This is a genomic window from Affinundibacterium macrobrachii (assembly GCF_014652415.1).
Lineage (GTDB): Bacteria > Pseudomonadota > Gammaproteobacteria > Burkholderiales > Burkholderiaceae_D > Undibacterium > Undibacterium macrobrachii.
Genome location: NZ_BMYT01000006.1, coordinates 1 through 57671, shown reverse-complemented (window position 1 = coordinate 57671; position 57671 = coordinate 1). Strand labels below are relative to the sequence as shown.

Genomic DNA, 57671 nt, shown 5'->3' with positions numbered 1-57671 from the left:
TTTTTTGAATTTCAAAAATTTAATGAGTACTTCAGCACATCAGTTGTCGAGATTTTTCGAAATTACCGCGGTGCGGTCTGATCACTTTGAGTGCATACCCTATCAAGTTCGGAAGAAATGGTTTAAACAAGTAAGGCTTGTCATCGATGGCGACCCATGGGCGCCACGGCTCTCCTGAAACCCGCAACCATGCTTCAATTTCTGCCTGCCGCTGATAGCCGATATTCTCCAGTAAATCTTGATGATCTTCCCAGCTTGGCGTAACACCAATAATTCGTCCTGCAAAACTAGGAGAAAATAACGCCCGCAGCTCAGGAAGAGTAAGTGTTTCTCTCCACGTACTGCTAAAAACAATATCCACAAATGGAAAATCTATTAGCGAATTTTCGAGTCGCGGCAGGCAACAAAAAAGCCTATCCTTTTCGTAACAAGGCTCCGGGTGAAGCACTCCGTCAAAATCTAAGAACAGAACCATTTTTTCATTTCCAGGCAATGCGTCTTTAAATGTCATTATTAAGGTGTGGAGTATGACATTTACGAATATCTATCAATGTTAACGTTACACTAGCTCACCATATGAGCTAGTACCTTGGCATAATCAAAAACAGCAACACATACATAAAGGTTCAATACTATGAACAACACTGAGCGAATTCATAAAATTCATCAGATGCTAGCTGTGTCAAACTTTTTTATGATGTGTCAAACTTTTTTATCTTGTGTCAAACTTTTTTATGCCGCGACAAATTGCAAGCACATACCAAGCAAGGCTATTCAACTGTCACGCTCTTGGCTAAATTTCTAGGTTTATCAACATCCGTCCCCCTAGCCAAGGCCGTGTGATACGCGAGTAATTGCAAAGGCACCGTATGCAAAATCGGGGACAACATACCGTAGTGTTCTGGTAAGCGAATCACGTGTACGCCTTCGCTTGGGGTGATGCGGGAATCGGCGTCGGCGAAGACGTAGAGTTCGCCGCCGCGTGCTCTAACTTCTTGCATGTTGGATTTGAGCTTTTCGATTAGCGTGTCATTTGGTGCGACTGTGACTACCGGCATCTCTTTGGTGACGAGTGCGAGTGGGCCGTGTTTAAGTTCACCTGCTGGGTAGGCTTCTGCGTGGATATAAGAAATTTCTTTGAGTTTTAGTGCACCTTCGAGTGCGATTGGGTAGTGCAAACCGCGGCCTAAGAACAGTGCGTTTTCTTTGCGTGCGAATTCGTCGGCCCACGCGATGATTTGCGGTTCTAGCGCGAGAACGGCGGTGATTGCGACCGGCAAATGGCGTAATGCTTTGATGTGATCTTGTTCTTGAGCTTCACATAAACGATCTTTGCTTTGCGCTAGCGTGAGCGCCAACAAGAATAAGGCGGCGAGTTGTGTGGTGAAGGCTTTGGTAGAAGCGACGCCGACTTCGACACCCGCACGGGTGATATAGGCCAGCTCGCATTCGCGCACCATAGCGCTGGTCGAGACATTACAAATCGTCAGGCTGTGCAGCATGCCTAGTTCGCGTGCGTGTTTGAGGGCGGCAAGTGTGTCGGCGGTTTCGCCGCTCTGTGAAATCGTGACGACTAGACTCTTAGGATTTGGCACGCTGTCGCGATAGCGGTATTCGCTGGCGATCTCCACATTGACCGGAATTTTGGCGATGGATTCTATCCAGTACTTTGCAGTCATGCCTGCGTAGTAACTAGTGCCGCAAGCGAGAATTAAAACATTGTCAATCTCTTTGAATACGCGATAAGCTTTGTCACCAAATAGCTCGGGCATGATATTGGTGATGCCTTCTAAGGTATCGCCTAATGCGCGTGCTTGTTCGAAGATTTCTTTTTGCATGTAGTGGCGATATGGGCCTAATTCTGCTGCGCCCGTATGAGCGTGAACTGTACGGACTTCACGTTCAACTTGTTTGCCGTTCACATCCGAGATCCACACGCGTTGCAATTGCAGATCGACGACATCGCCTTCTTCTAAATAAATAATTTGATCGGTGGTGCCAGCTAAAGCCATTGCATCAGAAGCTAAGAAATTCTCACCTTTGCCAATGCCGACGATCAGTGGTGAACCTTGACGCGCACCGACCACGCGATGTGGCTCATCACGGCAGAACACGGCAATTGCGTACGCGCCGGTTAAACGCTTCACTGCTTGTTGTACCGTGTCGAATAAATCGCCGCTGTATAAGTGATCAACTAAATGGGCAATGACCTCAGTATCGGTTTGGCTTTCAAATACATAGCCTGCTTGCACCAGTTCGGCACGTAGCTCTTCGTGGTTTTCAATAATACCGTTGTGAACCAAGGCGATGCGCGCATTGTCGCCATTGCGAGAAAAATGCGGGTGCGCATTAGCAGAAGATGGTGCGCCGTGGGTTGCCCAGCGTGTGTGGGCAATGCCAGTAAAACCTGCGAGGCCAGTTTGCTCTACCTGCGCTTGCAACTCTGCGACGCGCGAAGTGCTGCGTGAGCGCTGCAATTTGCCATCGACATGCAAGGCGACACCGCAAGAATCATAGCCGCGGTATTCGAGGCGCTTGAGGCCTTCTAACAAGATAGGAGTGATATTGCGTTGTGCTACCGCGCCGACGATGCCACACATAGAGACCTCTGCTGAAAGATTAAGTCAAACTGACTGAATACTCAGCATCCTAAACCAGACGGATTGAAATTTTCTTTCAATATTTATCAATAAATGTTTAAATCGAGCATCAACAATCATGAATGACTTTAAAATTCACAAATAACTACATTATGAAATTAAAATTCACCTCATTTCACACTAACTAGCTCACTCCATTTATTACCAAGAAAAATTATCCTCAATCATCATGACAAGTTTAGACGAACTGGATAAACGCATACTGCAAGTTTTACAGCTAGATGCCTCACTAAGCAATCAAGAACTAGCGGAACGTGTGCACGCATCTCCACCAACCTGCCTGCGCCGAGTGAATCGCTTAAGAAAGGAAGGAATAATTGCCAAGCAAGTCGCGATTCTGGCACCAGAAAAACTAGGCTTAGGCTTAACCGCGATTGTCGAGATCACGCTAGATCATCAAGCCAGCGAACATCAAACCGCTTTCGAGAACATGATGGCGACAGAAAGCGCTGTACAGCAATGTTATCGGGTCTCACCAGGCCCCGATTTTGTGGTGATTATTCAGGTAGCAGATATGGCGGCCTATCATGCACTTGCGCATCGACTATTCGCCAGCCAATCGAATGTACGCAATGTGCGCAGTTTTTTTTCAATCAATCGCAGCAAGTTCGAAACTCAAATGACGATCGCCTAATTCTAAGCATTAATCTGAGCATTACTTTGCTAGTAAGCATGCGCGCGGCATTTGCTGTCCATTTAATTTTCTACTTAGCTCGTAAGTAAAACCCACTAGCAAATTGACTAGTGCCTAGGCTGCGGCACTTTTCGCTTCACACAAAATTAGCACAAATCATTTATACAATTAATACGATTCTTTCGCATTCGTCGATCAATCGGGCTGGCAACAACGGCGATCAAAACCAAATTGGTATTATCAATCCCAGCCGAGCATGTGCTAAATCGACGCCATCAACTTTTCTGATCAAACCTATATTTGTTGCACTCGCGCTACTCTTCTATAGCGCGATCATCTTCACAGAATCGAGATATGCGCTAGATCAATGTCACTGCATTTTTCGACTGATTTAGCTTAAACACTCCAAGCTTCGCGAGCGAAACAGCCTCAATAAATTTCAATAAATGCCACAAAAAGAGTTTTTTATACATTTAAAAATTTAATTTTTCTGTTTGACGCATAAAAAATAGTTGCAATATGGCGACAATTTATTCATCGCCGCCAAGAAAATCATTAAATATTTCTTGACGATGACAAGATATACAAAATATGAATGGGTGACATTTCTAATCAAAATTATATTTATATTTATCGCCTTGCTATGATTCTGCCTGTCGCAACAATGCAAACAAACCGAATGCAAAGAAGCGATAAATTTAATCACTTACAAAGGAAATAATCATGTTGAACGTATTCGTAGAAATCCAACTGGTAGCAACAATGGTCGTAATCGTAGCTGCATTCTCTACTTACTTGATCGACAATTCATCTAACTAATCATCGTTGCGAACAGTGAATTGTCACTGGAATGACTTAGTGAATGAATTAGTTGAATGCGGTAGATTAGTTTTAAAAAATGGTAGTAGAAAAGTAGTCAGATAAGTTTGTTGGTTGCAATGTAAATCAAGCAGTATCAGTTTTATCACCGGCTGAGTAGAAACCCAGGTTGGATCGCTGGTGAGTAGTAAAAAAATAGACGCCTTTTTCAAACATGCAAACATGCATCTTCCCCATTATTCCGGGGTATTTGAAAGGCGTCTGTCTAGGGGGAAATTCTTCCCCCTGTTTTGTTTCTAGCACGGCAGTTTTGATGACTGCCATTCAGTTTAAATCCCACACATATACAACGCGATGCAAAGATGAGGTTTGCAGGAATACTGCTTTTTCTACTCCAGATTCTTCTTTGCATTCTTCCTTAGTTGTTCTTGCGCGTTCTATTGTATTTCTGAGGCTACTTTTTTATTTTGACTGGGCGCTGCCAAGCATCAATCGTTACTTGCTTGGCACGTGACACGGTGAGTTTTCCTTCTGGTGCATCTTTCGATAAAGTTGTTCCTGCGCCCAAAGTCGCGCCCTTGCCAACTCGAACAGGTGCAATTAATTGGCTATCACTGCCGATGAAGGCGTCATCTTCAATGATCGTGCGGAATTTATTCACACCATCATAATTACAAGTGATCGTACCTGCGCCAATATTCACTCGACTACCAACGGTGGCATCACCGATATAGGCCAGATGATTGGCTTTGCTGTGGGCAGCGATTTGGCTATTTTTTACTTCGACAAAATTTCCGATATGCACATCTTCTGCCAATTCTGCGCCGGGTCGCAAACGGGCATAAGGTCCGATCTGGCCTTTCGCACCAACGGTCGCGCTTTCAATATGACAAAAGGCTTTGATCTCTGCATTTTCACCAATCTTTGCATTCTTAATCACGCAATTTGCTGCGATCTTTACGCCATCGGCTAATTCAACATGCCCCTCAAACACACAACCCACATCGATCGTCACATCGCGACCGCAGATTAAGCTACCGCGTACATCAATTCTGGCAGGGTCGAGCAAAGTCACGCCTTGCTCCAACAATTGTTGCGCGATATTTTTTTGATGCAAACGTTCTAGTTCTGCCAACTGCACTTTACTATTGACACCCATGGTTTCCCAGATCGCCGCTGGTTGTGCAGAGGTGACCTCAACACCATCGGCTACCGCACTGGCGACGATATCGGTTAAGTAATACTCGCCTTGTGCATTGTGATTCGACAGTTTTGCCAACCACTGCTTGAGCGCTACCGTAGGCGCAATCATGATGCCGGTATTGATTTCCGTCACTGCACGCTCTTCCGCATTGGCATCTTTTTGCTCAACGATACGACGAATCTTTCCATCTTCACGAATGATGCGGCCAAGTCCTGTCGGGTCGCTCATTTGCGCAGTCAAAATCGCGAGCTTATCGTTGCCCGCTGCCTGCACTAATGCTTGCAGACTACTGGCACGCGTTAGTGGTACATCACCATACAAAATCAAAGTGGGAACGGCATCATCCAAATGGGGAATTGCCTGCGCGACTGCGTGCCCTGTTCCTAATTGTGGCTCTTGTTTTGCAAAGCAAATATCGTCTGCCGCGACAAGCGTTGGCACTTGTTCACCGCCATGTCCATAGATCACACAAATCTTAGCGGCTTGATCGACACTCAACTGCCTTGCCGTATCAATCACGTGTTGCAACATCGGCTTACCCGCAATTGGGTGTAGCACTTTGGGGAGAGTAGATTGCATGCGTTTGCCCATGCCGGCAGCCAGAATAACGACATTCATATTATTTTGATCAACAAGAATCGAGAAGCTAGCAGTCTATCATGCGGCTCAAGCTTGGAGCATAGGTATGTCGGTGTCATAATCGTGGCTTAATCAGTTTTTACTCGCTCCACTATGACGCCAGAACTACGCAAAGAAGCCTCGGAATTACAATTGCACAAACGTGGTATCCGCATCAATGTACAACTGCATGTAATCGAAGCGGATGAAGAAGTCTCATTGCGTAGCGAATCTGCGCTAGAACAACGCTTAATTGGCCTTTGGGCGGTCAGCCAAGCAGCGATTCATGGTCAATTTTCTCAATTGCGTGACTATCTCGATTCCAATAATTTGCTGCATACATTATCAAAAGAAGAATCTGTTTTTTTACAAGATTATGCGTGCAATCCTGAGCCGAAGGATCAGCGCCTACAACAGTTTCGTGATCGATTACATGCTTTCCACTTTCTTGCTTGGTGCGCAGGTTTGTTAGAAAAAATTGATTTAGGCCACAAGCCAATTGCGAGCGATAAGATTCTCAGTTTTTTTCCAGCAATTACAGAAGTCACAGCAAGCACATCGCTCGATACAGCAGCAACTCAGATCAGCGACTTGCAGTTCAAATTACCAATCAAACGCAGACGCAAAGATGTGATCATGGATTGGGCAGATCTATTGTATCGTCTGCATTGGGCTGTGCGCCATGCGCAACTCAACCACAAACCTAGTCCAGGCAATATCGATGCGATCATGGTTAAAGAATGGCATCAAGCGGTAAATTGGATGTGCAACTATGACGACGAGAATGATTGGGATAAAGTCAGCACCGAGACAACCGCTTAATTCATTGCAAACAACAATTGGCGATTACAAGTAGCAATTTTGGATAGCAAGTGCGAACTTGGGAACCAATAACAGAGTTCACTAGTCTATCCACCTTCGTTGATGATGGCAGAATCTGCCTATTTAACCGATTACGCTAATGCATAAGATCGCATCAGCGATTTGTTAGCAATACAAATTAAAATGGATCATCGAGCAAGATCGATAAGCCACCCTACTTAACCAGCTAACCGCGATGTAACGATAAGGAAAATTATGAGACTCAAAAAACGCCATCAATTGCCGATTGCTCTGATCATTAGCGCTTTATGCGCTGGCGCAGTTTTTACCTCCAGCAGCCATGCGACGCCTCCTGCAGCCAAAGTATCAGCGGAACAAGCCTTGATAGAAAAAGCAAAAGGGATTCATAAGCGCGTCCTTACTTTAGACACTCATGCCGACATCGACATCAATAACTTTGCTTTTTCTCGCAATTACTCACAAGATTTAGAAAACCAAGTGACGCTGCCTAAGATGATCAGTGGCGGCTTGGACGCTGCATTCTTCATCGTGTACACCGGCCAATCTACCGAAGCGGATGCGTTTGAACCTGCCGGCTACAAGCGCGCCTATGACAGCGCAATTAATATGTTTGAAGGCATCCATCGTATGACCACGGTGTTAGCGCCAAATCAAATTGAGTTTGCGCGTAGCGTTGCGGATGTCAAACGTATCTATGCAAAAGGTAAAAAAGTTGCCTTGATCGGTGTTGAAAATGCTTATCCGTTAGGCGATGAAAAATTTGCCGTCAAACGCGTTAAACAATTCTATGATCGTGGCGCTCGCTACATGTCGTTGGCGCATCAAGGTCACAGCCAACTGTCTGACTCCAACACAGGTGAAGCAATCGGCTGGATGTGGAACGGCTTATCACCACTGGGCAAAGAAGTTATTGCTGAGATGAACAAGTGGGGCATCATGGTCGATGTATCACATCCATCTAAAGAATCAATGATGCAAACCTTGGCGATCACCAAAGCGCCGATTATCGCATCACACTCATCTGTGCGCGCTTTATGCGATGTCAGTCGCAATATGGATGATGAACAGTTGCTCGCACTGAAAGCGAATAATGGTGTGATCCAAATCGTTGGCTTTAGTAGTTACTTGAAGACAGACTCAGCCGAACGTCGTGCTGCATTGAAACAAGTGCTGAGTGAATTTAATGTACCAGGCAATGTCTCGGTGGTTGGCATTCGCCGCGGTCCGGTTGGCGGCATCAGTGAAGAGCAACGTCAAGCTCTACTGAAACGTTTGAGTGATGTCGATGCGAAGTTCCCACCGCCGACACGTGCAAACGTACAAGATTTGGTCAATCACATCGACTACGCTGTGAAGAAAATTGGTCTCGATCACGTCGGCATCTCCTCTGACTTCGACGGTGGTGGCGGCATCGATGGCTGGAATCATGCTGGAGAAACCTTTAACGTCACACTAGAATTAGTACGTCGTGGTTACACCGAAGAACAAATCGGCAAACTCTGGAGTGGCAATCTCTTGCGCGTGATGGCAGATGTAGAAAAAGTAGCGAAAGACTTGCAAGCGAAAAAATAGAAGTTCTTCATTCAAACATCAAATACTAATCAGAGTGAAACCTGTGCCATCGATCCATCAAAGGTCTTACGGCGCAGGTTTATGCTCTTCTACAAAGTTTGCATCATGTAGTCGCAGTTAAAACCGCTCGCCGAAGAAACATGTAGTTGAAGGATTGCAGGGCTGAGGCTTTCTCTGCCATCAACAACAATTTTGATGTGGGTCTTCTTCTAATTCTTCACAACTAGCACGCAACAACTTTGCAGCTTGTACCATGTGCTCTAGTGCTGCCAAGGCTTCTGGCCAAGCACGTGTTTTCAAACCACAATCAGGATTTACCCATATACTTTGATCGGGTAATAGTTGGCGCGCCTTTTGCAGTAAGGTTTGCATCTCACTCATCTTTGCAACGCGCGGTGAATGAATATCGTAGACGCCAGGGCCAATGTGATTTGGGTAAGCGAAGTCGCTAAAGCCCTCTAATAATTCCATTGCGGAGCGCGACGTTTCTATGCTGATGACATCCGCATCCATCGCCGCAATCCACGGCAAAATGTCATTAAACTCGGCATAGCACATATGGGTATGAATTTGCGTCTCATCACTGACTACGGCAGAGCACAATTTGAATGCGTACACGGCATTTTCTAGATACGCAGTCCAATCTTTTTGCTTCAAAGGTAGCCCTTCACGAAATGCTGGTTCATCAATTTGTATCATACCGATTCCCGCTTTTTCTAAATCAGCCACTTCATCGCGTAAGGCCAAAGCAATTTGTAGCGCTGTGGTTGAGCGTGGCTGATCATCGCGTACGAATGACCATTGCAACATCGTGATCGGCCCAGTTAACATACCCTTCATAGGCTTCTGTGTGAGGCTTTGTGCATAAGCGCTCCAGGTCACCGTCATCGCTTCGGGTCGACAAACATCACCGTATATAAATGGTGGTTTTACACAGCGCGAACCATAACTTTGTACCCAACCAAATTGAGTGAAGCCATAACCCCATAATTGCTCACCAAAATATTCCACCATGTCATTGCGTTCAGCTTCACCGTGTACCAAAACATCGAGACCGATTTTTTCTTGTGCCGCGACGACGTGCGCAATCTCGGCACGCATCGCTTCTAGGTATTCCAAATGTTTGAGACCACCACGCTTATAGGCAGCACGTGCTTGACGGATGGTTGTAGTTTGAGGAAATGAACCTATCGTAGTTGTAGGAAATAATGGCAAATCAAATCGCTGTTGTTGCGCGATGATACGCTGTGCGAAAGGTGACTTTCTCTCTGCATCGCTGTGCTGAACTTGGGTTAATCGCTTCTGCACAGCATCGATATGGATCCGTTTGGAAACGCGGCGACTTTGTAGCGCAGCATCGGCCAGTGTGAATTGCGCTTGTACCGTTTCTAGGCGCCCATCCAAGGCGTGTTTTAAACTAACAATTTCCGTTAGTTTTTGTACGGCGAATGCCAGCCATGAACGTAATTCTGGATCGAGTTTATTTTCCACATCTAAATCAACGGGTACATGCAATAGAGAACAACTGGCGGCCAACCACAAGGGCGCTCGCTTAGCCTGCAACTGGGCATGAACTGGAAGATATCGTTGAAGAAGTGTCGATAAATCAGCGCGCCAAATATTACGACCATCAATCACCCCCAAAGACAGAACCCGCCCTTGTGGCCAATCCTTCAGCAATGCGTCCAGCTGTTGCGGTGCTCGCACTACATCAATATGCACACCATCAACTGGCAAACGATGTAGTAAATCCGCATGCTCGGCGACCGCATCAAAATAAGTAGTCAACAATAATTTCGGCGCCTTCGCACTCAGTAACTGATAACTAGGTTGAAACGCTCGCAACCATTCTGGACTCAAGTCTACAACCAGAATAGGCTCATCGATTTGCACCCACTCCACACCGATTTCTTGTAAAGCGCTCAACAAGTTTTGATAGGCCGGAAGTATCTTATGCAATAAGTCCAAAGAAGAATTTAAACCTGATTTCACCTTACCTAGATACAACAAACTCAAAGGGCCAAGCAAACTGACTTTGACTCGATGACCAAGTTGCTGTGCTTGCCGAACTTCTTCTAGTAATGCATTATTTTTCTGCAGCTGAAACTCGGTATCGGCTGTCCATTCAGGGACTAAATAATGATAATTGGTGTCGAACCATTTGGTCATTTCCATCGCTACATGTTGTGCATTGCCGCGGGCGGCGGTGAAATAATTTTCTAAGCTCGTGTGCTGACCGTCAAAACCATAACGGATAGGTAAGGCACCAAATAAACTGAGCGTACTCAGCACTTGGTCATACCAAGCAAAATCTCCAACCGTCACAAAATCCAAGCCCGCTTCCTGTTGCAATGCCCAATGCCGCGCGCGCAAATCACTTCCGACATCACGCAGAGTCGCCTCATTTATTTCGCCACGCCAAAAAGCTTCTTGGGCAAATTTCAACTCTCGTTGTGCGCCTATGCGCGGAAATCCTAAAATATGGGCGATGCTCATCATATGCTCCTGCTGTTTAAAATTTTAAGTATTCGGTGCTGGGTTTAAGTGCTAAATTTCAGTGCTGAACTAAGGTACTGAGTACTAGTGACTAAGTATTTCGCTATGATGAGAGCAAATCCATTATGATTCAAACGATGAATTTTTATATTTAACTTGAAAATTTTTCATAATTAAGCTGAAGTACTACATTCGCTAAAACGTAATCCCTCTTCCTCTGCGAAGCGAAAAAGGGAATTAAATAACTACAGCACATATCAAATCTGTACGCTGCCATGATCTCTATTTTAGAAATTCGCCATTTAAAAACTTTGCAAGCGCTGCAAGAGGCAGGTAATTTGCTGCGCGCCGCAAGTTTATTAAACTTAACGCAATCGGCGTTATCGCATCAAATCAAACTCTTAGAGGAGCACTACGGTAGCCCACTGTTTGAACGCAAGACCACGCCGATACGCTTCACTGCGGCGGGGGAACGCTTGCTGCAATTAGCAAACACAGTGTTGCCACAAGTAGCAGCTGCTGAACGTGATCTAGCGCGGCAAGCGCAAGGAGTCGCAGGGCAATTACGCATCGCGGTGGAATGCCATACTTGCTTTGATTGGTTGATGCCAGCGATGGATGTATTTCGCACTCGTTGGCCGGAAGTTGAGCTGGATATCGTGTCAGGGTTTCAAGCTGATCCGGTTGGCTTACTGTATGAACACCGTGCGGATATCGCAATCGTGTCTGAGACTGACATCAGCGAAAAGGTCAATTACCATCCGCTATTCCGCTTTGAGATCATCGCACTGATTGCAAAAGACCACGCGCTAGCAGAGCGCGATTATTTACTAGCGCAAGACTTTGCGAGCGATACTTTAATCACCTACCCGGTACCAGATGAGATGCTAGATATCGTCAGACAAGTATTGCTGCCCGCAGGCGTCAACAGTGCTGGTCGCCGCACGACAGAATTGACGGTGGCCATGATGCAATTGGTCGCCAGTAAACGTGGCATTGCAACCTTACCGATGTGGGCTGCACAGAATTATGTAAACCGCGACTATGTACTCGCAAAACGCATTACCAAGGCGGGATTAATCGGCAGCCTATACGCGGCCTCTCTGCCTGAAATGAGCGACAAAAGCTATCTGAAAGATTTTGTCGCCACCATTCGCGAAACCAGTTTCTTGAAACTACCAAGTATAGAACTGCTGTAATCGCTCAATCTAACTACTAACATTCAAATTTAAAGTAGCGACGTAACCCTCTTTCAAATTACCTGTGACTCGACTCATTTGCAGAGCTGTACCATCACTAAACACATTATCTGTGGGATAGCCAATTTGCGCTAAATTACGCGCACCGGCGCCATATCCGCTATAGATATATACCTCATTCAAACTACATATAGAAAAAGTAAATTGTGAAGTCTTGATACGATTCAACACACTTGTACTCTTTGCCAAACACGAAATACCTCGAAATGCACATGCGGAATAGGTCTAGTGTAACAAGCAGGGGAAATCGTAGTAAATCTTACATCTCCAGGGGCATTCGTTTCTTGTACTCCGCGTAACTAGTTTTGATTCATAACGCCACTTGAATACAAAGAATAATTTTCATCACGGTCACAGTGCCACAAATGCACGGCAAAGCCATTAGCAAGTGCGCAACTGTTTTCGCGTCATTGAAGGTCAACTTAATTGTAAAAGGAGTACCCGAGGCAGTCCCACTAGCGTCGTTAATTATGCTACGGATATCCTGCCTGACTTTACCACTCATAGTCAGCAAATTGACTATATTGCGCCCGTTGGAATTAGTGCCATCACCCGGATTGGGGCTCGCTGCTTCCTCGGGGATGATTATGCAAGAGCGCGTGCTGGTTCCGGAGCTGGTACCGGTGTCTGAACTTGTAGCCGAGTTTGCGTTAGTGGTCATTGTCGTGTTACCTGCACCGCCACAACCCGACATCAGCAAACTTGCGGCGCCCGATGCTAACCACCGCAAACTCGAACGGCTATCCGCTCTAAGCTTAGGAATAGATTCTAAATCTTGAATCAATCCCTGAGCATGAGCATTCATCTTTTCCCTCCTAAATTTATATATTCTCGATCGCCGCTCAGCACCACTAAACAACTCAGCATTTAGGCAAGCTTATGCAACAATGTTGATCACATTGCCGCATTGATTTTCAGTCGAAAAGTTACTCGTCAATGTTTGCAAAATCGCTCAGTTGCGTGTTGCTGTTACCTGCACCGCTACTCGATGCAATAGTTGCTAAAGCCTGCTAGAGCTCGGCGAAATTTAAAAGTAAGCGACTCGCTAGTCTTGCGTCAGGACCGCGTGTAGAAGATGCGATCAGTGGCGCGGCCGCAGTCATTCAATATGGTGGTGTACAAGCGCTGCGGAATTATTTCGGAGTATGCAACGCCATCAGGTATATGCATCGGATGTGCGAGGAAACCAAGTTCTTCACCGTAAAGTAGCTCAGACAACACTGGATCAAGTACGCGAAATAGTAAAACAGGACCCGGCAAGCAACTCGGTACGTTTCGTATAAATCATTCCACAACAGCTGTTTCTGCTATTTCTACCAAATTTGAGAGAACCATTAGGTTCTCCGCTAGATGGCAACCTTCATTGTTCTCTTCCAGAACATTAAGAGAATTTTCATCTAAACCTCCACGGATGAATAGCAGAGACAATGACATCGCGCCAACACGACTAGCGCCCTCCACCCTCAAAGGAAAAGATTACCACACGATTTTTCTATAACCGCTATCGTTTTATCATTGTGACTATCGTTGCCAGCTTACTTTTCGCTGCGCTATTGGTTTGGCATTTTGCACGTCAATGTGTGGCCTTACGTCTCGCCTTTGCAGCCGCATCTGAAGGTGATTTATCACCTCGGTTTCAAAGTGATCCTCGCAATGACGAGCTCAGCGACTTAGGCCGGGACTTCGAGTTTACGTCGCAACAAATCAGCTCCATGATGGAACGCCAAACCAAATTACTGCATGACGTTTCACACGAATTACGTTCATCTTTTGCGCACCTACATCTGTGAAACTTGCATATCAACAACCAGATCGCTCCACGCTTTACTTGGAAAAAATAAAAAGAGAATGTAGACGCATGGATATGCTGATTGGTGAATCACTACCGTTTGCTAGATTGGAAGCGGGTGCCTATTGAAGTGACGGTGGACGTACTGGCAGTAGCAATATTGGTGCCCAAAAAAAAAGATACCGGGGGGGGCACAAGCTATTTAAAGAGTTGCTGACTGACGCAAGCCTTGAAGCGAGTCTACAACAAAGCAATATTTCACCTTTAAATCGATTGCCTTCATCGACCATTGTAAAAGAGCACCTAGATTTACTAGCTCGTGCGATAGAAAATATTTTACATGGCGCGTTCAAATACAATCCGCAACAAAGCGATATCACTATTGAGTTAGCTAATGACGCTGTTTACCAACAGGTCTCAACCAAGATCATGGATCGAGGCTCAGGCGCACCTGAAGAAGAATTAGAGAGTGTCTTTTTGGCCCTTTATTGTCGCACCAGTAAATCACAGCAGTTCCAAGAGCATGGCTTAGGCTTAGCGATTGCCAGACAAATCATGCGTAGCCACTAAGGAAAAATAGTTGGTAGCAATCTAGTCAATGGTAGCTTGTGCGTTGAAATCGTTCTCTCCTACCAAGCTACGCTGTAGCGCGGTTTTGCTTGGTATTGAACAAAGCATCATGTCAATCTCGGTTGCTTTATAAAACTACGTATCGCAACTACATTGCTAACGCAGACATCTCTAAGGCATTCAAAAAAACAACAGCTGGACTTGAATTTCCATAAGGCAATAAAATGTCTATGTTACACTTTTATATAACAGGTGCGCGCTTCATTATCTTGAATCGCGTTAAACGGGAAAGTGGTCACGATAGAAACATCATCGCTAAGCCACTGCTGCCTCCGCAACGGTAAGTAAGTGTGGTTACATCATCCACGCCACTGGTTTGAATAACTGGGAAGGCGATGTAACAAAACTTGCAAGCCCGGATACCGGCCTGTCGATCTCAATTGAAGCACTGCGGAAGGCCGTGTTTGAATCAGCGAAGGCTATTCAAAACTGTTTTCTATATTGCTTCTGTTAGATCTGCTCACGTACGGATGGTGCGTGACGGATGTACTTGCTCGAATGTCGCCAAGTTTTCTACAAGATGTTTCTGCCTGCGGTTGCTATGTATTGGCAGCACTTGATATTTCCGTGTTTGCCATTTCTGGATTTAGCAATACGAATAACAATGCAGCTAGCAAGAATCGTGAATTGTGAGAATGGGTCTTCGGTCTGCAATCAAACTTCAACAAAATGAAAGCAACAACTATAGGAAAAAACTTTCAGATATTTAAAGCACAAAGGGTTTCTTCACCACACCTTATCTGTCTAATACAATCATGGCACTGGATGAATATTGTCATTTGCGGGCGCAAAAATGTGCCTTGATTGCGAGATAGATAAGGTGTCTTTTTATTTGAACCTAGCTTATCTTGCTCACTTATTTCCGTCATTTTCCATCAGCTTCAAGCCCCCTCCTCAACTGCACGCAAAGTCCAAAAATCGCGCGCTAATTTTTCTTGCAGTAGATATTCATACGGTACGCTGAAGTAGCCACGTTGCCCCCATGTCGGCCCCCAAGAATTCATCAGCAGAAATCGCTCTGTCTTATCGTTATAGGCAACCGCAAGCACCGCGTGGCCGCCGATTTTCTCTTCGTCTTTTTTTGGCAAGGACAATACGCCTCGCGCTTGCACCGCCGCACTTGTGAACGCGCTATACACAGTCATCCCCAATACAAATGGAAAACCTTCTGCCAAACAGTGTTTCAACTCAAGCAAATCTTGCTGCAAGCGTTGGTATTCAATGCTTTGAAAATTCAATGCTTGTTGATACGCAACTGCTGGTGGCGGATCGGCATAGCGATGCGCTCGATACGGCCAACTTTGCTCACGGCATAAACCATGCTTAGCGATACTCTTCATGGCATCACGAATCTGCGCTCCGCGGTTTTCGTGCTGCGTGCCCGCCAATGCGCGTGCGTTGTAATGGAGAAAAAGTCGAGAAGGATGATATTTAGGTATAGCCTGCCCAGCCAATCGTGCCTGCCGATTTAAGTTATAGAGAAAGGCATGACAAACCGCGTTTGCAGTGCAACTGCCAATACGCTCACCTTGATCAAACACCGGCGGACAATCAGGCCGCAAATCAATCTGCTTAGGCAAATCGCGAACACTGGCACGAAACCGATGATCGCGTGCATCAAGCGCATCTGCCTGCCACAAGAATAATGTTTTCGCCATGCTTACTCGCTTTCTAGTTTTCTCATTTCTTTAAGCGCACTACTATCCACTCAATCACACCACAAGCTTTACTATCCCATCCATAAAAATATTCCTTGTAAATGAGAATGATTCGCATTTATAATAAAATCCTCGTTTAACTTTAGGCCTGTAATTTTATGAATCCCCAAGAACTCAGTCAGCCCAGTCCTGCCTTGCTGAAACCTGTTTCTAATACTGTTCCACCTTTACGCCTAGCTAGCCAAGACATTTTGCAAGGTCATCAAGAAATCGAGATCGAACATCAAGGCATGGTATATCGATTGCGTTGTACTGCAATGGGAAAACTCATTTTGACCAAATAGTCAGAACACGCAATCAGAAAGAACGTAGTAGAAAATCCTTACACAACAACAGCAAACGCCGTACTTACGCACTACGTTAGCAAGTTCTTGTGTGTGAAGACATCAGGTCATCGTTACTGCGGCCTATTATGTTGTAACTGGAGCATAAAACCTCTGCCCTTCGTCTTAAATTTTTAAGCACCAGCCAGTCATCGCCAGCCAGTGCCACTTATGTGGAGACATCATGCATTGCATAGCAAGCATAGTCGGTGTGCTGGTGGATGAACAATCACCACTCGTCAGCAATAAGCCAGTTTTAAATGCATTTGCCAGACCCGCAAGCTGTGCATGGCTAAGCGCGTGCCCAACGTATTTCGACACTAAGCAAGCGCGTAGATTAATCCAATTTCCTTCGCGCTGTCTGCCTCACTTATTTACTTATTCAAGCTGAACAAGCTAGCTATCCACCGTGCTGCTGGAAACGAACACGCACATCCATTTGCCATTCACCATCTGTGAGATCCGCCATGAAAAATAATGCCTGCAAACACTTGAGTATCGCGAACAGCAAAATTGGGGAAATTATGATTTGCCCAGAATGTGGCGTGGTTCACCTCAGCCTGCAATCGATTTCTTTGCGCTTAGATCTCAACGCCTTTGCCGAATTATCAAAAATGGTGGCACAGGCGCAAACCACGATAGAACAAGTACAGCGATCTACGCATGAACAAAAAAGTCACGAAGCACCACATATCTTTCATTAAATACGATTCATATTAGGAGTTTGATCATGTGCGAAAAACACACGCCATCCGCCACGCATCATGCTGCAGATTCAAGCAAATCCAATACGCAAGGATCGCGGCGCAAACGCTTGTGGGATTTGTCACGCGATACGCATTGTCCGGTTATAGGCGTGTGCATTCCACTTGCAGTGTTGCGTCGTCTTGTGAATAAAGCCTTAGGTGGCAATACGCAAGCCGATGACTACGAAATCCATGTCGGCGCTGTCGCTGAATGCAGTCATCGCAATCGAATTTCTGAAGTATTACAAGAAGATTTGGATCAACGTTACGCATTGACGATTAAACGTTACCGCGCTGCCAAAACACAAGAAGCTCTAGTGCGCTTATGGGTCGATGCAATTTATCAAGGCGATGTTGCGGGAGCGTTCTGGGCAGGCTTAACCCATCCTCTGTGCGATGCGCATATCGAAGAAGGCATGTGTCGCGACATGCACATGCTACAGCATCAAGCAGGTGCGACAGTTCGTGCTGACATCGTACGCTTCAATTCTTTGCTCGAAGAAAATGCGATTCTCAGTCGTGAAATGGCAAGGCAACAAGAGCGACATACGCGTCACATACAAGAAAAAGCAAAAGAAATTGAGCAACTGCAACAAACCATCGTGCATTTACGCGCAGAAAATATTGGTAAAGAGAGCGCGATCGCTTATCTCAATAGTGATTTGCAAGCGCTCAAAAATTCCATACCAGAGCTCAATGACAAACAACGTCTACGACAAAAAATAAACGAGATGAGTGCTCGTCATCAAGAACTAGAACAGCAGATACGCGAACTTAAACAACGTCAGCATTTCAACGACCAAAGACGTGCACAAAATGAATACGAGCATGAAAAACTGATCGCCTATCAATCGCAGCCCAAGGACATCAAATCACATCGGACGATTCCAATCACAGTGCATTTGCAGCAAAAAAATGTCTTATGTGTTGGTGGACGTAGTGGCAATGTCGCCAGCTATCGAGATTTAATCGAACGTGTGGGCGGACATTTTGCTCACCACGATGGCGGCATGGAAGATAGCCAAAGTCTACTCGATAGCAGCTTAGCCGCAGCTGATTTGGTGATCTGTCAAACTGGTTGTATTAGCCACAATGCTTACTGGCGCGTCAAAGAATTTTGCAAGCGCACAGGCAAGCGCTGCGTGTTTGTCGAGAACCCTAGCGTTTCTTCGCTAGCGCGTGGTCTAGAGCAAGCGACCGAAGAGTTGAGCATCGCATCAGATCAATCGCAAACGACGCCATCGTCCTAGCGCAATCAGTAATCAACAATTCAACACGCCACCCAATATGATTTCTTGAGCCTAAAGGGTTAGAAATGAGTTTACTCGCAACCAGCATTTTTCTCCTCTGCGCCATCATCGCAAATGGCTTGAGCTATCTTTGTCATCCACGTCAGTCATTACTGCATCGCCCCTTACCTGCTATCCCTTGGCTGCTGTGTGGCGGATTTATTCACCTGAACGGCTTCTTTACCGCCCATACTTATTTAGGGCTGTTAAAAGCAAGTGTGATGTATGTAATGGTAAGCGCGATATGTTTGTGCCTGATGCTTCTAATTGCATCAATTTCCAAGAGATTTCTACCTGCGTCAAAACTCGGGTGAGATGGGTAAAGGGAAACTTAAAAAGCGGCGCTTGCACTTTACAACCGCTATCAGACGGAAAGGCTACGAACGCATCGATACACCAATGTAAGAAAGAACAACGCGAATAATAAAAGTCGGGCTGAGCAGCCCGACTTATTGCAACGCGATTAGTTCGCCGCAAATACCTCAATTGCGCCAGGGCGACGCAACATTTTATTGACTTCGTCCAAGTGCAATTCTTCTGCCACGATCATCTCGCGCGCATATTCTTCCAATAAAACTGAATTGCCTTCGACAATTTTTAACAATGCGTAGTAAGCAGATAATGCCGTCGTTTCAAGATCGAGGCTCTCACGCAAAATATCACCAATATCGTGCTGCTCAGTTTCTAATAACGCGCCAATCTTTAGTGAGGGATGCCCACCAAGTAGAGTGACCAATTCACCCGCTTTGTGTGCATGCGCCAAACTTTCATCAGCATTCCCTTTCAACCATGAGACGATAGGAATTCGATTGTAGCCGTACACCATTAAAGAATAATGCGTATAGCGCACCACGCCAGCCAGCTCTAATTCCATGATGTGATTGAGCGCATCGATTGCTGCTTGTTTTTTCATCGCATCCATGTTGTTTCTCCTTTTCTAAAACCTCGTCATTCATCACGATATCTGCGGATAAACCGCGACTCAACAACTATACACAACTAATGACGAATATGATCAACTATCATCGACATCCAAGCCAAATAAGTTAGATTAGACAAATAAAAAGCGCATCACCAGAATGATGATGCGCTTTCTGATTGTTTGACGATAGCTAGCCGAAAGTCTAATCAGACTAACTTTGCTTGCGACTCATGCTATCGCGCTTAGAACAACACATTCGCACTGAGATTGAATGTGCGTGGTGCACCTACGGTATAGCGTGCGCCACTATTGTTCAAGGTATTTACATAAGCTTTATCAGTTAAGTTTGCCACGTTAAATTGCAGCGACAAATTACGATTCACCTGATAGGAAGCAACCGCGTCAGCAACCCAATTCGACGCAATATTCGGCATATTTTGTACCGCCAAATTCGCACTTGGGTCAATCACACGTTTTTGTTCCGAGGTATAACGTAAGCCACCACCAATCGTAAAGTTTGGTGTCACTTTATAGCTACTCCACAAAGTCGCTGTTAAATCTGGCGACCAACGCGTTGCGGCACCGGCGGCATTATTGCCGGTTGAGCCTTGTAACACTTTGGTCTTCATCGTCGCGGCACCAGCCGTGACTTGCCAATCTGGATTGATTTGTCCGACAACGCCAATTTCAAAACCTTCTACGCGGCGCTTACCAAATTGTGCGAAGGCATTGGTGACGCTATCGACTTGCACAATTTCGTTTGTGCTGTCAGTACGGTAAAACGCTGCCGTCAATGATAAAGATTTATCGAGTAAGTCCCACTTAGTACCAAGTTCGAGATTAGTAGTTTTTTGTGGTTCAGCCTGTGGACCATTAATATTATTTGCGGCACTACTCAATGAGAAGTTAGCGCTACCAGGAGGCGTTAAGGATGTGGCATATACGCCGTACAAACGACCATTTTTCGCGACCTTATAAACTGAACCCAATTTCCAACTTAAGAGATCATCGCTCTTCGTTACTTTTGCAGGAATCAAGGTACCAACTGGCAATGTTGGATTCGCTGCGGCTGTCGACAAACTTACCGTACGAGATTCGGTGTTGTAGCGCTCATAGCGCAAACCTGTATTGAGTTGCCATTCATCGTTTAAGTCAATCGCATCAAACAAATAGAGTGCTACCGTCTTGGTTTGACCTTCTGCGGTGGCGCCATTTTTAATTGGCATAGGCAAACTTACATTAGCATCTGGTTTATACAGATTCGCTGCAGGAATCACCGTTCCAGTTGGAACTGCCATAGTGTTGGTGTTTTGTTTTTCCATTAAAAGCTCAACACCTGCGGACAAACTATGCTTCAATCCAGCGGTATCGAAACTACTATTGATACTGGTTTGGTTAGCGATGATTTCATTGCTTTGATCTAAACCTTGGCGTGAGCGCGCCACCGTCCATGTGTCTTGCGCCCCTGTAGCGGTGATGCCGTTGATACCTGTCACCACACGTTTCATTGATGATTGACCGTAACGTGTAATATTGCGCAATACCGTCGTGTCATTCAAATCGAATTCAAACTTAGCTGTTGCCATATCCGCTTCTACTTTTTCGAAGTCGTTGACACTACCGTAGAAATTCTCGCTATCGACTTTTGGCGCATTCAGCAATAAGGTATTGGCATTGTAGAAGCCCTTGAGACCAACGGTGGGGATACCACCATCAGGCACATTGTTTTGACGAATATGCTGTGAGTAAAAATACGCACGCGATTTTTGTCCGAGTCCAACCGCAATCGATGGTGCGATGCCGTAACCATTGCTCTCAACTTGATCACGTCCTGCAACACCACCATCTTGCTTGAACACATTTAAGCGCAAGGCTGTCGTGTCACCGAGCTTACGATTAATGTCAGCTGTCACGCGTTTGTTATTGCCGTTATTAATGCTTGCGGTGCCACTCGTGACATCATCTAACATCGCAGCTTTAGAGGCTAAATTGATATAACCAGAAGCAGCACCACGCCCCACATCTGCACCAGCAGGTCCTTTAACAACTTCGACTTGTTCAACATTAAACGTGTCACGCGTGATCGCACCTAAATCACGTACACCATCCACGAATACAGAAGATTGCGTTGCGAAACCACGCATTTGGAATGTATCACCTGCCGCGGTATTGCCGTTTTCACCTAATTGCATCGTGATGCCTGGCGTATTGCGCAGTGCGTCCATTAAGTTGTAAGCACCTTGTTCTTGCAGGAGTTCTTTCTTAATTACGGAAACCATCTGCGGTGTTTCTAATAATGGCTTCACCAATTTACTAGAACTCGATACATCTGCTTTAAAAGGAATATCTTGCGTGCCTTGTACTTTAATTTCTGGCAAAGCATTTTCCTTTTTACTTTGCTCTTGCGAACTTTTTTGCGGCTCGGCTTGAGTTTGCGCTTGCACTGATAAAGGTGCTGCCAATACCGCAATAGCGATCAAAGTATGTTTGAACGGGACGGTGCTGCTTGGATGTTGACGACTACGAATATATGCCACAAGAATTCTCCGGTTAGGAATGTTAATAACAAAAAGGAAATTAGAAAAATAAGTGTCAACCTTAAATACAGAGATATCTGCACATATATCTGCACTTAAGCACTGTTGACGTCTATTTCGATCTAAATAATGGGAGAAGGCTGGCTAATGAACACCGCTTGGAGTCGACGGTTTCGGTGGCTGGCTAAAACAATAAAGTGAATGATAATCGTTCTCATTTTGATTTGCAACAAGTAAATGAGAATGATTCCTATTTACTTCAATGAAGAGTTTGTTTAGAATGCCCAGCAATGTCAAACATTTTGCCTGCACGAACTTATTGAACAATTACTGAAGCGCACTTGCCGCAGCAAATTTCTGAAGCAACTCAGTGTTAGAACATCAGTTGAAACACGGCTTAAACCAAACTTCAACAACTGCGGCAAACGCACCAACAGCAGTTCAAAGTAATAGACACAGCAAAAAATGCAGGCAAGAAATCACACAAACTCTATGGATCTATCATCATGATGTTGCATATTCCTGGCGTACTCACTTTAGAAGAAGTGAACTATTTGCGCCAACGCTTACAAGAAACGAATTGGGTCGATGGCAAACAAACCGTCGGTGCGCAAGGTGCATTGGTCAAACAAAATCGTCAATTACCAGAACATGCAGAAGTGTCGCTAGAGTTAGGACAAATGGTATTAGCAGCACTGAAGAAAAACCCGACGTTTTACTCAGCCGCCCTACCTCTTCGTATTGTGCCGCCTTTATTTAATGCCTATGCTGGTGGCGAACACTACGGCTTACATGTCGATAGCTCAATTCGTCAAGTGCCGAATGCCGATTACACTTTACGTACCGATGTCTCTTCCACTTTGTTTTTATGCGATCCAGATGAATATGAAGGCGGCGAGTTAGAAGTGATCGACACTTATGGCGCGCATGAAGTGAAACTACCGGCCGGCGATTTGATTTTGTATCCATCCACCAGTTTGCATCAAGTGAAGCCGGTCACGCGCGGGGTAAGAGTTTGTTCCTTCTTCTGGACACAAAGCATGATCCGTGACGATGCACGTCGCAACATGTTGTTTGAGATGGATCAATATATACAAAGTTTGCGTAGTCAAATTGGTGATAGTGCAGAAGTCTTAGGGCTCACTGCGCAGTATCATAATTTGATTCGTATGTGGGCCGAAACTTAATGCGGTGATCGAGCAGAATTTGCCGGCATTTGCTGGCATTTTTTGACACCACCGCATACTCGTAACAATGCGATACAAATCAGTCATATATTTTTCTCCAATTGAGAATGATTCTCAATTAAAATAATGAACTTTGGCGAGTCACTTGCTTAATCACTTGCTTGTATCCGCTAAAACATCAGGTAGATAAAATCTTCAACAAAGCATTCGTTGGCGAAGTCGCATAACCATCACCGTAAAAAAATACAGTGAAGTGATGGCAACTAAGCCAATAGCAACTTTGTTGAAGTTCGATGAAATTAGTAACTAGACGATTTTTTAAATTTATAACGTGTCGACTCCTCAACAACAACGTGCCTTTTGGCTGCGTCATTTACATAACTGGCATTGGATTAGCTCAGCGATTTGTTTAATCGCGATGATGCTGTTTGCGGTCACTGGTTTCACCTTGAATCATGCTGGCGATATCGAGGCTAGCCCTAAAACTAGCCAAAAGACGGGACAAGTCCCCCCCTCGTTATTGCAACAATTAAACGCTGAAGTGACGCAGCGCAGCCAAAAAAATGCAGACACGCAATTGCCAACCAGTGTCGTGCAATGGTTAGAGACGCAACATCATATTGACGCTGCAAGCAAAAGTGCAGAATGGTCACCGGAAGAAATTTATGTTGCCTTACCGCGTCCTGGTGGCGACGCTTGGTTGAGAATTAATTTAGAAGATGGAGCACTAGAATATGAAAAAACCGAACGTGGTGTGATCGCTTATTTAAACGATTTACACAAGGGCCGTAATACCGGCAAAGCATGGTCATGGTTTATCGATATTTTCGCTTTCGCTTGTTTAATCTTCTGTATCACCGGATTATTTTTATTGAAGATGCATGCGAGTAATCGCCGTCTCACTTGGCCTTTAGTTGCTGCGGGTTTGGTGATCCCGATGATACTCAGCATTATGTTTATACATTGAGCGCAATCGCTACAAGAAATCACTTGTACCTGAACACCTAACTATTTGCATGGGTATTCGACTTAGTTATTGGGTTCGTAATTGGGTTCGTAATTTAGTTAATAAGTTAGTTAATAAGTTCGTTTGTAAACGCCAGCCGATGATTCATCATCAAGCCAGCCGAATGTTTGAATAGCTTGCATGTTTTTTTGGATAAAAACCTCTTGGTTTTATCGACGGAAAGACATCACAGCACATGGAAAGAAACGCAATCGGAATGTCTTTGATTGCCAATCATCCAGCATGATTTAAAAAAATTTAAATAATCAGTCTTACTTTTATCGAGGTAAATTTATGCAAAAAATACTTCCCTTCGCAATCGGCACTTTATTAGGTAGTTCTGCGATGGCGGCAGAATTGGTCGTCAAAGTTGAAGTTCCTAAACTCAATGTCGCGGAATATCACCGCCCTTATGTGGCGATCTGGGTTGAGCGTCCAGACCAAAGTTTTGCCGCAAATTTGTCGGTGTGGTACGACCTCAAAAAACGCGATAACGAAGGCGCGAAGTGGTTAAAGGATATGCGTCAATGGTGGCGCCGTAGCGGTCGTGATGTATCGATGCCGATGGATGGTGTCAGTAGCGCAACGCGTATCGTCGGCGAGCATACACTCAGTTTTGCTAGCGATAAAACAGCTTTGGCAAAATTACCAGCAGGTGATTACAACTTATTAGTAGAAGCAGCACGCGAAGGCGGTGGTCGTGAAGTAGTCAAAGTTCCATTCACTTGGGGCGGTAAAGACAATAAATTAGCATCCGCTCAAGGTAGTCATGAACTAGGCAAGATTTCGGTACAAGTTAAACCATAATCGTCTTCATCTCTGAACTCATTTTATTCAAGGAATTTTCCATGAAACTCTTCTCTAGCAAAACTCGCCAAAGTCTGTGCTTGGCATTAGCTGCTTGCATGCCTTTATTGGCTCCTTTAGATGCGCTCGCACATCGCCAATTTATCGTACCAACCTCAACCGTCGTTAACGGCAAAGCACCATGGGTTAGCTTTGATGCAGCGGCAGCGACCGATGTATTTTTCTTTGATCACGTGGCGATGAATCTCAATAATTTGGTCATCACCGCAGCCGATGGCTCCAACATCAAAGCCGAAAATCAAAGCAGCGGTAAATTGCGCAGCAATTTTGACATCCGCGCTGAAATGCAAGGTACTTACAAAATCAGTGTCGTCAATGACGGTATCAATGCAAGCTACAAAGAAAACGGCGCACCAAAACGTTGGCGCGGAACAGCCGAAGCATTCGCCAAAGAAGTGCCTGCAAACGCACAAGATTTACAAGTGAGCCATAATCAAGGCCGTGTCGAAACCTTCGTCACCAATGGCAAGCCAAGTGATGTCGCCTTAAAACCAAGCGGTAAAGGTTTAGAACTAAATCCCATCACGCATCCGAATGATTTGGTTAATAGCGATCAGGCGCAATTTCAATTCCTAATCGATGGCAAACCTGCTGCCGGCGTCAAAGTCACTGTGATTGCAGGTGGCATTCGCTATCGTCAAAAACTGGATGAACAATTATTGACCGCAGATAGCGAAGGCAAGGTCAGCATCAAGTGGCAAGGTGCCGGTTTGTATTGGATGCAAGCGACTTTCAGCGACAATAAATCAAACATCCCTGGCGTGAAAGAACGTCGCGCTAGTTATGTCGCGACCTTAGAAGTGATGCCGGATTAATTTCAAACTCTCCCAAGCGCAGCGTGTCAGTGCTTCTCCCCCAAAGAAACTGACACGCCCTTCCCGTCTTTGTTCTGAACTCTGCACGCTCATTGCTTCACAGCCCGTCCACATGCAAGCACTCCATTCATCACAAACTAGGCAGCGTCAGGTGTTAATTCCTGTCACGATGCAGAAACCCAATTTGCCAAGTGAGCGCGCGCGTATGTACGTTTTACATGGCTTTACCATGGGCACGACTTGGCAAGTGCAATGTTATGTCGAATCCTCCATCGGTGCTGAAGACTTACAAAGCAGCATACAAACACAACTCGACCAAGTGGTCGCGCAGATGAGTCCTTGGGAACAGGATTCCGATCTTAGTCGTTTCAATCGCGCGCCAGCAAATAGTTGGCATGTAATTCCCGAGGCGTTTTTTAAAGTCTTACAACACAGCTTATTTGTCGCTGAACAAACGCAAGGCGCATACGATCCCTGTATTGGCCATCTCGCCAACTTATGGGGTTTTGGACCGCAGGGCAAAATCACGCGCGCGCCAGAGTCTGAAAAAATCGAACAAGTAATACAAACATCGAATTGGCGACAACTCAAACTCAATCCAGAAAATCACAGCGTCTTGCAAACCGGTGGCGTAGAAATCGACCTATGCTCAACAGCAAAGGGATTTGGAGTTGACCAAGTAGCGCGCTATTTAGAAACAAAAGGAATTCGCAGTTATCTGGTTGAAGTCGGAGGTGAACTACGTGGCTGGGGCTGCAAATCGGACGGTCAACCATGGTGGGTGCAACTAGAACAAGCAGATGCATCCTTCGACCTGCATAACGACTATGTTGCCGCCTTACACGGTATGGCGATTGCTACCTCTGGCGATTATCGCCGTTTCTTTATGCATGAGGGGCAACGCTATTCGCACACCATCGATCCGCGTACTGGTTACCCCGTCCAACATGGCGTTGCGGCGGTGACGGTATTACATCCAGAATGTATGATCGCCGACGCCTTGGCGACGGCGATTACTGTGTTGGGAGTCGAACTTGGTATGGCGTATGCGACGCAATTACACGTTGCCGCCCGCATATTGGTACGTGACGGTGATCATTTGCGTGAATATTTAAGCCCAAGCTACTTAGCCATGATGGCGGATGACTAGCCCGACATACAAAAATGTCGCAAGATTAATTTTAAAATTCTTACTGAGTTATTTAGAACCACGAACATGTCGTCTCCACAAAAATCCGTATTGATCAACAATAACAGCGAGAAGATACTCGGCATTGGATTAATCATTGCACTCTGCTTTTGCGTGCTATGTTTATTCGTCTCCTTGGAACAATATCTCAGCACACAGCAGCACCGCATCACGACCAGCCTCAGCATCGTCTTCAGCTATGTACTGTTTTATTTCTGGATACATGAGCGTCACCAGCGAGCACACCAACGCAAGCACACTCATGAGCTTACGCAGCTGCAGCCGGAGTTATTGAGGCCCACAGATATCCTGATTGTGTACGCCAGCCAGACTGGCTATGCAGAACAGCTTGCACAACAGACTCAAGCGAGCTTACAACAAGGCGCTATGCAAACCCATTTGCTGGATATCGCCCAATTAGATCTCACCACTTTACAGAAAGCTCAACAAGTTTTGTTCATTGCCAGCACGACTGGCGAAGGTGATGCTCCTGACAGCGCTGCCAAATTCACACGCACCATCATGACGCAATCCCTCTCGCTTACGCAATGTCGTTACGCGGTACTCGCGCTCGGAGATCGTCATTACCAAGCCTTTTGTGCATTTGGTCGCCAACTCGATCAATGGCTACATCAACAAGGCGCGAAAACTTTATTCGACATGGTTGAAGTCGATAATGGCGATGATGGCGCACTGCGACATTGGCAACATCATCTCGGCGTGCTAAGCGGTCATACGGATCTTGCGGATTGGCACCCCGCTGAATATGAAACTTGGACCCTTAGCGAACGTCACTTATTGAACCCTGCCAGTCAAGGAAATCCAGTTTTCCAAATACGCTTAACGCCACCCGCATCCAGTCATTGGCAAGCGGGTGACATCGCTGAAATCTTGCCGCGTCGCCCTGGCGTAGCAACGGTATTACCACACCGTGAATATTCGATCGCCTCAATCCCTGAAGATGGTGCGGTTGAATTGATTGTGAGACAAATGCAGCAAGCGGACGGCAGCTTAGGTTGGGGTTCCGGTTGGCTATGCCATTACGCGGAGTTGGGAGAAAAAATACCGCTTCGATTACGTAGCAATCGAAGTTTTCATCCTCCTCGCCAAAATTACCCACTCATTTTAATTGGAAATGGCACTGGCATCGCTGGCTTACGCGCCCATCTAAAACATCGCGCGCAACAAGGACAACATCAAAACTGGTTATTCTTCGGTGAGCGTCAACGCGCCCATGATTTTTTCTGTCAAGCAGATATAGCGCAATGGCAATCTAGTGGCGTATTAAGCAAACTCGATTTAGCATTTTCACGCGATCAAACACAACGCATTTACGTACAAGATAAATTGCGCGAACAAGCAACAGAATTAAGCCAATGGATCAATGCTGGAGCCGCCATTTATGTGTGCGGAAGTTTAGAAGGAATGGCGGGCGCTGTTGATGCAGTATTGCGCGAGATCGCCGGTGATGCAGTGATAGAAAAAATGCGTGAAGATGGATTGTATCGACGCGATGTTTATTGAAGTTCAATTTGAAATTATTGTTATTAATTTTAAATCATGATAGCCTGAAAACTGATAATTTATTCAATCCAACAAACCATGCGTAAGAAATATCTTAAGACATATTTAATCTCATTATTGATCGCAATTGTTTGGGGCTATTTTTCTGATCTGCGTCATGGAGAAGTCGCCTGGTTTATCGGACGACTTATATTCGTTCCTATTTTTACTGTAATCCTATACTCCTTATTATTTAAATCAAAAGAGAGCGTCGCATCACGCTGATATCAAACTTCCTCTTTCACTTAGGAGTTCAAAGTGCAGGCATTCAACTTACTCAAACGTATCGCAGCATTGTGTTTATTCATTTCGCTGTTCCTGCCGCTTTCTCAATGCACAGTGCAAAAAGAATCAGTGTCAGAGCAAGCAACACATCAACTCACTGAGCAAACAAGCGCATCAACTTCAGTACAAAATATTAAATACGCCTACAGCGCAGATCAACAGAATATGGTGGTCAATGTGATCAATGTATTTGCCTTTATCTGGCCACTGTTATTTTCTGTGATCGTGCTGATTCATCGTCAGCTTGAACAAGCCTTATCGGTGCCAATAACGGTTATTGGCTTGTGCTTGTTGTCTATCTTTTGTTTGCTGAGACTAAGCTTATTTGGTGAATTATTAGTTGGCGCTTATTTGGCGTGGTGTTCGATTCTTGCTTACTTTGTGATCAGCCTCTGCCAATTTTTGCAACGCGTTCGCAACGTTTGGCATCTAGTGCCAAACAATATTCATTGATAGAAATACGCGAAGTGTAGGGACTTAGACCTAATGTGAGTGGAGATAGGAAGTCAGCTCTAAATCAAGCTTCAGAATATGCAATACCGCCAGCATTACTGATCTCCAAACGCTCTTCCAATAATTTTCGATCGCCTTGTCGAAACTCGACAAATTCCAGTCCAATTCGGAATAGTTTTTGCGACAGAATCGTGTAATTCATGCGGCAAGTAATTTCTAAGATCTTTTCCCTAGCACCTGCGTTTAATGGCGGCAATGCCAATAACAAAATCACCTTGCCATCGTGAAAAACATTGTGGTCACAATGTATGCTCAAGCCGCCTAATGAGATTTCATTGACGCGACCGTGAAACGTCTTTTTACCGGTGCCGCCTTCATACACAATCGCAATCCGCCACTTCACCAAATAGCGTTTATGCAAGCGACTTTCGATACGCGATAACTTGGTATTGATCGTCTGTGGTTTGAATTGCGGAGAAGAATTCTCTTTTGGCAGCACGGCTTCTTGCCGAAGCTGCGCAACCAGCGGGTGTTCTTCTTTGGCTTGATCACTGATAATTTTTGTCATGGCACTGTTTGATACAAGTCCAGTTAAAAACAACTTTGTGCAATTTCAGATACGTGCTTGCACACGGCTCTGAGACAACACGAGCTTACTTGGGATTCAGTCTATCACGATGTTTCCATAGCGCATGCATTTTATGATTTAAATTACTATGCTTTTTTAATTGATTAGTCACAAAATGACTGGTAGCAAACCAATGCGGGTCTCAGCATTCAATTAAAACCAAAAGCAAAACACAAAACTCGCTAGCAAATACCTGCGATAAATCTACTGCGAGCGCGCTTTTTTTGCTACGATGCTGCGCTTGCCCAAATGCTGGGCTGACTGAATTATTGACTGAATTTCTAACTTATCATGATGCGCGAAAAACTTTTCCTGAGTACGGTATTTCTGATCCTGTCACTAATGTCTGGACTTGCATGCGTTCCGCTATTTGGCGCACTGATCGCCAATCAGCAACTAGCTAGCCAACTAGGAAGCGCGGTCATCATATTACTTCCTGTCGTTAGCCTCAGTTTATTGTGGCAAGCGAAACCTGCTTCCAACTATGATTTGCGACGCTTAAGTTTCTTGTTATGGGCAATTTTTATTATGCTGGTCGGTATCAGCAATGCCATTTTATTGAAAGAGCAAAGTAATTCGAACAGCACCATACTCATGTTGGGTTTCGTTTGTGTCGCAATTAGCTTCCATGCGCGTTACAAAGGCAATAAACAAAAAGCAAAACAAACAACATCATAGTTACTCAGGCAAGTGCGCGCTGGACTTGCCTGAGAAATGTGAATCAGAGATGACTAAAAACCAATTTTCGTCGGCATTACATTTGTCGCCGAAAGAGACAAAATTTGATAAACATTCTTAATTTTTCTATTTCTTGCCCTCAGTAAAGATTTTTTTGGGCTATCATTTTCCTTAGCATTCGCTATTCTAGTGAATACATGATCTCCACTACACCCACGCGTTGTTACCGGAGCAGTTCAATGGAAATGAAGACCTTAGTCATTGACGATTCACAGATAAATGTGACTCTGCTTTGCCGCTTGCTTGAAAAAATCGAGCATTGTTCTTCGATGGGATTTTTAGCACCAGAAACTGCCTTAGAGTGGTGCAAAGATCAAGTTCCCGACTTAGTCTTGGTTGACTACATGATGCCTGATATGAATGGCATCGAATTTATTCGTCACTTTCGTGCCATCAAACACTGTGCCGATATCCCCGTCTTAATGATCACCGCAAACGATGAAGTAGCCTTGCGCTACGAAGCCTTGGAAGCTGGTGCAAATGATTTCTTAATCAAGCCTGTCGATAAAATCGAATTCCTCGCCCGCACCAAAAATATGCTGGCACTAAGACGTAATCAACGTTTCTTAGAAGACCGTGCAACTTGGCTAGCCACCGAGGTACAGAAAGCGACTTTAGAAATTCGCGCACGCGAACAAGAGACGATACTACGTTTATGTAAAGCCGCTGATTCACGCGATCCCGAGACTGGCGCACATATCGTACGCATGGCAAATTATTCCTGCCTGATTGCGAAACGACTTCAATTGCCAGAATCAGTGCAGGAAATGATTTTAGAAGCTGCTCCTATGCATGACATTGGCAAAGTTGGCATTCCCGATCACATACTTCTCAAGCCCGGAAAACTGACCGAAGAAGAGTTTGCCATCATGAAAAATCATGCGCGCCTCGGTTATCAAATTTTGGCGGGTAGCGCCTCAGAAACTTTGCAAATGGGCGCAGAAATCGCGTTCTCTCATCACGAAAAATTTAATGGCGGCGGCTACCCACAAGGCTTGAGCGGCAATGATATTCCCTTAGCCGCGCGCATAGTTGCGGTAGCGGATGTATTTGATGCCCTAACCTCAGAGCGTCCATACAAACGCGCTTGGGAAATCGAGCGCGCCGTCGCCTTTCTGAAAGAAGGTAGCGGCTTACACTTTGATCCGCAATGCGTACAAGCTTTCCTCGCAGACTTCTCCGAAGTGTTAGCGATAAAAGATCGCTATCAAGAAGACGAAGACGATATGAAAGCATTTGGCTCCTACTGATTTGGTTCTTAAATGATGCAATAAATAAATTTACAGCGCGAAACCTCACCCATGCACGAACAGTAGGAGATGGCAAATGGAAATCAAGCAAGTCATTCTGAGAGATTTAGAGACCGACTTAACGCAGTTAAAGAGCTTAACAAGTATCGATCCACAATTGATTCTAGTGTTTGGTTATACCGGTCATTTTGCCTCGCCTTTATTGAATCAAGCACTGACGACTTACTTCCCCAATACACACCGCGTTGGCTGTAGCACGGCAGGAGAAATTACCTCGGCTGCGGTGTTATCAAAAACAACTGTGGTAACGGCAGTTCATTTTGATTCAACTACATTGAGAGTAGCGACCGCAAACATCGCTGGCATGGACAATTCCTTTGATGCGGGTAAAAACCTCGCCGCGCAATTACGAAGTGATGAGCTACGTGCATTACTCGTTCTCGGACAAGGCGTGAATATTAACGGCAGCGCGATGATCGAAGGTATCGTCAGCGAGTTAGGCGACTCGCTACCGATCACAGGAGGTTTGGCAGCCGATGATGGCGCATTTGTAAAAACCTACACCTTATCCAATAATGGAGTATCCACATCCGAGATCGTCGGCATCGGATTTTCTGGTGAGCATTTAGTCTTCTCAAACGGCAGCTATGGTGGTTGGAAAGCATTTGGACCCACTCGCAAAGTCACTCGCAGCACAGGAAATATTCTGTATGAACTCGATGGTGAACCAGCACTCAACGTGTACAAGCGCTATCTAGGCGATTACGCAAAAGACCTACCTAGTTCTGGCCTACTATTTCCATTCGAAATGCTCAGCGACGCACGTGAGTCACTAGGACAGATTCGCACCATTTTGGGCGTAGATGAATCGAATGGAAGCTTGGTACTCGCCGGCGCGATTAATCCCGAAGGATTTCTACGACTCATGCATGCCCACACCAATGACTTGGTCGATGGTGCAGAAACAGCGGCGGACGCCACCCTAGAAAAAATTCAAACACATACTGGCCCAGCCTTAGGTTTATTAGTAAGTTGCGTTGGGCGTAAGCTTGTGATGGGGGGACGCGTCGATGAAGAGGTCGAAGCAGTACAAGATATCTTGGGTGAAAACACCGTGTTATGCGGATTTTATTCAAATGGCGAAATCTGCCCCAGTTATCAATTAGCCGCCTGTAGTCTTCATAATCAAACGATGACGATCACTTATTTGACAGAGCGTGTCTAATGTCGCACAAGCTCTCTTTACGCCAATACAAGCGTCTACTTGGCATCCAAAATGAAACACAACTTGCTGCTATTCTGAACGAGTTTGAGCAAGTAAGCAGTGCCACTGGATTAAGTCAAGAAGCGATTACGGCCTTAAAAGGGATGCGCCAGTATTTTGCGCAAGTCGATGAAGCTTACCAACAAGCTGATCGTGATTTGGCATTAGGAAAACGTAGCTTAGAGCTCAGTTCAGACGAACTGATGACAGCCAATCAAAACCTGCGCCAGGAATCAGAACTGCGTCAACAAGTGATGCAAACCTTACGTCAAACCACCAATGAAGTGCTGGCGCAACTGGGTAAGCATTTGGCCGATGAAGATAGTTTAGAAAATTTAAGTACCTTACTCGCGGGCCTAGTCGGCGAAATATTACAAACCAGAGGCGAACTACAAACCGCACTAGCCGCTATAGAAAACCAACAATTCGCACTCGATCAACATGCGATTGTTAGCATCACCGATGCAAAGGGCAATCTGATTTATGCCAATGATAAATTCTGTCAAATTAGCCATTATTCGCGCGAAGAATTATTAGGTCAGAATCACCGCATCGTCAATTCACAACTACATAGCAAGGCCTTTTTTGCAGATATGTGGCAAACCATCAGCAGTGGAAAAGTATGGCATGGTGATATTCGCAATCGCGCCAAAAATGGTAGCTACTATTGGACGAGCGCAACCATCGTGCCATTTCTGGATGCGGATAAAGTACCGTATCAATTCATTTCGATCAGAACCGATATCACGCAAGAACGATTGTTAACTGACCAAATCGAATCAAGCAAACGTTTATTACAAAATGTGATGAATACGCTCGGCGAGGGGGTCTATACACTCGATGCGAATGGCAATTGCAATTTCGTGAATCCAGAAGCAGAAAAAATTCTTGGCTGGTCGCTTGCAGAATTACAAGGTAAGAATCTACACAATATTATTCATTCTCAACACATCAGTGGCAATCCGATTGAGCACCAAGACTGTCCGATTAGTCGGGCTGTCACGCGAGGCCAGGTCTATCGATCAGATCAAGAATATTTTCAACATCGATCTGGCATGCGGTTTCCAATTTCTATTGTCGCGTCTCCCATTTTGGAAGAAGGAAAAATTGTTGGCTCAGTAGCAGCATTTCAAGATATTACCGCGCGTCGTAGCGCAGAAGCAGCACTACGCGAGAGCGAACACAAACAACGTATGATTTTGGACAATGCCGCCGACGCGGTGTTTGTTGCCGATAAAAGTGAACGCTGGATTTACGTCAATGATTTAGCATTAACGATGCTCAAGTTCAGGCGCGATGAATTAATCGGCTCGGATATTTACAATTTGTTGCCGGATTATTTCCGTGAAGCGGCACGACAAACGTTTATGCAAAATCTGACAGCGCAACGTTTGATGCGGCAAGAAATTAAACTCCTAAAAAAAGATGGGAGCGAAGTTCCAGTCGAAATGAATGTCGCTCTGCTGCCTGACGGCAGCATCTACGGATCATGTCGCGACATCACCAGCAGAAAAGAATTTGAAGCCGCTTTGATTAAAGCCAAGGTCGGTGCGGAAGACGCCAGCAAAGCGAAAAGCGAATTCCTCGCCACCATGAGCCACGAAATTCGCACACCGATGAATGGCATCATTGGGATGACCGAACTTGCGCTCGATACTGATTTGAATCCACAACAGCGCGAATATCTTGAACTGGTCAAAGTTTCTTCGCACTCTTTACTTGAGATCATTAACGATATCTTAGATTTTTCAAAAATCGAATCCGGCAAAATCGTATTGGAGCACATAGAATTTCCGATCCGCGAACTGATCGCCACCATGTTAAAAGCATCGGCGGTACGTGCTGAGCAAAAGAACATTGAACTCGTCTATCAAATCGACCCAGAACTACCTGAAATTTTGATTGGTGATCCAGGCAAGCTGCGCCAAGTACTCAGTAATTTACTCGTCAATGCGATTAAATTTAGTCATCATGGCAGCATTACGATAGACGTCAACTTAGTCGAATTGCATGACAAGCACGCGCGTTTGCATTTCTCAGTAACTGATCAAGGCATTGGCATTGCGCAAGATAAACTTGAACATATTTTTCAACCGTTTAGTCAAGCCGATGCATCCACGACACGCAAATATGGCGGTACTGGATTAGGATTATCAATCTCATCTAAATTAGTCAGCGCAATGAATGGCAAGCTTGAAGTCCAAAGTACCAAGGGACAAGGTAGCTGCTTCTATTTCTCTGCTGATTTTGCTTATAGTTTAGCGAATAATAGCCCATTGCAAACCATGCATTTACAAGGCTTGAACGCACTCGTGGTTGATGATAATCCTATCAATCAAAAATACATCGGCGACACTTTACGTAACTGGCAAATGAACGTTGAAGTAGCGAGCAGCGCCGCGGATGCAATCAGTTTATTGCAGCAACATGCGCAAACCCAGCGTCAATTTAATTTGATTCTATTAGATGCTTGTATGCCAGAAATGGATGGCTTTGAATTAGCCAAGCAGATTCAATCAAAACAATTGCTAGGTAACGCAAAAATGTTAATGCTGTCATCCGCAGCACTAACTGATGATGCGGCACAATGCAGAGCTGCTGGAATCGATGGCTACGTGCGTAAACCGATTAGCCAACAAGAATTACAAATCGCGATTGATGCCATCTTTCAAGGTGTAGCAACTGGCGCGATTCATTACATTAATCTGGTGGCTGAAGATGCACATACACAAGAATATCCGCTGCGGATTTTGGTGGCGGAAGATAATCCTATCAATCAAAAACTCGCCTGCAATTTATTGCACAAATGGGGGCACGTCACCGATCTGGCTGAGAATGGCATCATCGCGCTGGAGAAATATCAAGCAAATTCGTATGATGCGATTTTGATGGATATGCAAATGCCGGAAATGGGGGGCATTGAGGCCACGCAGCTCATCCGTAGTCTAGAGAAAAACGATCGACACATCCCTATCATCGCGATGACCGCCAATGCCATGCCTGGCGATCGCGAACGGTGCATCGACGCGGGAATGGACTTTTATCTTTCAAAGCCAATTAAATCCGATAGCTTGAAAGACTTGCTAAATTTGGTGGCTGCGAATCGGTCATTAAACAATGCCAATCTAGAACACGCTATAGAAGCCAACAGCAAAGGCAGCAGCTCGACGCAAGATTTGTTCAATCATCAGTTTGATTTCGAACTCGCACTCGAAGACGGAGACGCAGAAATTTTGCAGATTATCACGCCGATGTTCATAGAAGGTTGCGATAAGCAAGTCGATGAAATACGTGTGGCGATCGCGTCCAGCGACACTGAATTGCTACACAGAAGTGCGCACACATTTAAAGGCTTAGTGGGTAATTTCAATGCAAAGCCGATCGAGCAACTTGCGAGAGCAATCGAACTGAAAGCGAAAGCGCAAGACTTATCCGAAGTCGAAAGCTTATTCGCAGTGATGCTGACATTTATCGATCCACTAAAAGCTGCTTTGAAAAAATACTTAGAGAAAAATGCGGGTTCGGTTTGAACGAACGAACAAGCGAACAAGCGAATTTATCTGAAGCGTCTTTGTCTGATCATATCCATCTAAAACTCTTGGGTAGAAGTACGAAAAAATTGGGATGGTGTCTCGCCAAAAGTTTTTTTAAACATGGCAGAAAATGCGGATTGACTTGCATATCCAAGTTCTGCTGCCACCACCGATAGCGGTTTGCCGCTGACGATCAAAGGAGCCGCACGTGCCAAGCGCATTTGCTGGCGCCATAAACCAAAACTCATTTGCATCTCGCTCTGAAAAAGACGCGCCAAGGTTCTTTCTGAAGCACCAACTTGTTTTGATAAATCAGCCAAGCTGAGATTCGATGCAGGATTAGCGATCAGCAACTCACACAAACTACGCAAACGAGAATCGCGCGGCATTGGCACATTCAAGGGCAGTGGTGCTGCATTCTCTAATTCATCTAATAGGCAAGCCGCTAGATGACTTTCGCGCAGCTGCTTTTGCGCACCCTCATTTGCATCTTCACTTAACTCAATCGTGGTCAAAGCACGCACTAATTCGCGCATCAAACCAGAGACTTCTAGTACCACACACTCGTCTCCACGGAGAGGCGCTACAGAAGAATCAACATAGATCGCCCTTAGCTGAGCGCGCTCGAGTGTGCGTACTTCATGTTGAATAAATGGGGGAATCCAAATCGCTCGCAGTGGCGGCACAAACCATGTTTGATGATTAGCATTCACTTGCACCGCACCATCGAGCGCATAAGTTACCTGACCCCAGGCATGCTGATGTGCACGCAATAATTCGTCGGCGTCCAGATTGCGCGCCACCACGCGCACTGGTCGCGACGGGGTTGGCGATAAGCTCACGGGAGGTGAACCGGTGTGCGTTAATGGAGATTGAGACATAAACAGGCTTTCAAAACGACGGGGATGTATGGAATCACAAGCGAAAACTTAGTTTGGCGATTATTCGATAAATTATGACTGTTTATCTTAAAACAGACGACCACTTTTTCCTTACACTGTAGGAACCTTGGTAGTGCTATATCTGCCATTTGCTACCAGATTAATAAGGCTCATTAGAAAGTTGCTGTTATGACTAGCATTACTTCCACCCACGATCACCCGCTTCCTACACCGAATAGCTTTAAACAAGATGCACTCGTCATCAGTTTGGTCGGGTTAGCGCATGGCATTTCCCATTTCTTTCACATGATTTTGGCGCCCTTGTTTCCGTGGCTAAAAGAAGCTTTTGCACTGTCGTATGCGGAACTAGGCTTATTAATGAGTGCCTTCTTTGTGGTTTCTGGTATAGGACAAGCCTTAGCTGGTTTCGTGGTCGACAAAATAGGTGCTCGCGCAGTCTTATTTTTCGGCATCGCTTGCTTGGCGCTGTCTGCTCTGGCGCTCGCGCTAGCGCCAAATTACTTGGTGTTGATGCTGGGATCAATGCTCGCTGGCTTGGGCAATAGCGTATTTCATCCCGCCGATTACACCATCCTGAATAAACGTGTGACAACGCAACGCTTGAGTCATGCTTTTTCGGTACACGGGATTAGCGGCAATCTTGGCTGGGCGGCGGCGCCAGTGTTTTTGGTCACAATCGCTAACTTAAGCAACTGGCGAATTGCCTTGTTTGCGGCATCGATACTACCTATCATTGTGTTGGCAATTTTATTCGTCTATCGCGATGCTCTGTTCACTGGCAACCGTCAAGAAACTACACAAACTAAGCCACAGGTTAAGCCGCAAACTCAAATCACACACGAAGATCAGAGCCTGTTTCACTTCCTAAGCTTGCCAGCCGTTTGGATGTGCTTCTTATTCTTCTTTATGATTTCTATGGGGATTGGCGGCATACAGAGTTTTTCTCCTACTGCTTTACGAGAAATTTATGGTATGTCCTTGGCATGGGCGACCGCTGGCTACACCGCTTATATGCTGACATCCGCGGTCGGCATGGTTTGGGGTGGCTTTATTGCGGCAAAAACCACCGACCACGATAAAACAATTACCGTCGCCTTCTCTTTTTCTGCTTTTATCGCATTATTACTGGCGAGTGGCTGGGTATCCGCCAGCATGGCTGTGGTATTAATGGGTGCGGTTGGGCTGGGCGCGGGGATCGCAGGACCTTCGCGTGATTTACTGATTCGTGCCGCTTCTCCCAAAAATGCCACGGGACGCGTGTATGGCGTGGTGTATTCTGGACTCGACATCGGCTTGGCGTTTTCTCCAGCCTTGTTTGGTGCGATTATGGATGCACATCACCCACAATGGGTATTCGCTTGTATCGCCTTATTTCAAGCTTTAGCCATCTTTACCGCGGTTGGCGTTGGTAGCAAAACCCGTCGTAGTAAAAAACAAATCGCCTAAAGAAAAGCAAACATAGATTTAAGAATACACACTTCGAAATGACTATCCTGCGACTCAACTGCAAGCTTGTTGCTGTCTAACAATAGTTCTGATGCGTTCTACCTGAAATGTATTCTATAAAGCTGCTCACGCGTGGTAGGATTTTGCCAGCATGATATGGGCAGCACGGCAGCAAAGCCGCACCCGCTCTCGTGGACGCTTGTTTGCCATATCAACATCAGATCACGAAAACAAAGTGTATCGCCTCGCTTGACACCACTCCAACCTCGATTGGTCAGTGCAAGTTAGGCGTTTTGTTTTGGTCGCCATCATAACGAGAACATCAGGAGAACAGTATGTCAGGCTTTTTCAGCCAAATTCATCAAATCAGTGTAAGTAAACGCTTAGGAGCACTGGTTATCGGTGCGATTCTCGGTATTTTTGCGCTCAGTTTGCTAGTGTTACAAAATGAGAAAAAAACGCTCTTCTCTATGCATCAAAGCAATGTCAAAAATGCAGTGGAGCTAGCAAATACCCTAGTTGAGCATTATCAAAAGCAAGTGACCGAAGGTAAAATGAACGAGGCAGATGCCAAGCAAGCAGCCTTAAATGCGGTCAAAAATATGCGCTTTGGTGATAACGGCTATCTTTGGATCAACGATACGCATCCAAGAATGATCATGCATCCAATTTTGCCGAATTTGATCGGGCAAGATCTGTCAGATAAAAAAGATAGCAAAGGAAAAGTGCTATATGTCGAAATGCGTGACATCGCTAAAAGCAAAGGCGAAGGCTATCTCGGCTTTATGTGGCCGAAGCCAAATGGCAGCACACCAGTAGAAAAATTAGCTTACTTCAAACTCAATGCGCAATGGTCATGGATTATCAGTACCGGTGTGTATATCGATGACATCGACGCTGCACTGTATAAGAGTGCGATCCAAATGTTAATTACGGTAGGCGTGCTGTCATTCTTATTATTCTCACTCGGCTTCTTCATCTCACGTGGTTTGGTCAAACAACTTGGTTGCGAACCACAGTATGCGGTGGATATTACCAGTGCGATTGCTGCTGGTGATTTAACTGTCCATATCGATTTGGACACTAACAATCAAACCAGCTTGTTGTATTCCATTTTCACCATGCGTAACAGCCTACGTGACATCATTCGCGAAGTACGTAAAGGTACCGATTCGATTGCCACGTCGTCTACCGAAATCGCCAGCGGCAATATGGATTTGTCAGCGCGCACAGAGAGTCAATCAAGTTCACTGGAAGAAACTGCTGCTTCGATGATGGCATTAACCGACGCAGTGAAACTCAATTCTTCCCATGCACGTAATGCAAATCAAATGGCTGCAGAGGCATCCAGTGTGGCGATCAAAGGCGGTACGGTTGTGAATGAAGTGATCAGCACCATGGGTGTAATTAATACTTCGTCTCAAAAGATTGTCGACATCATTTCCGTCATTGATGGCATCGCTTTCCAAACCAATATTTTGGCTTTGAATGCCGCCGTCGAAGCGGCGCGTGCCGGCGAACAAGGACGCGGATTTGCAGTGGTCGCCTCCGAAGTACGCAGCTTAGCGCAACGCTCAGCAAGTGCCGCTAAAGAAATTAAGATCTTAATTGGCGACTCGGTTGATAGCGTGAAGTTGGGCACACAGTTGGTCGATCAAGCCGGTGAAACGATGAAAGAAATCGTCGAGAGTGTTGACCATGTAACCCAAATTATGGAAGAGATCACCAAAGCCTCAGACGAACAAGCTAGCGGCATTGAGCAAGTGAATGCCGCTATTCGTGAGATGGATGATGCCACTCAACAAAATGCCGCACTAGTTGAAGAAGCTGCTGCCGCTGCAGCCGCGATGCAAGAACAAGCTGCGGCCTTAACACAAGTCGTGCATATGTTCAAAATGCGTGGTGACCCTGTGGTGACAGCCCAAGGTAACAAAGTAAAACGCGCACCACAATTACATTAGTGCGCTAGCGTTTCTATCGTCAGCATCTACATCATGGCTTGATTCGATAAAGATTCAAGCCATTTTTTTATGCACAACAATCACACACGCATCAGCAAAACGAGAAACACTTTAGAAATATCACTAGCCCTCGATTGATCGCTTGCCTACAATGGCTGTGATCACTATTTGTCATCCATCTGGGAAAGGAATTGCATGAAAAATCCACTGCACTTACAGCGCTTATCAAACCTACTGCCCGCTTTAACAGCCCTGTTCAGCGCATGCTTACTTCTGAATCCAGCGAATTGTCTGGCAAACGATGATTGGCGCGTGCTCGATCCTGCGAATACTTTACTAATCGAATCTAGCCAAGGCCGCATCATTATAGAAATGCGACCAGAAATGGCTCCGAAAGCGGTTGAGCGCATCAAATTACTTACCCGCGAAAAAATCTATGATGGTTTGCAATTCCATCGAGTAATTCCCAAGTTTGTCGCACAAACTGGCAATCCCAATAATAAAGACGGTGGTGGAACCGCTTACCCTAACTTACCGCCAGAAATGATGTTCCGACTTGGCTATGACGCAATCGAGAATATCGCCAGCCAAAGTAGCGATTCAGCTTCCGGCTTTTTAGGAAGTGTTCCGTTTCAATCATTGGCTATCAGTGAAGCGAACAAAAACAATCAAATGCCGCTACGCTCTTGGGGTGCTCACTGCATGGGCAGTGCAGGCATGGGGCGCAATGAAGCACGTGATTCCGCCAACAGCGAACTCTATTTCATGCTGGATGCAACACGTCGCTTAGATCGAGATTACACCGTGTTTGGTCGCGTAGTGGTGGGGAACGACGTACTACTCAAACTCGCGCACGGCGAACCTCCGGCACGACCAGATATCATGAAATCGGTACGTCTACTCGCAGATATCCCGGCGACAGAACGTCCTAAAGTCAGTATTGCCAGTGTGGTAGAGATGAAGCGGATTATCGAAAAGACGCGCCAAGAACGCGGTGCTGATTTTAGTATTTGCGATGTCACTATCCCTGCCAAAGTCGAATAGGAGCATTGATGAAATTCGCCATGCGAGCCAGCGACATCGTGCGCAACTATGCCAACATCCTTTACCTGATGACTGGTATCACAGCGGGTTGCTTGCTGGGTTTCGCATTCGGCAATCGCGTTGAAAGCTTTAAATTTGTCGGCGATATTTTTCTCAACCTCTTATTCACAGCGATCATTCCCTTGGTGTTTTTTACGATCGCCTCGACGATTGCGAATCTACAAAGTGGCACGCGCTTGGGTAAGCTATTTGGTATCGTCGCAGCCGTATTTCTCACGACCGTTATCTTATCGGCCGCTGTCATGATGTTAGTCATGTTGGCTTTTCCGATCGCACAGGACGCCACCTTACGCAATATGGCGATGCAGGCGGCACTCGATAATCCTATCGCAGCGAGCGCCACCGCCTCTACCACCAATTTGGCACAGATACTGACTGTCAACGATTTTTCTGAATTGATGGCGCGTAAGAACATGCTGGCTTTGATTTTATTCTCACTACTCGTTGGTTTTGCTACGTTACGCGCCGGAGAAAAAGGCAAAGCGTTTGTCGGTTTTCTCAATGCTGCCAATGAAGTGATGAAGCAATTATTGAGCTTAATAATGAAGATTGCACCACTAGGTTTAGGCGCATATTTTGCCTACCAAGTTGGGGTGTTTGGACCACAACTTATCGGCGTTTATGTCCAACCTTTGGCCCTGTACTACCTTAGCTGTGCCGCTTATTTTGCAATCTTTTTTAGCCTGTACGCCTACTTCGCTGCTGGCAAGCTGGGAGTCAATATTTTTTGGAAAAATAATCTGACACCCGCCCTCACCGCTATCGGTACTTGCAGCAGTATTGCGACCATACCAGCAAACTTGCTTGCGGCAGAAAAAATGCAGGTGCCAGCTCACATAAGTAACATCGTGATTCCACTCGGCGCACCTTTACACAAAGATGGCTCTAGCATGTCGTCCATCATCAAATTGGCCGTATTGTTTGCGATGTTCGGCAAAGACTTTTCCGCACCAGAAATGCTGTTCGCTATCTTTGGCATTACGGTACTAGTGTCAATTGTCGCTGGCGGCATTCCCAACGGTGGCTATATTGGTGAAGTTTTTGCGATCACCGCATTTGGATTCCCGATGGAACAAGCACTGCCAGTCGCGATGGTAATCGGTACACTGGTTGATCCGATAGCCACTTTACTCAATGCGAATGGCGACTTGATCGCATCGATGATGGTGACTCGAATTGCAGAAGGCAAACACTGGCTGAGCTTACGCTTATCTTCGCAACAATAAAAAAGCTGTAGCACCTGATGCAAGATCACATACAGGTAGCTACAGCTTTTCAAACTACTTGCGAAAGTTAGATTGGATGATTAAGCAGCTTAATTAAGCAAACTAATTAGGCTCAACAATCACTCATAGCGTAATGCGTCAATCGGATCTAATTTCGCCGCCTTACTCGCTGGCATCACGCCAAAAACAATGCCGACACCTGCTGAAAATACGAAAGACAACAACACTGCCCACCACGGAACGACCGCATCGGGGAATCCTGGAATCAATTTCGAAATGCCAAAGCCGAGCGCATAACCAAGCGCTAGCCCAATCAAGCCACCTAGTACCGATAAGGTCACAGCTTCGATCAAAAATTGCATCATGATGTCACGACTACGTGCGCCAATCGCTTTACAAATACCAATTTCACGGGTGCGTTCGGTAACAGAAACCAACATGATATTCATGATGCCGATACCACCTACCAATAAGGCGATACCAACAATCCCGCCCATCACCAAGGTCACCGTGGTCGTGATGTTATCTAAGCTTTTCGATAATTGATCTGATGAGGCAATCTCAAAATCATCTGGAGCATCGGCATCTAAACGATGTGCCTTGCGCATCACGGTCTTGATACGTGGCTTGACATCTTCTAACTGCGAAATGTCTTTTAATGACACGGTCAGCTGCATGTTACGCATGCTTTGATTGTTCCCAATCAAACTACGTCCGGTGCGGAATGGAATGATTACATAATCATCTTGCGACATACCAAACAACTCGCCCCGCTTTTCCATCACGCCGATGATTTTGAACCATTCATTGTTGAAACCAATGTACTGTCCAATCGGATTATCAGGCAAGTGTAAGGACTCAATCAATTTAGGGCCAATCACCGCAACTCGACGTGCACCAGACTCGTCAGAGGCACTTAAAAAACGCCCCATACTAGCAAACCGCTGCTGTACATCTTGATAGGTTGGCGTGGTTGCAATCACGCGCGCTGGCGTATCAGTACTACCAAAACGTACTGTCGGCACCGACAACACAAACAAGGGACTGACATCGGCAATCTCATCAATATGCGTACGCAAATGTTCGATATCTTCAAATCGCAAGGCGTTAAATTTACCCTGCATCGCGTCCTTCATCGTATTGTGCGCGGTGATCGTTAAAGAGTTGCCACCCAAACCTTCAAATTGCTTGGTGACGCTCTTCGACAAGCCTTGGATCAAAGAAATTACCGTGATTACCGAGGCGACACCAATGATGATACCCAAAGAGGTGAGGAAACTGCGCATACGATGTGCGCGTATTGAGTTAAGCGCAGAGCGTACACTTTCAAGTAATAAAAACATCGCTATTCTCCCAACTCTGCATGTCGTTGCTGCTCGTCATCAACAACTTGAGCATGTGGATCTTGCTGAACATTGCGCACATCACTCAAGACGCGACCATCATGCAAACGCACGACTCGATGACATTGCTCGGCAATTTCTGGTTCGTGTGTCACCATCACCACCGTTTGTCCTGCGCGATGCACTTCTTTGATCAAGGCTAAAATTTCTAGGCTGGTACTGGAATCAAGATTACCGGTAGGCTCATCCGCTAATAGTATCGATGGCTTACCGACCAAAGCGCGAGCGATCGCTACGCGTTGCCTTTGTCCACCTGAAAGCTCATTCGGTTTATGGTGCATACGTGAACTTAAACCAACGTGATCCAATGCCTCCATTGCCATCCGATTACGTTCTTTGTAACCGATGCCACGATAGATCAAAGGTTGCGCCACGTTATCCAAAGCAGTGGCTCGCGGCAGCAGATGGAAGCTTTGAAAAATAAAGCCAATTTCTGCATTACGTACCAAGGCAAGTTCATCGCTATCCATAGTGGCAACATCACGTCCATTGAGTTGATATGTGCCAGCACTTGGGCGATCCAAGCATCCAACAATATTCATCAAAGTGGATTTGCCCGAGCCCGATGCACCAATAAACGCAACTAATTCATTACGCGCAATATGAAGATCAACACCACGCAAAGCTTGCACAGTTTGATCGCCCATCTGGTAATTTTTTTGTATACCCGATAATGTAATCACGGCTTGGTCCCACTTCCGTTAGCTGAGGCTGCTGATGCGGATGCTGAAGCAGAAGCCGATGCCGCCTTAGGATCAGTCGACTTCAGTTCCTGCACTTGATCGCCATCACGTAAAGAACGTAACACTCTAGCAGGGCCAGTCACGACAACATCGCCTTCTGACAAGCCAGAAATAATTTCCTGATTATTGTCATCTGCAATGCCAATTCTGACTTCTTTCTTGCGCGCTACGCCATCTTTAACTGTGAAAACAACGCCCAAACTCTTACTCGCTTCTTTGCTGTCTTTGCCATCTTTATTCTCTAACTTCATGCTGTCACCCGTGAGGATCGCTTGAATTGGCAATACTGGTCGCAAGCTACCACCACCCGTAATAATCTCCACGCGACAGGTCATCCCTGTGCGTATTCCCGTCTTTGATTCTGACAAACGCAATTTCACAACATAGGTTTTGCCTTGCGATGCGCCAGCCAAATTCACGCGAGGTGCCATTGACACTTCTTCGACAGTACCAATCACCGGTTGATCATCAAATGCTGCGGGATACACTTTTGATTGCTGACCGACTTGCACCTTGGCGACGTCAGCTTCATCCACATTGACCTCAGCCATAATACTGCCGATGTCTGCAATCGTCATCAAAGAGGAACCCGCCATGCCAGTAGCACTTGCCACCGCAGTCTCGCCAATTTTGATTTGCACGGCAGTGACCGTACCGCTGATTGGTGCTTTCACCTCAGTTTTATCTAAACGCTTTAAGGCTTGATCCAAAGAAGCGCTGGCTTGCTGCATGCTCTCGCGCGCCGCATGCAAGTCAACCTTAGCGACATTCAGTTGATGAACTGCATCTTCATATTTGCTGGCATCGATAAACTTGGCTTCAGCCAAACGACGACTACGTTCAACATTCACTTGCTGACGATCGACATTCAATTGCGCCCGTTCAATATTGACTTGCGCACTGCGAACAATCGCACGTTGCTGGGTGACTTCAGCACGAATCAAGGTTGGGTCGAGTCTTAACAACACTTGTCCTTGTTCGATCTTGTCACCTTCTTTCACCAACACTTCAGACACTTTGCCGATCACTTCACTCGACAATTGCACTTGCTGACGAAAGACAAAATTACCAGAGGCAAGAATTGAAGGCTGAATTTCTTTTTTACTGACCTTCGCCATCTCAACTTCTAACTTGGGCTTACTAGCCGAAAATTTGATCACAACTGGAACAATAATGATCGCAGCAACGACAGCGATTCCTATGAGCTTACTTTTTTTCATTTCAATACCGATCATTTAGAAAACATCAAGATAGCAACCCAAATTCCATAAATCACCACATAAGGCAAGCCTGCTGTAATGACGCAACTAGTAACACCACGATCAGTCCAAACACGCAATCCAACAAAGGTCAAAAAGGCAGTCCAAAATGTCGTCAAACTCAAATTATTCATCAAGCTTGCCCACGCATGATCAACTGGCAAATTCGTTATCAGAAAATTCAAGGACAACATATTTAAGCTCTCCATCGCAAGCTGCCCCTTGCCTGAGACTATTTGCAATGCCATCAAAGGTACACCGATCAATGTCGGCACACTCACCCAAACTGAGAATCCAAACCACTTACCATAAGAAATACTACTGCCCATTATTTTTGACGCTAACAAAAAATACAGCGCATACAAGGCAAACACGATTGGTGTTCCAATCAGGACACCGCCCAAGGTGCTGTACATCATACTGTCTTTGGTCATCATTTTCGCCATCGCTTGTTTTTGCTCGGCATTTAAATTCTGATTCGCGCTCATGGTGTGTTCAAGCAACCAAGAGAAATCGACCGTCGCAAAATACCAGTAAAACAAAGCCAAAGTCGAACTGATGATCAATGCCAATGGTAGCCAAGGCTGAGAATGTTCTTTTAAAGAGCTAAAGGCAGATTTAGGTTCGATGAAGATTTTGGTCAACACAGACATTGCATTTGCAGACATGAGAATTCCCTTTTCTATGAAAGATGATTTCACTTAGATCAAGTACAGCACAGAAATCGATCAGCAAAAGTGAGCCATCTAAATTCGTGTTATTTGAAAAAATAGATAACTAGAAATAGCATCATATTCCTTACTTATCTAAAATACATATTTTTCTCTTAAACTACGTTAGTTTTAGGATTGTTGCAAAATTCCGCTAGCTAAGCGCGTCTTCAAAGGCAATGCAAATGTAATACTAAGCGACTGCATTGATGCAAGCGTCTGTTCTGCGTAAATCCTAATTTTGTCGTAAACCACACACATAGATTAATTGATAAAGACAGTGTAAATAGCATTGCGCAAGAATGGTCGATGCTGCGACAAACGACGAATTATTGATGACGAATACCCCGCATTTGTGACGAAGCTCGGCTAACTATCTATCGCGAAAACACAAAATGATTGCTTGCATGCGTAGCGAAGGCTAACGATGGTCAAAAAAAATGCGCCCGCAGGCGCATTCTCAAACTATCTTGATTACTTTATTCCTTGGTCGGCTAATCGCCATAGGGCACTAGCCGATCAAACTAATCTTGATCCAGATTTGACTGCATCATGGTGCTGATCGTATTGGTTGGAGTCGCACAAGGTTCTTCATCGAAAGCGATATCGCCATTTGGCATTGCCTCACCAGTCAAAGCCAAATCGCGGAAATTGAACAAATCTTTATCCATTAAATGTGATGGAACAACGGTCGATAAGGCAGAGAAAATATTATCAACACGACCCGGATGTTGTTTGTCCCAGTCACGCATTAATTGCTTCACATGCTTACGTTGCAGATTTTCTTGCGAGCCGCACAAATTGCAAGGAATGATAGGGAATTGCTTTACCGCCGCATATCGTTCCGTATCACTTTCTTTGACATAAGCAAGCGGGCGAATCACGATGTGTTTGCCATCATCTGATTGTAATTTCGCGGGCATACCTTTTAACTTGCCACCAAAAAACATGTTCAGAAAAAAGGTCTCCATAATGTCATCACGATGATGACCTAGCGCGATCTTGGTCGCCCCCAGCTCATCTGCTACACGATACAAAATGCCACGACGCAAGCGTGAACACAAAGAACAGGTGGTTTTTCCTTCTGGCACCAAACGCTTGACGATACTATAGGTGTCTTGGTTTTCGATGTGATACGGAATGCCCAATTTATCCAAATACGCAGGCAACACATCTTCGGGAAAGCCCGGCTGCTTTTGATCGAGATTGACGGCGACGATATCGAAATGAATCGGCGCACGTTCGCGTAAGGTCATCAAAATATCGAGTAGCGCGTAACTGTCTTTGCCGCCAGAAAGACAAACCATCACCTTGTCGCCGTCTTCGATCATATTGAAATCGCCGATCGCCTGCCCAACTAAACGACACAAGCGTTTATGTAATTTATTGTTTTCGTAAGCGATTTTCTCTGGTGAGCGCGTCGCTGCCATTTGCGCTGGATTGCTTGGTGTAGGCATAGAAATGACTTGCATAATTCGACTCACACTTCCGATTTAATTTGAAACACTTCAACCCCGACGCCTTCGCAATCTGGATAAACATCTGGTTTCATCGTTGACACGCGCACCGCACGTACACGAGGATGTGCCAACATAATTTTTGCGACATCATCACACAAGGTTTCTTGCAAATGCACATGACCTTGCGCCACACGCGCGGCAATCGTGCCACGCATAAAATCATAGTCAACGACCTCATCGAGCTGATCATCTTTTGGCGTAGACAATGCCAAGGGGATGTATAGATCAACATTGATCATGACTCTTTGCTCCCCCTTCTTTTCAAATTCATGCACACCGATATTGATAGATACCTCGTAATTGCGCAAAAACAAACGACGACAATCGGCGAGTTGTGGGTGGTGGAGTATGGATAACATAAAGAATCGCTTTAAAAAACTTACAAATTAAAAATAACAAAAATAAGCACTAGATCATCGTTTAGCAATCGCTAGGAAAGTAATCGATGACATCTAGGAATCTGAATTAGCTTTCGCTAAAAACATCACATCACGCTGAGTAGGAATCAAATGCTGCCCGCCATCAACGACGATCGTAGTGCCAGTGATTGCCTTGGCACTTGCGACATAACAGACTGCTTCAGCGATGTCTTCTGGCGTACTAGAACGCCCCAATGGCGTCACTTTATGCGCAGCCTGAAAATCGGTTTCGCTTTGCTCTCCCGATAGCATCGACAATCCAGGCGCTACCCCAACTACTCTCAGCTTAGGTGCTAAAGCCTGTGCCAAACTGGTAGTCGCAGTATGTAGTGCCGCTTTCGACAATGTGTAAGATAAATAATCAGGATTTAAATTAAACAATTTCTGATCAAGAATATTTATTACAGAGGCGATACCAGCTGGAACATCATCAGGCAAAGACACATGTAAATCTTGCGCCAACATAATTGGTGCCATCAAATTCGCGTGCATGTGTTTATCCAAACAAGCTTGCGAAAAATCAGCCGCACTGTCGGCCTCAAACAAAGAAGCATTATTCACTACACAATCAAGGCGCCCCAATTGATGCACAACTTGCGGCACGATTTTCTTGACCTGCTCAACATTACCTAAATCTGCCCGCACCGCAATCGCACGTCGTCCGATTTGCCTTATTTCTGCTACCACCTGTGCCGCTTCGTCAGCTGAATGATGATAGTGAACCGCAATATCCCAACCTCGTTGTGCCATACACAAGGCAATATGACGACCGATACGTTTGGCGGCCCCCGTCACCAATGCGACTTGCCCAGATGTTACTTGTTGCGTAAGCATATTCATTCAATTTCTCGGGTCTGCACTGATATGCAATGACAAGACGCAGGCACGCTGGCACCATATCAGTTTTTTTTATCTTGTTTGATATAACAATAAGCGAAAATGTTTTCACTTATTGACCGGAACTACCTCGCTTTTAATACAATGCTGGTATGCAGAAACTACATCCAACTCCTCGCCCTCAATTAAGCTTACCTGTTCCGTCGGACGATGCACTGCGGGTATCGCGACAACTTGAAACGCTTATACACACAGAAATCAGCAGCAATGGCGGCATCATTCCCTTCTCTCGCTACATGGAGTTGGCATTGTATACGCCACGCTTAGGCTATTACAGCGGCGGCTCTGCCAAACTTGGTGCGGATGGTGATTTTACGACCGCGCCCGAAATGAGCGCATTGTTTGGTGCTAGCTTAGCGCAACTGGCACAACAACTTTTCACACAAACAAGTCCTGAAATCATGGAGTTCGGTGCCGGCTCCGGCAAACTGGCATTTGATATTTTGACCGAATGTCAGCAATCTCAAATTCCGCTAAAGCGCTATTTTATCGTGGAATTGTCCGGCGAACTCAGAGCTAGACAAGAAGAACGCCTGAAAGATTTCCCACAAGTAGTCTGGCTAACAAGTGTGCCGACTACTTTCTCAGGTGTCGTGCTGGGAAATGAGGTTCTCGATGCGATGCCGGTTGAACTAGTTTGTAAATCAGAGCAAGGCTGGAAACGGTTGGGTGTTAGCACAGAATCAAGCACAACTAGTTCCACCCCGACGTTGAAGTTAGTTGAAATGCATGAAAACGATGCACAAATCGCAGCGCTGATTGCACAGATTCCCAATGCAGAAGAACTACCAATTGGCTACATAAGCGAAGTGCATCCAATTGAAATTGGCTTCATGCGTAGTGTTGCAGCAATGTTATTAGCCGGAAAAGCCGCATCAGGTCGCGGTGGTGTGGCGATTTGGCTCGATTATGGCTTTCCTGCGCACGAATATTACTTACCGCAGCGCGACCAAGGCACCTTAATGTGCCACTACCGACACCATGCGCACAGCGATCCATTCTATCTGCCTGGCTTGCAAGATATCACCGCGCATGTGGATTTCACCGCAATCGCAAGCGCTGGTGTGAATGCCGGTTTAGATCTATTGGCTTATACCAGCCAAGCAGGCTTTTTGCTCAGTTGTGGCATCACACAAATTTTGAGCAGAATTCCAGTTGAAGACTCGCAACGCTACCTGCCCGCTAGTAACGCCGTACAAAAGCTACTGTCACCCGCTGAAATGGGTGAATTATTTAAAGTATTAATACTAGGTTGTGCTGTAGAACTACCCGATGCCTTGCTGCAGTACGACCGTAGTCATCGGCTGTAGATTGTCTATAGCCGATGACTAAATAGCCGAGTAATTTTGGTGAAGTTACACAAGGTATTTATCTTATTTAAAACAAAGGACAAAGCATGATCCGTTGGGTGTTAGTGATTTTTATTGGCTTGGTTTTATTTGCCAATTTACTCCCTTGGCTGCAAAAGCTAGGCATAGGACGATTACCTGGCGATCTACGCTTCAAGCTATTCGGTAAGATTTTTACTATACCTTTTGCCTCGACCGTCTTGCTTTCTCTGTTTGTGCTCTTGATTGCAAAATTTCTCAAATGAAAGATAGCGTCGCATTCTAGCGACGTTGTGCGAATAGCCTTGAAAAAAATTGCTATACAGCTACATTATTCAGAACGAATCGGTTAAAGTTTTAGCACAAGCGAGTCGTCATCTACTTAGTACAAATTCGACTGCTCGTTTTATCCGATGTTTTGCCAAAACAATTAAAACAGGCAACTCCCACATCATCAAAGGTTCTCATGAGTAATTTAGGGGAAATTCGCGCACTGCTAATTGAGCCGCATTCCGGTATGCGTGTCAGTTTGCATAATATGCTGAACTTATGTGGCATCAGCAAAATTGATCACGCTATTTCAGCCGGCACCGCGATACGCGCGATTCAATCAAAGGTATTCGACTTAATTCTGTGTGAATACGACCTAGGTGTAGGCCAAGATGGACAGCAATTACTCGAAGATGTTCGTCATCACAAACTAACACCTTTATCGACAATTTTCATCATGGTCACGGCTGAGCGTGCTTACGCAAAAGTTGTCAGTGCCGCCGAATTAGCTCCTTCCGATTATTTGCTCAAACCCTTCACCGCCGACGCCTTACTTGAGCGCGTGCTTAAAGCAATTGAAAAGCGCAAAGCCTTCATGGAAGTATTTAATTTAATGGAGCAAGGTTTTGTACGTGAAGCATTAGAGGCCTGTTTAGAGGGTGAACAGACTTCACCGCGCTACCTCGTTGACTTCATGCGCTTACGCGCCGAACTACATGTCATCTTGGGCGAAGCAAACGAAGCAGAAGAGCTTTACGTCAAATTATACGAAATGAAAACTGTCGCATGGGCCAAACTAGGCCTCGCGAAAACCCTCTACATGCAAGGACGGTATCAAGAGGCTGAAGATATTCTGAGCAGCCTTGTGTTAGAAAATAATAAGTACATGGATGCCTATGATTGGCTATCCAAAACACATGAAGCCATTGGTGCTTTACCGGAAGCCAAGTCGGTGCTCGATACCGCCGTAACAGTCTCACCCCATGCAGTGCGCAGACTTCGTAAATTAGGTTCACTCGCACTAGAAACAGGTGACATTGAAACGGCTGAAACTGTATTAAAAAAAGTCGTTAGCAAAGCAAAATATTCTGAGTTTCGCGACCCTGAAGATCATGTCAAGCTGGTCGATGCCTTAGTTAAAAAAGGTGATCACAATCAAGCAAAATCGGTAATTCGTGACCTAGAAAAAAGCATGTCTGGAATAAAAAAGACCGAGGCATGTCGTGCAATTTCTGCAGCTTTGGTACACGCGTCCACTGGTGATACGGCAAAACTAACAGAAGAGCTCGATGCGGCAGTTCAAGCCAATCGTGATGAGATAGGCCTATCGAACGATCTCAAGCTGGGACTCGCCAAAAGCTGCTTAGAAAACAATAACGAAGGCGCTGCCTCCGAAGTTATCATGGAAGTCATGCGCAACGCCCCCAACCAACAAATGGTGACGAGAGCATTGGGCGTATTTGAAAGCGCGGGCAAAGGTCATATTGGGCAAGAGCTCGTGAAGAAGAGCCAACAAGAAGTAAAAGACTTGGTAGCGCTGGGTGTTCAAAAAGCGAAAGAAGGTGACTTCCGTGGCTCTGTAGAATTGATGTCTAGCGCCGCTAGAAAATCACCAGATAATCCGCAAGTGGTGTTGAATGCTGCATTGGCAGCGCTCAAATGCCTTGAAAATTTGGGTTGGGACCCTGCCACAGGTAGTCTGGCGAAGCAATTGATCGAATCCGCTGCGCGCTTAGACCCGATGAACAACCGTTTGAAAGCCATACGTTCACTGTATGGCGAATTGCAAAAACGCTTTGGAATTGACGCTGTTCGAGCAAAATAACCTAAAAAAATCTGTGACTATGTCGACTAGCCTCCATGTTCGCGAACGTCTACTCGACAAGATTCGTAGCGACAAAAATTTGCCTACGCTTGGGGTGACGATTAGCAAAGTCATTCAAATTACTTCATCCGGGGAAGATTCTGTTTCGGAACTGGCCCACTTCATTCTTTCCGATGTTGCGCTGACACAAAAAATACTGCACGTATCCAACACGATTGCCTATCGTACTGCCGGTGGCGTATCGGTCACCACTATTTCCAGAGCGATTTTCTTATTGGGCTTCGACACCATTAAAGCCAATGCGATGGCAACCTTGCTGGTTGATGGGTTCAAAGATTACAAACAAGCCCAATCAGTACGCAAAGAACTCGTTCAAGCGCTTTGCGCCAGCGTAACAGCACGTGAAATCGCAAGAAGAAATCGTCATCCAAAAAGTGAAGAGGCCGCCGTTGCGGCATTGTTTAAAAACATTGGACGCATTCTAGTTGCTGCTTTTGATCATCCTCTGTATGAAAAAATTCAAAGCATAGGATTTGCCGATCCTGGTCAAATCAATGAAGCGTGCATTCAGTTGCTAGGTTGTAGTTTTGAGCGTTTTGGCCAAAGCGTGCTGCACGATTGGAAAATACCCGAAAGCATCATCTTTGCATTACAACCGCTGCACGGAGAAGTAAAGAAAACCACACAAGACACAGAGTGGATAAAACAAGTAGCCAGCTTCAGTGAAGAGCTAGCGAGTACGCTAGTGCAGAATGGTGAAAGTCAAATACCGATAGAACAACGCTGTTCACAAATCGTCAAACGCTTTGGTCGTGCGCTCGACATCCACAATAATCAGCTCGAAGAAATTTTCAATAATGTCGATAAAGAGGCACGCCAATTAGCGATTACTTTAGAAGTTCCACTCGCCAATCTAACTACCGAATCAACATCTACCGTTTCTCAAGAGAGCGATTTCTGTAGCGAATTCATGCTACCGGCTTTCGACACGCAACAAATACAAACCGTCAGCCGGCATCCAAGTGGAAAGCCAAGCAACGCCAGAGATTTATTATTGGCTGGTGTACAAGATGCAACGCAGATGTTAGCGTCGAAACAAATCAAGCTCAATGACTTGGTGCTTCTGGTATTAGAAACGCTTTATGGTGCAATGGGATTTCGATTCGCAACTGTTTGCTTACGCGATTTGCAGTTAGGGAAATATACCGCCAGAATTTCTGTCGGTGAAAAATATGTCGAGCGTCAAAAAGCTTTTCAATTTTCAGTCGACAATGAAGACTCTATCTTTCATGTCGCCATGCACAACAACGTCGACCTAATGATTGCTGAGGCGTTAAATCCTAAGATTCAAGCAATGCTCCCAAAATGGTACAAAAGTTTATTGCCCGATACGCGCAGCTTTATTATTTTGCCGCTCATTATCGATAATAAACCACTAGGTTTATTTTATGCAGATCGCAGCTTGCCTGCCATTGAAGGTGTGCCACCTGATGAAACCGCACTCATTAAGACTTTAAAAAGTCAGTTAATGAGTGCCATCATGAAACGATGATTGTCTATTGCAAAGGAATTCCCTGCTTTTGTGCTAAAGCATCAAGGTCTTGCCAAATGGTGAGTTGATTTAATAATCGACTTGCTGGATCGATCATGCTATTGAGGTTGAAGAAACGCTCCAACGAATTCGCATTAAAGACCATGCTCTGGGAAAAATTAATGACCCCGTATTGCTTTTTAAATGCCATTAACAAATCCGCTGGCGCATCTCTATGCCACACTTGCATCATGCCGCCGACCATCAACGATGTATCTATCGTTTGCTCGAGCACGCGTGGATTTTTTGCACCCTCTAAATCACGATAATCAAGCAAGCGTGGAAAATGAAACTTCTTTATCCAGCTCGCAGGAATACCTTCAGCTCGATTCAACACTACGCTACGCCAGTGCTTCCAACATTTCTCAGTTTTGTCACTTGGCTCAAAGTGCGTATCCGCCAATACTTCGCAATCTTCGTCCAAAACAATTTCTAACACGATAGGCAATCCAATCTGCACTGAGAGATTTTCCAAACCATGAATATTTGGTTTGCTGCTGCGTTTAGTTTGCAACTGTTGAACAAATTGATCCATCGTTTCTTTATGTTCCGTATATAGCTGGGCAGTAGTCTGACAGAACAGCGCTGCTGCAGCAAAATACGCCATTAGCTCACCAACGTAGATTCCCTGCTGCTGGGTAAAGTCCGGTAAATTTTGTTGGCTTTCCAAGCCGATTCGCGGCATAACTGCAGGTACGCCATTATTCAAGAATGAATAAAGATTATTCGACAGTGTTCCTAACTTCACTACTGTCCCTTTTGGCAAAACATAAGTACTCATACACTCTTTCTTCAATTCAATTCAATTCAATTTAATACTGCCGACAACAAATTACCTACGCATAAAGTCAATCGATAAAAAATGCGTAAAATTAGATCGTGATCACGTTAAATTACTGACTACATGCCACCCAGATTGAGCAAGACAAGTATCCCCAAGACAGCGAACACTGTGGCTGCTAACCAGCGCACAATATGGAAAGGGAAATTAGGTGACGCAACTTTACCTAAAAAGACGGCTGGCACATCCGCAATCAGCATTCCTAAGGTAGTTCCGGCGATTACTAAACTTAACTCTGAGTACTTAGCCGCCAAAGCAACCGTGGCTAACTGGGTTTTATCACCAATTTCTGCAAAAAAGAAACTAATAAAAGTAAGCATAAAAACCCCAAAGCGCCCCTCGCTCAATCCTTCGTCTTCAATATCATCAGGTTTCAAAATCCACACCGCGATCGCAAGAAACGAAAGTCCTAGAGCCCAACGAAGAATCTCTGCCGAAATATGACTAACAACCCACTGACCAATCAAACCAGCAAGCGTGTGATTCGCCAAAGTTGCGATCAGAATCCCTAAAATAATCGGTATAGGTTTCCGATATCGCGCCGCCAACAAGAGTGCCAGTAACTGTGTTTTGTCACCAATTTCACCAATACTAACCGCCAGTGTTGAAACAAGAAAAGCTTCCATATGGTTAAAAAGAATTCAGTTGAGGAGTAAAAATTCGAAAAAATACGCACGTGATCTGTGATGGCCTAGCGAGTTCATCTTTATCTCATGAAGACTAGGCTAGATGTAGAAGCTCTACTAGGCATTATACCTTGCTCAAGCCGCCGTACTCTGCTTGCCTTACTTTGATTGAAGTCTAAATTCCGAATGAAATGCAGAAGGCGCAAAACTGAAGGGCCTAGTCAAAGTAATGAATTTGTCGAAAAAAGAGAAGACGGTAGCCAGGTAGGTAAAAAAGAGCGCAAAAGAGAGTCGGTACAGCAATATAAGAGGAGAAGNCACTATCATCGGCGCAAAGTCGTTTCACGGTCCTGTTCGGGATGGGAAGGTGTGGTACCAACTTGCTATAGTCATCAGGCATAACTTGTTGATTTGCTGTTCTCATGAACAACAAATCCAATTAAGAAGAAGCTTGTAGGGTGGGCTAAGCCCACGCGTTACCGTCGATCAAGACGGTCGCAAATAATCGGTTGTGATTGCTCAAACTTACGTTTAGCACACACTATTGTAATACCTGTCGTAGTTACCTTGCTTTTGTTCCTAAAAATCATCTGGCTTTGCCAGTGATTTTTATCACTTCAAGCTACAAAAAAGTAGGTTTGTACTTTTTTGTAAAGGTTCTATAACTGACCAAAGTTATAGGGACAAGCCGTACGGGCAATTAGTACTGGTTAGCTTAATGCATTACTGCACTTCCACACCCAGCCTATCAACGTCCTGGTCT

Annotated in this window: 53 protein-coding genes, 1 rRNA gene, 1 riboswitch and 1 other annotated feature (1 of these 56 running past the window's edge); of the genes, 31 read left to right on the top strand and 23 right to left on the bottom strand. The window is 45.3% G+C overall.

Annotated elements, in window-relative coordinates; translation table 11 throughout:
• Nucleotides 1–8: the 3' portion of an RNA repair transcriptional activator RtcR gene (gene rtcR / locus IE103_RS15470; RefSeq protein ID WP_189347043.1), read on the top strand. Its footprint begins 1594 nt before the window's first position; 8 of the gene's 1602 nt are visible here — the last part of the coding sequence; its start codon lies off the left edge, out of view; it ends in the stop codon at nt 6–8.
• A 23-nt stretch (nt 9–31) separates the two neighbouring features.
• On the opposite strand, the gene IE103_RS15465 is transcribed toward rtcR, so the two are convergent.
• On the bottom strand, nt 32–511 hold the full coding sequence (locus tag IE103_RS15465) for an HAD domain-containing protein (protein ID WP_189347042.1): 480 nt from the start codon (nt 509–511) through the stop codon (nt 32–34).
• A gap of 259 nt (nt 512–770) precedes the next feature.
• Complete coding sequence (gene glmS / locus IE103_RS15460) at nt 771–2600, bottom strand: glutamine--fructose-6-phosphate transaminase (isomerizing) (RefSeq protein ID WP_189347041.1); 1830 nt, start codon at nt 2598–2600, stop codon at nt 771–773.
• A gap of 229 nt (nt 2601–2829) precedes the next feature.
• Here glmS and IE103_RS15455 point away from each other — a divergent pair, with 229 nt between their 5' ends.
• Nucleotides 2830–3294, top strand: a complete 465-nt coding sequence (locus IE103_RS15455) for an Lrp/AsnC family transcriptional regulator (RefSeq protein ID WP_189347040.1) — start codon at nt 2830–2832, stop codon at nt 3292–3294.
• 1273 nt (nt 3295–4567) lie between these two features.
• On the opposite strand, the gene glmU is transcribed toward IE103_RS15455, so the two are convergent.
• The gene (gene glmU / locus IE103_RS15450; protein ID WP_189347039.1) at nt 4568–5935 is read right to left on the bottom strand and encodes a bifunctional UDP-N-acetylglucosamine diphosphorylase/glucosamine-1-phosphate N-acetyltransferase GlmU; all 1368 of its coding nucleotides are present in this window, start codon (nt 5933–5935) and stop codon (nt 4568–4570) included.
• Nucleotides 5936–6049: 114 nt separating this feature from the next.
• On the opposite strand from glmU, the gene IE103_RS15445 reads away from it, so the two are divergent.
• Complete coding sequence (locus IE103_RS15445; RefSeq protein WP_189347038.1) at nt 6050–6757, top strand: DUF4272 domain-containing protein; 708 nt, start codon at nt 6050–6052, stop codon at nt 6755–6757.
• 255 nt (nt 6758–7012) lie between these two features.
• Nucleotides 7013–8350 carry a dipeptidase gene (locus IE103_RS15440; RefSeq protein WP_189347037.1) on the top strand — a complete coding sequence of 446 codons (1338 nt, stop codon included), beginning with the start codon at nt 7013–7015 and terminating at the stop codon, nt 8348–8350.
• 180 nt (nt 8351–8530) lie between these two features.
• Here the strand turns inward: IE103_RS15440 and metE are convergent, their stop codons facing one another.
• On the bottom strand, nt 8531–10846 hold the full coding sequence (gene metE, locus IE103_RS15435) for a 5-methyltetrahydropteroyltriglutamate--homocysteine S-methyltransferase (RefSeq protein ID WP_189347188.1): 2316 nt from the start codon (nt 10844–10846) through the stop codon (nt 8531–8533).
• Between the two features lie 275 nt (nt 10847–11121).
• Here metE and IE103_RS15430 point away from each other — a divergent pair, with 275 nt between their 5' ends.
• A complete protein-coding gene (locus IE103_RS15430) occupies nt 11122–12045 on the top strand; it encodes a LysR family transcriptional regulator (RefSeq protein WP_189347036.1) in 924 nt (307 codons plus the stop codon).
• 9 nt (nt 12046–12054) lie between these two features.
• Here the strand turns inward: IE103_RS15430 and IE103_RS18495 are convergent, their stop codons facing one another.
• The 3 genes from IE103_RS18495 to IE103_RS15420 all read right to left on the bottom strand — a co-directional run bounded on the left by IE103_RS18495 (nt 12055) and on the right by IE103_RS15420 (nt 13365).
• Nucleotides 12055–12276, bottom strand: coding sequence for a peptidase associated/transthyretin-like domain-containing protein (locus IE103_RS18495; protein WP_229827320.1), 222 nt, complete (start codon nt 12274–12276; stop codon nt 12055–12057).
• A 139-nt stretch (nt 12277–12415) separates the two neighbouring features.
• On the bottom strand, nt 12416–12910 hold the full coding sequence (locus IE103_RS18490; RefSeq protein ID WP_229827319.1) for a hypothetical protein: 495 nt from the start codon (nt 12908–12910) through the stop codon (nt 12416–12418).
• Nucleotides 12911–13161: 251 nt separating this feature from the next.
• Nucleotides 13162–13365, bottom strand: a complete 204-nt coding sequence (locus IE103_RS15420; protein WP_189347035.1) for a hypothetical protein — start codon at nt 13363–13365, stop codon at nt 13162–13164.
• 257 nt (nt 13366–13622) lie between these two features.
• Between IE103_RS15420 and IE103_RS15415 the strand changes: the two genes are divergently transcribed.
• From IE103_RS15415 to IE103_RS15405, 3 genes are all read left to right on the top strand, one after another.
• On the top strand, nt 13623–13895 hold the full coding sequence (locus tag IE103_RS15415) for a hypothetical protein (protein ID WP_189347034.1): 273 nt from the start codon (nt 13623–13625) through the stop codon (nt 13893–13895).
• 209 nt (nt 13896–14104) lie between these two features.
• On the top strand, nt 14105–14464 hold the full coding sequence (locus IE103_RS15410) for a sensor histidine kinase (protein WP_189347033.1): 360 nt from the start codon (nt 14105–14107) through the stop codon (nt 14462–14464).
• Nucleotides 14465–14697: 233 nt separating this feature from the next.
• A riboswitch (cobalamin riboswitch) is annotated at nt 14698–14909 on the top strand.
• Nucleotides 14910–15001: 92 nt separating this feature from the next.
• A complete protein-coding gene (locus IE103_RS15405) occupies nt 15002–15157 on the top strand; it encodes a hypothetical protein (protein ID WP_189347032.1) in 156 nt (51 codons plus the stop codon).
• Between the two features lie 248 nt (nt 15158–15405).
• On the opposite strand, the gene IE103_RS15400 is transcribed toward IE103_RS15405, so the two are convergent.
• Nucleotides 15406–16182: a C1 family peptidase gene (locus IE103_RS15400; protein ID WP_189347031.1), complete on the bottom strand. Its 777-nt coding sequence runs from the start codon at nt 16180–16182 to the stop codon at nt 15406–15408.
• 158 nt (nt 16183–16340) lie between these two features.
• Between IE103_RS15400 and hemP the strand changes: the two genes are divergently transcribed.
• A complete protein-coding gene (hemP, locus tag IE103_RS15395) occupies nt 16341–16526 on the top strand; it encodes a hemin uptake protein HemP (RefSeq protein WP_189347030.1) in 186 nt (61 codons plus the stop codon).
• Nucleotides 16527–16691: 165 nt separating this feature from the next.
• Here the strand turns inward: hemP and IE103_RS15390 are convergent, their stop codons facing one another.
• Nucleotides 16692–16886: a hypothetical protein gene (locus IE103_RS15390; RefSeq protein ID WP_189347029.1), complete on the bottom strand. Its 195-nt coding sequence runs from the start codon at nt 16884–16886 to the stop codon at nt 16692–16694.
• A gap of 146 nt (nt 16887–17032) precedes the next feature.
• Between IE103_RS15390 and IE103_RS15385 the strand changes: the two genes are divergently transcribed.
• The 3 genes from IE103_RS15385 (at nt 17033) to IE103_RS15375 (ending at nt 18914) form a co-directional block, all read left to right on the top strand.
• Entirely contained in the window at nt 17033–17269 is a 237-nt protein-coding gene (locus tag IE103_RS15385; RefSeq protein WP_189347028.1) for a hypothetical protein, read from the top strand.
• 26 nt (nt 17270–17295) lie between these two features.
• A complete protein-coding gene (locus IE103_RS15380; protein WP_189347027.1) occupies nt 17296–18561 on the top strand; it encodes a DUF2325 domain-containing protein in 1266 nt (421 codons plus the stop codon).
• Nucleotides 18562–18626: 65 nt separating this feature from the next.
• On the top strand, nt 18627–18914 hold the full coding sequence (locus tag IE103_RS15375) for a hypothetical protein (RefSeq protein WP_189347026.1): 288 nt from the start codon (nt 18627–18629) through the stop codon (nt 18912–18914).
• A gap of 149 nt (nt 18915–19063) precedes the next feature.
• Here IE103_RS15375 and IE103_RS15370 read toward each other — a convergent pair whose 3' ends face one another.
• Nucleotides 19064–19522, bottom strand: coding sequence for a ferritin-like domain-containing protein (locus tag IE103_RS15370; protein WP_189347025.1), 459 nt, complete (start codon nt 19520–19522; stop codon nt 19064–19066).
• 242 nt (nt 19523–19764) lie between these two features.
• Nucleotides 19765–22059, bottom strand: a complete 2295-nt coding sequence (locus tag IE103_RS15365) for a catecholate siderophore receptor Fiu (RefSeq protein ID WP_189347024.1) — start codon at nt 22057–22059, stop codon at nt 19765–19767.
• Between the two features lie 506 nt (nt 22060–22565).
• On the opposite strand from IE103_RS15365, the gene IE103_RS15360 reads away from it, so the two are divergent.
• From IE103_RS15360 to IE103_RS15330, 7 genes are all read left to right on the top strand, one after another.
• Nucleotides 22566–23246 (top strand): Fe2+-dependent dioxygenase, encoded by a 681-nt coding sequence (locus IE103_RS15360; protein ID WP_189347023.1) that lies wholly within the window; start codon nt 22566–22568, stop codon nt 23244–23246.
• 331 nt (nt 23247–23577) lie between these two features.
• A complete protein-coding gene (locus IE103_RS15355; RefSeq protein WP_189347022.1) occupies nt 23578–24213 on the top strand; it encodes a PepSY-associated TM helix domain-containing protein in 636 nt (211 codons plus the stop codon).
• A gap of 333 nt (nt 24214–24546) precedes the next feature.
• Nucleotides 24547–25059: a DUF2271 domain-containing protein gene (locus IE103_RS15350; RefSeq protein WP_189347021.1), complete on the top strand. Its 513-nt coding sequence runs from the start codon at nt 24547–24549 to the stop codon at nt 25057–25059.
• A 41-nt stretch (nt 25060–25100) separates the two neighbouring features.
• Nucleotides 25101–25934: a DUF4198 domain-containing protein gene (locus IE103_RS15345; RefSeq protein ID WP_189347020.1), complete on the top strand. Its 834-nt coding sequence runs from the start codon at nt 25101–25103 to the stop codon at nt 25932–25934.
• Nucleotides 25935–26046: 112 nt separating this feature from the next.
• A complete protein-coding gene (locus IE103_RS15340; RefSeq protein WP_189347019.1) occupies nt 26047–27084 on the top strand; it encodes an FAD:protein FMN transferase in 1038 nt (345 codons plus the stop codon).
• Nucleotides 27085–27150: 66 nt separating this feature from the next.
• Entirely contained in the window at nt 27151–28647 is a 1497-nt protein-coding gene (locus tag IE103_RS15335) for a sulfite reductase subunit alpha (RefSeq protein ID WP_189347018.1), read from the top strand.
• 297 nt (nt 28648–28944) lie between these two features.
• Nucleotides 28945–29424, top strand: a complete 480-nt coding sequence (locus IE103_RS15330) for a hypothetical protein (protein ID WP_189347017.1) — start codon at nt 28945–28947, stop codon at nt 29422–29424.
• Between the two features lie 64 nt (nt 29425–29488).
• Here the strand turns inward: IE103_RS15330 and IE103_RS15325 are convergent, their stop codons facing one another.
• On the bottom strand, nt 29489–29992 hold the full coding sequence (locus tag IE103_RS15325) for a PilZ domain-containing protein (protein ID WP_189347016.1): 504 nt from the start codon (nt 29990–29992) through the stop codon (nt 29489–29491).
• Between the two features lie 402 nt (nt 29993–30394).
• Here IE103_RS15325 and IE103_RS15320 point away from each other — a divergent pair, with 402 nt between their 5' ends.
• From IE103_RS15320 to IE103_RS15305, 4 genes are all read left to right on the top strand, one after another.
• Nucleotides 30395–30730 carry a hypothetical protein gene (locus IE103_RS15320; protein ID WP_189347015.1) on the top strand — a complete coding sequence of 112 codons (336 nt, stop codon included), beginning with the start codon at nt 30395–30397 and terminating at the stop codon, nt 30728–30730.
• Nucleotides 30731–30969: 239 nt separating this feature from the next.
• On the top strand, nt 30970–32040 hold the full coding sequence (locus IE103_RS15315; protein WP_308427003.1) for an HD domain-containing phosphohydrolase: 1071 nt from the start codon (nt 30970–30972) through the stop codon (nt 32038–32040).
• 76 nt (nt 32041–32116) lie between these two features.
• Nucleotides 32117–33265, top strand: coding sequence for an FIST signal transduction protein (locus IE103_RS15310; RefSeq protein WP_189347014.1), 1149 nt, complete (start codon nt 32117–32119; stop codon nt 33263–33265).
• Nucleotides 33265–36834 (top strand): PAS domain S-box protein, encoded by a 3570-nt coding sequence (locus IE103_RS15305; protein WP_189347013.1) that lies wholly within the window; start codon nt 33265–33267, stop codon nt 36832–36834. The genes IE103_RS15310 and IE103_RS15305 overlap by 1 nt, the downstream gene beginning before the upstream one ends.
• 59 nt (nt 36835–36893) lie before the next feature.
• On the opposite strand, the gene IE103_RS15300 is transcribed toward IE103_RS15305, so the two are convergent.
• A complete protein-coding gene (locus IE103_RS15300) occupies nt 36894–37718 on the bottom strand; it encodes an AraC family transcriptional regulator (protein WP_189347012.1) in 825 nt (274 codons plus the stop codon).
• 189 nt (nt 37719–37907) lie between these two features.
• Here IE103_RS15300 and IE103_RS15295 point away from each other — a divergent pair, with 189 nt between their 5' ends.
• From IE103_RS15295 to IE103_RS15280, 4 genes are all read left to right on the top strand, one after another.
• Nucleotides 37908–39185 carry an MFS transporter gene (locus IE103_RS15295; RefSeq protein WP_189347011.1) on the top strand — a complete coding sequence of 426 codons (1278 nt, stop codon included), beginning with the start codon at nt 37908–37910 and terminating at the stop codon, nt 39183–39185.
• 335 nt (nt 39186–39520) lie between these two features.
• Nucleotides 39521–41146, top strand: a complete 1626-nt coding sequence (locus IE103_RS18620) for a methyl-accepting chemotaxis protein (protein ID WP_189347010.1) — start codon at nt 39521–39523, stop codon at nt 41144–41146.
• Between the two features lie 195 nt (nt 41147–41341).
• Entirely contained in the window at nt 41342–42190 is an 849-nt protein-coding gene (locus IE103_RS15285; RefSeq protein WP_189347009.1) for a peptidylprolyl isomerase, read from the top strand.
• A gap of 8 nt (nt 42191–42198) precedes the next feature.
• Nucleotides 42199–43476 carry a dicarboxylate/amino acid:cation symporter gene (locus IE103_RS15280; RefSeq protein WP_229827318.1) on the top strand — a complete coding sequence of 426 codons (1278 nt, stop codon included), beginning with the start codon at nt 42199–42201 and terminating at the stop codon, nt 43474–43476.
• A 119-nt stretch (nt 43477–43595) separates the two neighbouring features.
• Here IE103_RS15280 and IE103_RS15275 read toward each other — a convergent pair whose 3' ends face one another.
• The 7 genes from IE103_RS15275 to IE103_RS15245 form a co-directional block, all read right to left on the bottom strand.
• Entirely contained in the window at nt 43596–44819 is a 1224-nt protein-coding gene (locus IE103_RS15275) for an ABC transporter permease (RefSeq protein WP_189347008.1), read from the bottom strand.
• Nucleotides 44820–44821: 2 nt separating this feature from the next.
• Complete coding sequence (locus tag IE103_RS15270) at nt 44822–45562, bottom strand: ABC transporter ATP-binding protein (protein ID WP_189347007.1); 741 nt, start codon at nt 45560–45562, stop codon at nt 44822–44824.
• Entirely contained in the window at nt 45559–46842 is a 1284-nt protein-coding gene (locus IE103_RS15265) for an efflux RND transporter periplasmic adaptor subunit (protein ID WP_189347006.1), read from the bottom strand. The genes IE103_RS15270 and IE103_RS15265 overlap by 4 nt, the downstream gene beginning before the upstream one ends.
• 11 nt (nt 46843–46853) lie before the next feature.
• Entirely contained in the window at nt 46854–47549 is a 696-nt protein-coding gene (locus IE103_RS15260) for a YIP1 family protein (protein ID WP_189347005.1), read from the bottom strand.
• Nucleotides 47550–48115: 566 nt separating this feature from the next.
• Entirely contained in the window at nt 48116–49048 is a 933-nt protein-coding gene (gene ttcA / locus IE103_RS15255) for a tRNA 2-thiocytidine(32) synthetase TtcA (RefSeq protein WP_373295249.1), read from the bottom strand.
• Between the two features lie 23 nt (nt 49049–49071).
• Complete coding sequence (locus IE103_RS15250; RefSeq protein ID WP_186892291.1) at nt 49072–49470, bottom strand: dihydroneopterin aldolase; 399 nt, start codon at nt 49468–49470, stop codon at nt 49072–49074.
• A 93-nt stretch (nt 49471–49563) separates the two neighbouring features.
• Nucleotides 49564–50370: an SDR family oxidoreductase gene (locus IE103_RS15245; RefSeq protein ID WP_373295248.1), complete on the bottom strand. Its 807-nt coding sequence runs from the start codon at nt 50368–50370 to the stop codon at nt 49564–49566.
• Nucleotides 50371–50519: 149 nt separating this feature from the next.
• On the opposite strand from IE103_RS15245, the gene IE103_RS15240 reads away from it, so the two are divergent.
• The 4 genes from IE103_RS15240 (at nt 50520) to IE103_RS15225 (ending at nt 55402) form a co-directional block, all read left to right on the top strand.
• On the top strand, nt 50520–51737 hold the full coding sequence (locus tag IE103_RS15240; RefSeq protein ID WP_189347003.1) for a class I SAM-dependent methyltransferase: 1218 nt from the start codon (nt 50520–50522) through the stop codon (nt 51735–51737).
• Nucleotides 51738–51823: 86 nt separating this feature from the next.
• Nucleotides 51824–52021 carry a DUF2905 domain-containing protein gene (locus IE103_RS15235; protein WP_189347002.1) on the top strand — a complete coding sequence of 66 codons (198 nt, stop codon included), beginning with the start codon at nt 51824–51826 and terminating at the stop codon, nt 52019–52021.
• 200 nt (nt 52022–52221) lie between these two features.
• Complete coding sequence (locus IE103_RS15230) at nt 52222–53850, top strand: tetratricopeptide repeat-containing response regulator (RefSeq protein WP_189347001.1); 1629 nt, start codon at nt 52222–52224, stop codon at nt 53848–53850.
• Between the two features lie 19 nt (nt 53851–53869).
• Nucleotides 53870–55402: an HDOD domain-containing protein gene (locus IE103_RS15225; RefSeq protein ID WP_189347000.1), complete on the top strand. Its 1533-nt coding sequence runs from the start codon at nt 53870–53872 to the stop codon at nt 55400–55402.
• A 4-nt stretch (nt 55403–55406) separates the two neighbouring features.
• Here IE103_RS15225 and IE103_RS15220 read toward each other — a convergent pair whose 3' ends face one another.
• From IE103_RS15220 to IE103_RS15210, 3 genes are all read right to left on the bottom strand, one after another.
• Nucleotides 55407–56222: a hypothetical protein gene (locus tag IE103_RS15220; RefSeq protein WP_189346999.1), complete on the bottom strand. Its 816-nt coding sequence runs from the start codon at nt 56220–56222 to the stop codon at nt 55407–55409.
• Between the two features lie 119 nt (nt 56223–56341).
• Nucleotides 56342–56908: a TMEM165/GDT1 family protein gene (locus tag IE103_RS15215; protein ID WP_189346998.1), complete on the bottom strand. Its 567-nt coding sequence runs from the start codon at nt 56906–56908 to the stop codon at nt 56342–56344.
• Between the two features lie 309 nt (nt 56909–57217).
• Nucleotides 57218–57305: a sequence feature (5S ribosomal RNA rRNA prediction is too short), on the bottom strand.
• Nucleotides 57306–57587: 282 nt separating this feature from the next.
• A 23S ribosomal RNA gene (locus IE103_RS15210) occupies nt 57588–57671 on the bottom strand; the annotation flags it as partial.

What these genes read in the sequence shown, in the direction of transcription:
- IE103_RS15360 (WP_189347023.1), top strand. Translation starts at nt 22,566, where the DNA reads ATGATGTTGCATATTCCTGGCGTACTCACTTTAGAAGAAGTGAACTAT.
- IE103_RS15315 (WP_308427003.1), top strand. Translation starts at nt 30,970, where the DNA reads ATGGAAATGAAGACCTTAGTCATTGACGATTCACAGATAAATGTGACT.
- IE103_RS15235 (WP_189347002.1), top strand. Translation starts at nt 51,824, where the DNA reads ATGATCCGTTGGGTGTTAGTGATTTTTATTGGCTTGGTTTTATTTGCC.
- glmS (WP_189347041.1), bottom strand. Translation starts at nt 2,600, where the DNA reads ATGTGTGGCATCGTCGGCGCGGTAGCACAACGCAATATCACTCCTATC.
- hemP (WP_189347030.1), top strand. Translation starts at nt 16,341, where the DNA reads ATGAATCCCCAAGAACTCAGTCAGCCCAGTCCTGCCTTGCTGAAACCT.
- IE103_RS15400 (WP_189347031.1), bottom strand. Translation starts at nt 16,182, where the DNA reads ATGGCGAAAACATTATTCTTGTGGCAGGCAGATGCGCTTGATGCACGC.
- IE103_RS15340 (WP_189347019.1), top strand. Translation starts at nt 26,047, where the DNA reads ATGCAAGCACTCCATTCATCACAAACTAGGCAGCGTCAGGTGTTAATT.
- IE103_RS15320 (WP_189347015.1), top strand. Translation starts at nt 30,395, where the DNA reads ATGTCTGGACTTGCATGCGTTCCGCTATTTGGCGCACTGATCGCCAAT.
- IE103_RS15285 (WP_189347009.1), top strand. Translation starts at nt 41,342, where the DNA reads ATGAAAAATCCACTGCACTTACAGCGCTTATCAAACCTACTGCCCGCT.
- IE103_RS15375 (WP_189347026.1), top strand. Translation starts at nt 18,627, where the DNA reads ATGAGTTTACTCGCAACCAGCATTTTTCTCCTCTGCGCCATCATCGCA.
- IE103_RS15265 (WP_189347006.1), bottom strand. Translation starts at nt 46,842, where the DNA reads ATGAAAAAAAGTAAGCTCATAGGAATCGCTGTCGTTGCTGCGATCATT.
- ttcA (WP_373295249.1), bottom strand. Translation starts at nt 49,048, where the DNA reads ATGCCTACACCAAGCAATCCAGCGCAAATGGCAGCGACGCGCTCACCA.
- IE103_RS15465 (WP_189347042.1), bottom strand. Translation starts at nt 511, where the DNA reads ATGACATTTAAAGACGCATTGCCTGGAAATGAAAAAATGGTTCTGTTC.
- IE103_RS15455 (WP_189347040.1), top strand. Translation starts at nt 2,830, where the DNA reads ATGACAAGTTTAGACGAACTGGATAAACGCATACTGCAAGTTTTACAG.
- IE103_RS15280 (WP_229827318.1), top strand. Translation starts at nt 42,199, where the DNA reads ATGAAATTCGCCATGCGAGCCAGCGACATCGTGCGCAACTATGCCAAC.
- metE (WP_189347188.1), bottom strand. Translation starts at nt 10,846, where the DNA reads ATGAGCATCGCCCATATTTTAGGATTTCCGCGCATAGGCGCACAACGA.
- IE103_RS15230 (WP_189347001.1), top strand. Translation starts at nt 52,222, where the DNA reads ATGAGTAATTTAGGGGAAATTCGCGCACTGCTAATTGAGCCGCATTCC.
- IE103_RS15350 (WP_189347021.1), top strand. Translation starts at nt 24,547, where the DNA reads ATGCAAAAAATACTTCCCTTCGCAATCGGCACTTTATTAGGTAGTTCT.
- IE103_RS15380 (WP_189347027.1), top strand. Translation starts at nt 17,296, where the DNA reads ATGTGCGAAAAACACACGCCATCCGCCACGCATCATGCTGCAGATTCA.
- IE103_RS15225 (WP_189347000.1), top strand. Translation starts at nt 53,870, where the DNA reads ATGTCGACTAGCCTCCATGTTCGCGAACGTCTACTCGACAAGATTCGT.
- IE103_RS15385 (WP_189347028.1), top strand. Translation starts at nt 17,033, where the DNA reads ATGAAAAATAATGCCTGCAAACACTTGAGTATCGCGAACAGCAAAATT.
- IE103_RS15310 (WP_189347014.1), top strand. Translation starts at nt 32,117, where the DNA reads ATGGAAATCAAGCAAGTCATTCTGAGAGATTTAGAGACCGACTTAACG.
- IE103_RS15245 (WP_373295248.1), bottom strand. Translation starts at nt 50,370, where the DNA reads ATGAATATGCTTACGCAACAAGTAACATCTGGGCAAGTCGCATTGGTG.
- IE103_RS15370 (WP_189347025.1), bottom strand. Translation starts at nt 19,522, where the DNA reads ATGGATGCGATGAAAAAACAAGCAGCAATCGATGCGCTCAATCACATC.
- IE103_RS15240 (WP_189347003.1), top strand. Translation starts at nt 50,520, where the DNA reads ATGCAGAAACTACATCCAACTCCTCGCCCTCAATTAAGCTTACCTGTT.
- IE103_RS15300 (WP_189347012.1), bottom strand. Translation starts at nt 37,718, where the DNA reads ATGTCTCAATCTCCATTAACGCACACCGGTTCACCTCCCGTGAGCTTA.
- IE103_RS15345 (WP_189347020.1), top strand. Translation starts at nt 25,101, where the DNA reads ATGAAACTCTTCTCTAGCAAAACTCGCCAAAGTCTGTGCTTGGCATTA.
- IE103_RS15305 (WP_189347013.1), top strand. Translation starts at nt 33,265, where the DNA reads ATGTCGCACAAGCTCTCTTTACGCCAATACAAGCGTCTACTTGGCATC.
- IE103_RS15215 (WP_189346998.1), bottom strand. Translation starts at nt 56,908, where the DNA reads ATGGAAGCTTTTCTTGTTTCAACACTGGCGGTTAGTATTGGTGAAATT.
- IE103_RS15220 (WP_189346999.1), bottom strand. Translation starts at nt 56,222, where the DNA reads ATGAGTACTTATGTTTTGCCAAAAGGGACAGTAGTGAAGTTAGGAACA.
- IE103_RS15440 (WP_189347037.1), top strand. Translation starts at nt 7,013, where the DNA reads ATGAGACTCAAAAAACGCCATCAATTGCCGATTGCTCTGATCATTAGC.
- IE103_RS15295 (WP_189347011.1), top strand. Translation starts at nt 37,908, where the DNA reads ATGACTAGCATTACTTCCACCCACGATCACCCGCTTCCTACACCGAAT.
- IE103_RS15275 (WP_189347008.1), bottom strand. Translation starts at nt 44,819, where the DNA reads ATGTTTTTATTACTTGAAAGTGTACGCTCTGCGCTTAACTCAATACGC.
- IE103_RS15250 (WP_186892291.1), bottom strand. Translation starts at nt 49,470, where the DNA reads ATGTTATCCATACTCCACCACCCACAACTCGCCGATTGTCGTCGTTTG.
- glmU (WP_189347039.1), bottom strand. Translation starts at nt 5,935, where the DNA reads ATGAATGTCGTTATTCTGGCTGCCGGCATGGGCAAACGCATGCAATCT.
- IE103_RS18490 (WP_229827319.1), bottom strand. Translation starts at nt 12,910, where the DNA reads ATGAATGCTCATGCTCAGGGATTGATTCAAGATTTAGAATCTATTCCT.
- IE103_RS15445 (WP_189347038.1), top strand. Translation starts at nt 6,050, where the DNA reads ATGACGCCAGAACTACGCAAAGAAGCCTCGGAATTACAATTGCACAAA.
- IE103_RS18620 (WP_189347010.1), top strand. Translation starts at nt 39,521, where the DNA reads ATGTCAGGCTTTTTCAGCCAAATTCATCAAATCAGTGTAAGTAAACGC.
- IE103_RS15260 (WP_189347005.1), bottom strand. Translation starts at nt 47,549, where the DNA reads ATGTCTGCAAATGCAATGTCTGTGTTGACCAAAATCTTCATCGAACCT.
- IE103_RS15335 (WP_189347018.1), top strand. Translation starts at nt 27,151, where the DNA reads ATGTCGTCTCCACAAAAATCCGTATTGATCAACAATAACAGCGAGAAG.
- IE103_RS15325 (WP_189347016.1), bottom strand. Translation starts at nt 29,992, where the DNA reads ATGACAAAAATTATCAGTGATCAAGCCAAAGAAGAACACCCGCTGGTT.
- IE103_RS15430 (WP_189347036.1), top strand. Translation starts at nt 11,122, where the DNA reads ATGATCTCTATTTTAGAAATTCGCCATTTAAAAACTTTGCAAGCGCTG.